The organism is Janthinobacterium sp. GW456P, from assembly GCF_002127655.1.
Classification (GTDB): Bacteria; Pseudomonadota; Gammaproteobacteria; order Burkholderiales; family Burkholderiaceae_D; genus Janthinobacterium.
Window position 1 is genome coordinate 1 of sequence record NZ_NEHB01000019.1, and the last position, 56,502, is coordinate 56,502.

A 56,502-nucleotide genomic window follows, 5' to 3' on the forward strand; every position below is an offset into this window, starting at 1 on the left:
CCGCCGCCTGGGCGATGGCGCGCGGATCGCCCGAACCGCGTGCCTGCGCGGCGCGGTTGACGGTGTCGGCGGCCAGGCGCACGAACTGCTTGGCGCCCTCGAATTCGCGGTCTTCATTCGACGACGACTCCGCTTCCAGCCCCAGCGCATTGCCGGCGGCCGAAGCCAGGCCGCTGCCGATCTTGGCGCCCAGCGGACCGCCGAAATAGCCGCCGATGGCGCCGCCGGCCAGGGGAATCGCCTTTTTCGCTACGCCCTTGAGCACGCCGCCGATGGCTTGGCCCACGGGCGACTTGATGATGCCGCCCGCCACCGAGGCGGCCTTGCGCAGGAAATTGCCGAGGAACTGTTCCAGTTCGGCTTCATTGCTGACCGACAACAGTTCATTCGCCAGTTCCATTTCCTCGGCTTCGGAAAACATGGCGCTTGCGCCGCCCTCGCCGCTCCACTCGCCCTGGCCAAACTCGAACTGTTCCGCTTCAAAGCCGGACATCTCCTGCCCGTATTCCAGGGTCGTACGATCTAAGTCATGCATGATGAGCTCCTGTAAGTTAACACCTCGGTTGACACTCAGTTGACACTACGGCGCGCCGGACAGACTCGCCGTCCGGCTAACAATCGAGCACGACGATGTACCCGCCCTCGCGGCGCCAGCGGCCACCGTCCGGCCCCGGCGCTTGCGCCGCCTGCCTGAGCAAGCCTGGCGCCACGCTGCGTGCCACTTGCGACAGGGCCGCTTCCACCCGCGCCTTGGGCGCGCGCGCGCCCGTGCCGCCGTCCTGCGCCAGCGCCGTATTGACGGCATCGATCAGATGCACGACCTGGCGCGCCAGTTCGAATTCCTTGTCTTCCGGACTCAGTCCTTCCAGTTCCATGCCGAAGATGCCCGCGGCGCGCCGCTTGAGCGCCTGTGGCGAACCGCCATGCAGGGGCAGCAGGGGCGCCACCACCTTGCCCAGCAGCTGGCGCAGCGGCCCTTCCAGCGGCGTGCCGCGCACTTGCTGGCCCGCCGCGGTGGCGCCCAACTGGCGCGCCAGGAAACCGTCGAACTGGGACGGCGCCTGCAATTCCAGCAACTGCGCCGCCAGTGCCAGCGCATCTTCGTGCTGCCGGGACAGCACGCCCGGCGCTTCCGGCAATTCCATTTCGGGACGATAGGCGAGCAGGCGGCTGGTCATGACAGGCTCCGGTAAAAGGCGGGCGGATGGTCCATGCCCTGTTGTCGCAAGGGCCGTGCCAGCAACGACAAGGGAAAAGCAGCGGGGGAGCGGCGAACGGCGTTTCGCCGATGGCGTAAAAACCATGGTTTCCGGCGTAGCTGTTTTCGCTCTGTCCATGAGCGTTTGCACAAGCTTAATTCGAGGCAATTTATTACGTCGCCTATCGACCACAAGTAGGCGTTCGCATAAAAATATTTTCCCATTTGTAAAAAATAAAGTTCCTCAAACATCTCCCAACAAGCACGCAAAATCGCTTAAAAATCCATCAAATCAAAAAATGGACAAGACGTAAATATTCTTTTGAGCACGCACTTTCAGTCGGCAGGCAATACAATTACGAGGTCAGATTTTGATTGCCACAAAGAAACTAAATGAGCCACCCTACTTTGCGCCGCTTGCTGGCTGTAACACTCCTGAGTTTGCTCACCGCCTGCGGCGGTGGCGGTGGCGGCGACAGCCCGGCCGCTACGGTACAGAAACCCGATATCACGGCGGTACCGCCCGCGGATGTGACGCCGGGCGAGACGGCGATTCCCGGGGAAACCGTCCCGCCGCCCCCACTGATCACGCCACCGGTCGCGAAGACGATGACTTTTACGCGCCAGCAGGCATCGCGCTTCCTGGGCCGGGCCACGTTCGGTCCCAATATGGCGGCCATCGATGCACTGGCCGCCAGCGACAGCAACGCCTGGTTCAAGTACCAATTTTCCAGGCCGCAAACCTTGCATCGCAAATATCTCGACGCGAAATTTCCACCGGCGGGCACGACGGCCAGCAAAGCCTTGCCGCAGGATTTTTACGAGTCGTTCTGGCAGCAGGCCGCAGGCGGCGACGACCAGTTGCGGCAACGCACGGCGTTTGCTTTGTCGGAAATTTTCGTCATTTCCACGCAAAACGAAGCCGTGTGGCCGCACGTGCGTGGTGTCGCCAGCTATTACGACATGCTGGGGCAACATGCTTTCGGTAACTTCCGCACCTTGCTGCAAGGCGTCGCCACGCATCCGATGATGGGGCTGTATCTGTCGCACCTGCGCAATCAGAAGGAATCGGCGACACGTACCCCCGATGAGAATTTCGCCCGCGAAGTGATGCAGTTATTTACCATCGGCCTGTATCAGCTGAACGCTGACGGCAGCTTGAAATTGTCCGGCGGCAAGCCCATCGACACCTACTCGCGCGACGACGTGAGCGGCCTGGCGAAAGTATTTACGGGCTGGAGCTGGGCCGGACCGGACCAGGCCGCGAACCGTTTCTTTGGCAGCGTGGCCGATCCGGACCGCGACTGGAAGCCGATGCAAAATTACACCGCCTTCCATTCCACCGGTGAAAAACGTTTCTTGGGCGTCAGTATTTCGGGCGCCACTACCGGCGAAGCCGACCTGGCGCAAGCCCTTGACACCCTGTTCAATCATCCGAACACTGGGCCATTCTTCGGCCGCCAGCTGATCCAGCGGCTCGTCACCAGCAATCCCAGCCCCGCCTATGTGGGCCGAGTAGCGGCCGCGTTTGCCAACAATGGCGCAGGCGTGCGCGGCGACATGCAGGCGGTGCTGCGCGCCGTGCTGCTCGATCCGGAGGCGCTGGCCCCGGCCGGCACGACCTTGCGCACGGGGAAATTGCGCGAACCGCTGGTACGCCTGGGTAATTGGATGCGCGCCTTTAACGCCAAGGATGCAGCCTCGCAATACCGCATTTACTACCTGAGCGATCCGCTCACGGGCCTCGGCCAGAATCCCATGAATGCGCCATCCGTCTTCAATTATTTCCGTCCCAGCTATGTGCCGCCCAATTCGTCGCTAGCGGCCGCCAGCCTGGTGGCGCCGGAAATGCAGATCACAGCGGAACCGTCCGTCACCGGCTATCTGAACTTCATCCAGGATGCCATCAGCGGCGGCGTGGGAGAAAGCGCCTCGGTGAAGGCGGACTATGCGGCCGAGCTGGCCCTGGCCGACCAGCCGGCAGCCCTGCTCGACCGCGTCGACCTGCTGCTATTGGCGGGCAACATGTCGACCAAGCTGCGCGGCACCATCCTCTCCACCGTCAATAGCGTGCCGATTCCGGCCGCCACCGGCAGCAATGCCGCGCAGGTCAACCTCGCAAGAACCTACCGCGTACGCCTGGCCATCTTTCTGTCGATGGCCTCGCCTGAATATCTGGTCCAGAAATAAGGAAGCCGCATGTCCCATCTCCCCCCTTTTTCCCGCCGCCGCTTCCTTGGCTCCATGCTGAGCCTGGCCGGCAGCACGGCCGCGCCGTTCGCCCTCAACCTGGCAGCCATGGGCCAGGCCGCAGCCCAGTCGGCCGATGACTACAAGGCGCTCGTGTGCCTGTTCATGGCCGGCGGCAACGACGCGTTCAACACGGTGCTGGCAACCGATACATCGTCCTGGAATGAATACCAGCGCCTGCGCAACACGGGCAGCAATGATTCGATCCACTTGCCCGCCGTCGGCGCAGCCGGCGGCGTGTTGCCCATCGTGCCGGCCACCGCGCAAGCGGGACGCAGCTTTGCCCTGCATCCCGCCCTCGGTCCGCTGAAAAGCCTGTTCGATGACGGTCGCGCCGCCGTCGTCGCCAATGTGGGCACCCTGATTCAGCCCGTCACCTTGGCGCAATATAAGGCAGGCAGCGTGGCCCTGCCGCCCAAGCTGTTTTCGCATAACGACCAGCAATCGACCTGGCAATCGGGCTTGCCGGAAGGCGCCAGCATCGGCTGGGGCGGACGCCTGGGCGACCTGCTTGGCGCAGGCAACGGCAACGCCATGTTCACGGCCATGTCCGCTGCATCGAACGCGCTGTTCCTGAGCGGGCGCCAGGTGCGCCAGTTCCAGGTGGGCCAGGCCGGTGCGGTGCCGATCCGCAATATCAATCTCAGCGGCAGCCTGTTCGGCACGGCGCAGGGACCGGCGGCCTTGCGCCAAATCATCACGACGGCCGGCAGCGACCTGATGGAGCAGGAACATGTGGCCGTGATCGAGCGCGCCATCTCCAGCCAGAGCGTCCTCAGCGGCGCCATGCTGGCGGCCGGTGGGGGCGGCGTGCCCAATCCGCCGCCCTACATCAATCCGAACACGGGCGCGTCCGGCGTCAACCCGCTGGCCGTGCAATTGCAGACGGTGGCGCGCATCATCGGCGGGCGCGGCACCCTGGGGGCGAAACGGCAAGTATTTTATGTGACTCTGGGCGGCTTCGACACGCATGACCGGCAAAAGGCGCTGCATGCCGACCTGATGGCCCGGCTGGCCCATGCGCTCGCATACTTCGACACGGCCCTGGCGGCCCTGCAGGGCGCGGATCTGCGGCGCCAGGTGACGACCTTTACGGCGTCGGACTTCGGCCGCACTTTCAGCAGCAATGGCGATGGCACGGATCACGGCTGGGGCGCGCACCACTTTGTCGTGGGCGGCGCCGTCAAGGGCCGCGACATCTACGGCGCCTTCCCCGTCACGGGCCTGGGTCACGAGCTGGACGTCGGTTCCGGCGCCCTGCTGCCGACCACTTCCGTCGACCAGTATGGCGCCACGCTGGCCAAGTGGTTCGGCGTGGCCGACAGCCAGCTGGCCGAGGTGTTCCCGAACATCGGCAATTTCAGCCGGCGCGATCTGGGTTTCATGACGACAACTTAACCGTTCACGACGATCACCAGCGTGGCGACGTAACCCTGCGTGGCATTGCCCGTCACCATGGCCGCCTGCAGGCTGGCGCCGTCGCTGAAAACGTTGTCGCTGGCATAGCTGATCTGCGCCAGCTTGCGCGCGCTGGCCGTGTAGCCGCTGGCCGCGTAGGCCTCGTTCAGTGTCGCCAGTGGAAACGTGAATTGCGAGGTCTTGATGCGGTTCGAGGCAGAGGCCGCCTTGGCCAGGCTGGGATAGACCTCAAAGTGCACGTGCGGCATGCGTCCCGCGTAGCAGCCGGGAAAGATGGTCGTGAAGCTGAGATTGCCAGCGCTATCTGTTTCCTGCACGCCGCGCAGGTAACTTTGCGCTGTCACGCCGCCCGAATACAACGAATACAGGCCGTCGCGGTCGCAATGCCATACATACATGGCGTAACCGGCCAGGCTGGCGCAGCTGCCGCTGGCGTTGAGCAACTGCAGCTGGATGGTGAGCGGCACGCCCGCCGCCACACCCGTGGCGCCATTAAAACTGGCGCGGATATCGCTGCGCACTACGCCCGACTGGTTCAGCACGTTAATGATGCTGCCGCCATACGTGTTCGTGCCATCGGCAGGATACGGCCCGCCCGTTTCCTCGGGAATCACCGTGCAGGCGCCCGCGGACGGTAGCGCGACGGTGCCGGCGCTGCCGGACGTGCCCGTGCTGGCAGCGCTGCCTGCGGCCATACTGCTGGCGTGCGTGCCGCCGCCGCAGCTGATCAGGGGCCAGGTGGCTGCGCCGGCCAGCAGCCGGCGCAGGACTTGCCGCCGCTCGGCCGCCTGCCGCATCATTTCGAGGTCGGATGCCAGACCGCGATCATGTAATGCCATACATACTCCATCAAGTAGGGCAAGCCCGCGAATGCCGGGCTCAGGCTGGCGCACAGGTACAGAAGCTGCGCGGCCCGTTGCGAGAGCGCCTGCAAGCCGCTTCCTGACCGCCTGTCGCCGCTGACCGGACGCAACATGCTGACTCTCCGTGGCGATTAATGGGCGCGGCGCGGGCCGGGCTGGCCATCGTGCCGCTGCTGCGCCTGCTGGCGCTGTGCCGGTGTCAGCACGGCCAGCAATTGCTGCTCCAGCCGCGCATGCTGCAAGCTGATCTTCGCCATGGCTTGCGCCGCCGTGTTCGCCAGCGCGCTGGCTTGCGCATCGTCATAGGCGCTGGATGCAGCCAGCGCGCGCAGCTGCTCGTGGGCCTTGAAGGCGATCTTTTCCTGCTCCCGCAGCAGGGGCGCCAGGGCGTAGGTGGCGGCAAAAATTTTATCCTGCTGCGCTTCGCTCAAGTCGATGCCGCGCAGAAATGGCGGCAAGCCTGGCGCGGCCGGTACGCCTGGGCCGGGAACGAAGCCGGGCGGCGGCCCGTCCATGGCGCGCGGCGGCGGGCCGTCCGGTGCGCACGACTGCTGGGCCAGGGCGAACAGCGGCATGCTGCATGCGCACAGCAGCAACAGGGATACAACGATACTCAAGTATTTCATCGGGCGTTCCTTTCGTGGAGGTCAGCCCTGATTGTCGGCGTCTGGCGTGTAAAGCGGCGTCAGGGCCGCGTAAAAGCGTGTAAAGGAAGCTGCGCAAATGTAAGCGGACGTATGTAAAAGCGGGTAAAAGGGCCCTGAGCCGCGCCAGTTGACTGCTATCATCGGGCGATATTCACCCGAAAAAAGCACAGGCATGAGCAAGGTTTTGTTAATCGATGACGACGTGGAATTGGTCGGCATGTTCCAGGAATACCTGACGCAGGAAGGTTTCGACGCCCGCGCCGTGCATGACGGCGAAAGCGGCGCGGCCGAGGCGCTGACGGGCCTGTACGCCATCGCCATCCTCGACGTCATGATGCCGCGCATGAATGGCCTGGAAACCCTGCGCCGCATCCGCGCCGGCAGCAACCTGCCCATCCTGATGCTGACGGCGCGCGGCGACGATACGGACCGCATCGTGGGCCTGGAGCTGGGTGCCGACGATTACGTAACAAAACCGTGTACGCCGCGCGAGCTGACGGCGCGCATCCGCGCCATCCTGCGCCGCGCGCAAGCGGCGCCGCACGACAGCTCGGGTCTGGCGCCGCTCACCGTGGGGCAACTGACGATGTGGCCAGAACAGCGCCGCGTTGCCTGGGCCGGCGCGCACCTGGAGCTGACGAGCACGGAATTTAACCTGCTGGAAGTGCTGGTGCGCCATGCGGGCAAGCCCGTAAGCAAGAATCAATTGTCGGAACTGGGCCTGGGACGGCCCATGGCCCGCTTCGACCGCAATATCGACGTGCACTTGAGCAGCCTGCGCCGCAAGCTCGGCAGCCTGGCCGACGGCCGTTCCTGCCTGCAGACCGTGTACCGTCTCGGCTACCAGCTGCTCAAGGAGTAAGCGTGGGCCGTCTGTTCTGGAAGTTTTTTCTGTGCATCATGCTGGCGCAAGTGACGGCCACCATCGGCATCGGCGGCACCTTCTGGCTGAAAAACCGGGCGGCGCAGCAGGAGCGGGCCCTCGACATCGACACCAGTCCGCCCGCGCAAATGATCATCGAGGCCGCCAGCGCCACCCTGGAAGCGGGCGGCGGCCAAGCCTTGCGGCAATTCCTGGGCAAGCTCGAGCGCATGCGCGTGTTTGCCGTCGATGCGCGCGGGCACGAACTGATGGGCCGCGCGGTGCATCCCGCCATGCTGAGCAAGGCGCGCGCCATGCTGGGCCAGGAACAGGGCCAGGCCCATCCCGTCGTGCGCGAGACGGTCGGCAGCGACAAGCAGCGCTACCTGCTGTTCCTGCCCTCGTCCGAACGCTTCCGCAATGCCGAGGCAGGCGCCGCGCGCGACACGCTCAACGCCGTCGCCATGACCGGCCCGCGCGCCATGGGAGCCGCTCCACGGCCCCATGAAGCGGGTCCCCCGCCGCCACGCGGCGAATTCGGCCGCGGCATGCCCCCGCGAATGGACACGCCCTACCGCACCTTCATTCCCCTGGGCGCCGCCATCGCCGCCAGCCTGCTGTTTTCCTTCTTGCTGGCCTGGTATTTTGCGCGCCCCATCCGCGACCTGCGGCAAGCGTTCGAGGCCGCCTCGCACGGCGACCTGGCGCCGCGTTTTCACGCCAGCGGCAAGCGCGGCGATGAATTGACGGACCTGGGCCGCGATTTCGACCGCATGACGGGGCGTTTGCGCCAACTCATGGAGAGCCAGACGCGTCTGCTGCATGACGTCTCGCACGAGTTGCGCTCGCCGCTGGCGCGCCTGCAGGCCGCCATCGGGCTGGCGCACCAGCAACCGGACAAGATGGACGCCTCGATGCAGCGCATCGAACGCGAAAGCGAACGCATGGACAAGCTGATCGGCGAGCTGCTGACCCTGTCGCGGCTGGAAGCCGGTGCCGGCTCCCCGCTCAGCGAAGACGTCGACATTGCCGAACTGCTGCACGACATTCTGGAAGACGCCCGCTACGAAGCGAAGGCGCGCCAGGTGGACATCGCCCTGTCGGGCGACGCGGCCAGCGCCGACGCCGCGGTCACGGGCCGGCCCGAACTGCTGGCGCGCGCCGTGGAAAACGTGGTGCGCAACGCCGTCAAGCACAGCCCCGATGGCGGCACGGTGGAGGTGGAACTGTCGCGCATGACTGAGGGGCTGCGCATCGCCGTGCTGGACCGGGGCCCCGGCGTGGCTGGCGCGGATCTTGCCCGCATTTTTGAACCGTTCTTCCGCGCCAGTAATACCCAGCACAGCACGGATGGACACGGCCTGGGCCTGGCTATCGCCCAGCACGTCATTAAGGCCCACGGCGGCCGCATCGGGGCCAGCTTGCGCAGCGGTGGCGGACTATGCGTGGAAATGTTGTTGCCTGTCAAAACTCCAGGCTGACCCGCCAGCGAGCCTGTCCATATGGATTGCCGGCAACCTGCTTACGCCTGCGTATCGATGATGCTGCCCAGCGTGGAAGAGGCGGACTTCGCGGGACCGGTCGCCGTGCCGCCGCTGCTGGCCGTCTGCGTATCCTGTTGCGCCGCCTGCTGCGCGGCCGCCGCTTGCAACTGAGCAATTTGTGCCTGCAAGGCCTGAATTTGCTGCGCCAGCTGCTGCTGCAGCTTTTGCGACGCATCCGTCTGCTCGCCCTTCTGCGACTGCGTCAACTGTTTTTGCGCCGCCGTGATCTGCTTTTGCAGCGCCGCGATCTGCGCACTGCTGCCCGCACCGCCACTGCCGGCCGCGCCGACTGTACCGACCGCGCCGCCGGAACCGATTGCCGCCACCATATTGCCTCCCTGATTATTCAATACCTTATTATCGACGTGCAAGGTATTGAATACAGGGCGGCAAGTGTAAAGGCGGGTAAAGCCATGTAAAGACGCCGCGCGCACCATCCGATTGCACGCCAGCAAGAAAAACTGGCACACTGGCGCTTCCTGCCTTGACCACGATCCATGATGATGACGCCCCTGCTGCCCGCCCTGCCCGACCTCGTGCCCCGCCAACGCTGCGGCGTGATCGAGTTTCCCGTCCACCACATGCGTGGCGGCACGTCGACGGGCCTGGTCTTGCATGCAGCCTCCGTGCCGGCCGAACAAACGCTGCGCGAGGAATTGCTGCGCCACCTGATGGGCGTGCCCCAGTCCGGCCGGCAGCCGGGCAACCGGCAAATCACGGGCCTGGGACGGGGCGCGCCCACCAGCAATAAAGTCTTCCTCGCCGGGGTGGAACAGCATGCGGGCCAGCCGCGCCTGGTCAGCACCCTGGCCCAGCTGGCTGGCGAGCACGGCGATATCGACTGGAGCGTGAACTGCGGCAATATGTCGTCCGCGCTGCAACTGTGGGGACTGGACAGCGGCGTGATCGAAGCGCTGGCCATCGGCGCGCACGATATCGATATCCACAACACCAACACGGGCGTCATTACTACCTCGCGCATGGCGCGCGAACTCGATGGCAGTTTTACGGCCGCCAGCATTCCTGGCGTGACCGGCAACTTTCCCCGCGTGGACCTGTTCCTGCGGCAGCCGGCGGGCGCCAAGACGGGCAAATTATTGCCAACAGGTAATGCGCAGGATGTGGTGCACGGTTATGCGGTCTCGTGCGTGGATGTGGCCGTGCCCATGGTCATCGCGCCAGCGAGCCAGTTCGGCAAGACGGCGCATGAGTCGATCGCGGAACTGGAAGCGGATACCGCGTTCATGCAGGCGATCCGCCAGGTGTGGAGCGCGGCGGGACTGCTGATGGGCTTGCGCAAGCGCGATGGCGGGTTGATGACCCTGGAAGAGCTGGAACGCAGCGAAACCATCCCCAAGTTCTGCATCGTGGGGCCGGCCGCAGGAGAGGGAAATATTGCGGTGCGTTACTTTACGCCGCAAACGGGACACGCTTCGCTGGCCGTCTCGGGCGGCTGCTGCCTGGCGGCCGCTTGTCTGATACCGGGCACGGTGGCGCATGCACTGGCGCGCGGCGTGCCGCCAGTCAAGCAAGCGGAAACAGAGATTGCACTGGGCCTGGCCAACCCGGCCGGCATCCTGGACACCACCATCGTGGCGCGCCAGAACGGGGCAACGGGCAACATCGCCATCGACGGCGCGGCCTACCGGCGCAGCGCGCAAATCTTGCTGCGCGGCCATGTCCCCCTGTACCAGCCGTCAACGGCGCTGAAGGCGTGGCTGCTGAAACAAATCTGAGGAAACAACCTGGCAGGACTGGCGCCCTGCCCGTTCAGGCAATCATCAGGTTTTTGGCAGGGTCACGCCCACCTGGCCCTGGTACTTGCCGCCGCGGTCCTTGTACGACGTTTCGCACACTTCGTCGGATTCGAAAAACAGCACCTGCGCCACGCCTTCATTGGCGTAGATTTTCGCCGGCAACGGCGTCGTATTCGAAAACTCCAGGGTCACATAACCTTCCCATTCCGGTTCGAACGGGGTGACGTTGACAATGATGCCGCAGCGCGCATACGTGCTCTTGCCGAGGCAAATCGTCAAGACGTTGCGGGGAATGCGGAAATATTCCACGGTACGGGCCAGCGCGAACGAGTTCGGCGGAATGATGCAATAGCCCTTGCCGGACACATCGACGAAGTTATTCGCGTCAAAATCCTTCGGGTCGACGATGGTGGTGTTAATGTTGGTGAATAATTTGAATTCGTCGGCGCAGCGGATGTCATAGCCATAGCTGGAGGTGCCGTAGGAAACGATGCGGTTGCCGTCGCGTTCCTTGACCTGGCCAGGTTCGAACGGCTCGATCATGCCCGTTGTTTCCGCCATGCGGCGTATCCATTTATCGCTTTTAATCGTCATCGCAGCAGTATCTTTCTAGAATATCGAATGGCTGGGGCGGCGCGCCAGGTGCAGGCGCGGCCCGAATGGCAGGATTTTACGCGAAAATCCGCCGCTGTTGGCCCCCATCCCCTGAAAATCCTTGGCGTAAGGCTATTGTTTCGCCAGCAATGCCGTGATCATCTCGCGCACCACTTGCGCCGTCAGTTCCGGGTTTTCCATGGGAAACAGATGGCCGCCGGGCACCTGGCGGAAAAACTTGCCGACCAGCTTGCGCGTGGCCGTCAAGCCCGCTTGCCGGCATTCCACCGATTCCGTGCCGCCAATAAAGCCGATGGGCACCGGCAAACCATCCTTGACGAGGCCGCCGATATGGTGGGGCAAGCTGCGGTAGACCTGTGTTTCCACTTCGCGCGTAAAGCGCAGCTGCACCCCGTCCGGATGGGGAGCCAGGCCGCTGTCGATGTAATCGCGCAAGACTTGCGGCGCCCAGATGGCGAACATGTCCTTGGCCGCGAAGTGTTCATACGCGGCTTGCGCGTCGGGCCACAGCTTGCGCCGTTTGGCGGAAAACCGCGAGGGGGAAAACCGCTCACCCAGCGCCGTGTTGCGCGCCAGGCGCACCAGCAAGGCGCGCCAGCCCGCCACCACGGGCGAATCGAGCAGGACCACGCAGCGCACCAGGTCAGGCCGCTGCTTGGCCACCATCACGCTGAGCATGCCGCCCAGCGAATGGCCGACGAGGATGACGGGCGCGCTGTAGCGGCGCTCCAGGTCGTCGATGTACTCGCGCACCAGCTCCGGCCAGCCCGTGCTGACCGGGTAATCCGGGTCGTGCGCATGCATGTCGAGCGCCTGCACGGTGTAGTGCTGGCCCAGCAAGCCGAACAGCTTGCGGTAGGTGCCGGCAGGATAACTGTTGGCGTGGGCAAAGTGCAGTTGCGGGAGGGTCATCGTGGGGCTGTGCCGTTAAATGCGATAGGCAATTGTAATGGCATGCCGGCAAGACGGATCAGAGGAAGGCCTCTAATTGCCCCCGTACCGCCGCCATGCCGGGCACGAACGAAGCCAGCACTTCGCCCAGCTCGGCGTTTGAATCGACGACGCAAAAAGCCTCGTCAAACGCGTGATGGCGGTTCATGGGATTGCGCACGACGATGCATTCCAGCCCGGCCGCCCTGGCGGCGCGCAAACCGCGCGGCGAATCCTCCACGGCCACGCAGTCGGCGGCGGCCAGGCCCAGGCGCTGCAAACCCAGCTGGTAGCCGTCGGGCGCCGGCTTGCTTTCCCCATACATTTCGCGCGTCAGCACGAAGTCGAAGTGAGGCAGCAAACCCGTGGCCGCATGGCTGATCCGGAAATGCTCTTCGTAGGCGCTCGTCACCACACCCATGGCCACGTGCGGGCGCAGCGCCGCCAGCACCTGTTTGACGCCGGGGATGGCCAGCTGGCGCGCCTGGCGCAGCCGTTCGCTAAACAGCACGGTGCGCTCAGCCCGCAGGCGCTCGACCAGCTCGATGGCATGGCCCTGCCCCAGCAGCAGATGCCAGGCGCCGTAGTTATTGTCGAGGAACCAGTCAAAGAATTGCTTCGGCGTCAGGTCTATGCCGTAGGGCAAGAGCAAGTCGCGGTTGCTTTCGTAAAACAGCTGTTCGGTCGCGACCAGCACGCCATCGTTGTCCCACAGCACACCCCGGATGGTTTTCATGGCTTGACGTCGTCTAAAGACTTACTTGAAGAAGATGTCGTAGGACAACTTCACGATCAGCAGCACCAGCAGCACCAGGAACAGGATGCGCACGAAGGCGGCGCCGCGGCGCACGGCGATCCAGGTGCCCGTCAAGGCGCCCAGGATATTGCACACGGCCATGGGCGCGGCCACCGCGTAGACCACGTGGCCGGCGGGAATGAAGAAGGCCAGCGCGGCCACGTTGGTGGCGATATTCACCAGTTTCGAGCAGGCCGAGGCGAGGATGAAATCGAAGCCGAAGACGCGGATGAAGAGGAAAATCAAAAAGCTGCCCGTGCCCGGCCCGAACAAGCCGTCATAAAAGCCGATGGCGCCGCCGATGACGATGGCCAGGAGGCGTTCGCGCGGGCCGATGGGGCGCGCCTCGCGCGTCGTGCCGAAATCCTTCTTGATGAAGGTGTAGATGGCCATGATGATGATCAGTACCAGCACCATGGGGCGCACCACCTGCTGCGGCACGTAGGACACGGCGGCCGCGCCGATGAAGGACATGACGAAGGCGCTGGCCACGGCCGGCAGCACCAGCAGCCACGGGATGTGCACCTTGCCGACGAACGAGCGGGCGGCAAACGTGGTGCCGCAGGCCGACGCCAGCTTATTCGTGCCCAGCAAGGAGGTCGAAGCCATGTTCGGCATCAGGTTGAACAGGGCCGGCAGCTGTATCAGCCCGCCCCCGCCCACGGCGGCATCGATCAGGCCGGCAAAGAAGGCAAATAAACACAGCAGCGAGATGGTCAGCATGATAGGCAAGTGGGAATGGGCGACAGCGGCAGTATAGGCGTCAGGCACTTTTTCGGATGCAACTTCAAATTGCGCAAAACGCAATCAGCCGTAACGCTTGACGGAATGCGCCGCGTACGGTCTACTGGCCTCTTTTGCCGGGAGTCACGCGATGTCGATGAAACTGATGTGGGAGATCCGCGCCTTTTGCACCGTGGTGGAAAAGCGCAGCTTCATCCACGCGGCGCGCATGCTGGGACGCTCGCCATCGGCCGTCACGCGCGCCATCCAGTTCCTCGAGGAAGCCATCGGCGCCGAGCTGATCCTGCGCACGCAAAAGCAGTTCACCCTGACAACGGCCGGCGAAACGTATTACGCGTCGGCCAGGCACTTGCTGGAAACGCAGGCCGAGGCGGAAGAACAACTGGCCGAACTGAGCAATTCACCGCAAGGCTGGGTGCGCCTCTCGGCGCCGGAAATCTTGTCGCTGGGCTTCCTGCCGAAAGTGGTGGCGCAATTTTCGCGCGACTATCCGAATGTGTCCGTCGACATCCATTTCTCGGACAAATCCATCGACCCCATCCAGGAAAAGCTCGATTTCGCCATCCGCGGCGCCTTCCCCCAGTCCAGCGAGCTGATCGGCTACCCCCTGTGGAATTACCGCCGCTATATGTACGCCTCGCCCGAGTATATAGAACGCATGGGCGCGCCCGAGGAACCGGAAGAGCTGGCCGGCCACGACGTCATCATGCACTCGGCCCCCCGCATCCTGCGCGACTGGCATTTCGTTTCCACCGAGCGCAACGTGCGCTACCAGGTGCAGCCGCGCTTCCGCTTCACTTCCGGCATCGCCACCTTTCAGGCGGCCCTGGAAGGCGCCGGCATCGTGCGCCTGGCCAGCTGGCTGGCGGAACCGGCCGTGGCGGCTGGCACCCTGCGCCGGGTCTGCACGGCTTACCGGCTGACGTCATCGAAGGAGCTGGACCCGAGCATCCATGCCGTGTACGGCACGTCGAAGATGGCCAAGGGGGCGCGGCTGTTCCTGGAATATGTGCGGCGGCGAGGGCTGGAAATACCCGATGAACGGGCAAGTTAGCATCTATTTTGCGGCGATGACATCGCTATACACGGCAAAGTCAGCGCCATCGCAAACAAAGGCGGCCACCTCGCGCATGCCCAATCGTTCATGCGCGCGCAGCGAGCCGATATTGTCGCGCCGGATGAACAGCACCGCCTCCGCCCCCCCCATGCCGCGCGCGCATGGCAGAGTACAACAGCGCCAGCAAGCCCTGCCCCCGCTCCGGGTCCGCGATGCGGACGGGGCCATATACATAGGCCTTGTCACTTCCCGCATACGCGGCCAGCATGGCCAGCACCACGGGCGCCTGCGCGGTGGCTTTTTCCGCGCTGAACAGCACCCCCACGGCAGGCCCGCCCGCCACGCGCCGCGCCACGATGACGGGCGAGGCGCCATCGGCCATGCTGGCCACCTTGTCGCGCGAAAACTCACCCGTCAGGCTGCCGCCCTGCGAGGGGGAATTGGCTTGCAGCAAGGTCGTGATGGCGTCGATGTCGGCGGCCTGGGCCAGGCTGATCAGATAATGCCTGCTTAAATGTAACAATCAATGCTCTTCGATTGAGTTCTTCCGTTGACATGCTGCTGAAGCGAATATGAAAACAGCTAGTGTGCAACTGCACAATCCGCCACCTTGCTGGCCTTGGCGGCATCCGCCAGCTGCACGGCGCTCCGCTTGACGTCTCCCCACAGGTAAAAGATGAGGCAAATTCCCATCAGTGGAAAAATAAAGTGCAGGACCTCATACTTTTTTTGCGCGACAAGACAGTTTTCGCTAACGCACCTGTTCTTTCGCCATAGCCCCACCACGCCGTGGCGACAGACATACATGACCGCGTTCATCGTCACGGCGAGGAACCAGACCATCGCAATAACGAGCAGACTCCCTAACCATTGACGGGCATTCGGCCAAAAACTCTTCGTCAGCACTTCCGAAAAGACGAGCGACAATAACATGCCGGTACTGATGGACACCGCATGTGAAATGCCATGGATGACAGGCACCAGCATTTTCTGCCTTAAAAAATGCCCCCATTCAGCAGCCAGCAGCATGGTGCATGCCACCAGAAACAGGACAAGACTGAACAGGGGCCCTTGAATATCCTGGTAATGCAGAATGAAGTTCCGATGTAGCGCCTTGGCCATGTCATTGACAAGCTGATCGCTCGTAAATTGCAATCCAAATAAAATCAAGCCGGTAAACACGCCACTCGCCATGCCGATACCCGTGTGCTGAATCGACTGCGCCAACGCTGGCGAAATCGCCTCCATATGCCGCAACCATTTATCCCACCGTCTCAAACGCAGGCGCTGGTACGCGGCATCGGCTTTCGCCAGCAAGCGCTCGAAGGGATTGCATTCCTCGCACATAACAAACCTCCCGTTCGGCATCCGAAGATGCCGTATTACCCCGTACTACCCCATATCATCTTATTGCTCATGCCAATAGCGCGGCCGGCTGGCCCGGTACCGCGTCACAGCCATCTCTTCCCCCAACTCCAGCACCACCGCTCCCTCCACATCCGTTCGCAGCCGCACGATGCCCATGTCGCCATAGCGCGCATACACTTGCGGCTTCGGATGCTTATAGCGGTTGCGGTGCCCGACCTGGAAGATCGCCAGGGCCGGATGTACGGCGTTCAGAAATGCCGGCGTCGACGAGGTGCCGCTGCCGTGGTGCGGCGCCAGCAGTACGTCGGCCGCCAGTTCACCGTCTGCCGAGCGCGCCAGCAATTGCGCCTCTTGCGCCGCCTCGATGTCGCCGGCCAGCAAGATTGCATGCTTGCCCGCGGAGATTTTCACGGTGCAGCTGCGGGCGTTCGGCGTCAAGCTGATGTCCGTGTGGCTGGCGGGCAAGGGGTGCAGCATGGCAAAGTGCACGCCTTCCCAGGTCCAGCTTTGACCGGCCACGCAATGCAGATACGGACGCCCGGCTTGCCGCCGGGCATCGACGGCCGGATGGCCATCGAACAGCGACGAGGCCAGCCAGCCCACCTGCACGTTTTCCAGCAGGGACACGGCGCCGCCCGCATGATCGAGATCGCTGTGGGAAATGATCACGCCGTCAAGCTTGCCGATGCCGCGTGTGCGCAGATACGGCACGATGACACGGCTGGCGCCATCGGCATCGAGGCTGTAGGCGGGCCCCGTGTCGTACAGCAGGCGGTGGCCTTGCGTTTCCACCAGCACGGCCATGCCTTGTCCCACATCAAAGGCCGTGACCCACATCTGGCCAGCTGGCGGGCTCGATGGCAAGGCCGTCAGCAGGGGCAGCCAGCCCAGCATGCCGGCCCAGCGCTGCGGCCATCCGCGTGGAGCCAGCAGCCAGGCGGTGCCGAACAATGCCCAGCAAAAACTCCAGATTGGGGGCGCGGGCGCCGTCCAGACGGCGAAGCGGCACGCGCCCAGCCAGTCCAGCACCTGCGCCAGCATCTGCACGATGGTGTGCGCCAGCAGCAGCAACCCATCGGACAGCGGCGCAGGCAGCAGGCTGCCCGCCAGCGACAAGGGCGTGACGACCAGGCTGATGACGGGTATGGCCAGCGCATTGGCCACGGGGGACACGAGCGAGACTTGCGAAAACAGCAGCATCGTCAACGGCACCAGCCCCACCGTCACCACGTATTGCGTGTGCGCACCGAGCGCCACGGCCGCGCGCAGGCGGCGCCAGCGCCCGGCCTGGGCCGGCAGGGGCGCCGTGGTGCGGCCCGCCGTCGCGTACAGCATGGTGGCGACGGCGCCGAACGACAGCCAGAAACCGGGCCACAGCACGGCCCAGGGATCGAGCAGCACGACCACGCCCAGCGCCAGGCACAGGATATGGACGATGCTGGTGATGCGCCCCAGCCACAAGGCCAGCGCCACGACCAGCAACATATACAAGGTGCGCTGCGCAGGCACGCCGAAGCCGGCCAGCAGCACATACACCAATGCCGCCAGCGCGCCGGCCAGCGCCGCCACCTTTTGCGCCGGCAGCAGCAAGGGCAGCTGCCGGTCCGTGAAAAACGAGCGCCGCCACAACGCGCCCGCACCGAGGGCGAACAGTCCCGCGATCATCGTGATGTGCAGGCCGGAAATCGAAATCAAATGACTGACGCCCGTGCGGTTGAACACCTGCCAGTCCGACTGGGCAATGGCGCGCTGGTCGCCCACCACCAGCGCCACGATCACGCCCGCATACTGTTTTCCGTCAAGGCTGCGCAGTATGCGCGCACGCAAGGCCGCGCGGCTGGCCTCGACCACGTTGCCGAAACCGGGCACGAAGGCGGCCAGGCGCACGTTCGGCGTGTCCGCGCGCGGCTGCGGCCGTACATAACCGGTGGCGCGTACGCCCTGCTCCAGCAGCCACGCCTCGTAGTCGAAACCCATGGGATTCGCGTTGCCGTGCGGACGCTGCAGACGCACCGTCAGGCGCCAGCGTTCGCCCGGCTGCACATCGCCCACCTCGCTCGTCACTGCATCGCGAAAGCCCGCGTACCAGGACAGGGCAATCAGGGGCGGCACCTTTGTCCCCACAGTTTTTTCCACGGCAAAATTGAAGCGCACACCCTGCTCGAAGCGGTACGGCAAGCTGGCCACCGTGCCCGTGACGACGATATCCTGTCCCTCGTCGGCCAGCGCCAGCTGCGGCGCCAGGGCGGCCTGGGCCAGCCAGGCGGCCCAGTAAAAGCCCAGTCCCAAGCCAGCGGCAAGCGCAAACACGCAGCCCCAGTGCGCGTGTCGGCGCAACGGCCACGCCATCAGCAGCGCCGCGCCAGCGATCACCGACAGCAGCGCGCCCGCTTGCGGCGGCAAGCCTGCCTGCGTCTGCAAGCAGGCGGCGCCAGCGGCAAAGCCGAGTATCAGGGTGCGCATGGGAAGGCAAATCCGCTCGCTGCGAAAGGGGCTCGAAAGGGGCTCAGTTACTGTGATCGCTTTCCACGCCTTGCCGTCTGATCTGGCGCAATGGTGCAGTGGATAAGATCGTTCAGGCATGCCATACGCCATCACCATTGGCGAAACTTTCACCATGCTAATATGACCATCCGGCGCCCAGGCGCCACGACTTGGCGGACCTTGCATGACCCCAGTGACAGCGGCAGAAACTTATTTGCAGGACTTCCATCAACGCCAGGTCGGCGTGACGCCCGCCGCGTTTGCCGACCTTCCTGCCCACTCCTCAACGGCTACCTGGGCCTCGTCCTATGCCGTGTTAAGCGACCTCGTGCCGGCTAGCCCAAGTCCCTTGACCGTGCTCGACCTGGCCTGCGGCGACGGATATCTGCTGGGCTTGCTGGCAGCCAGGCAACAATCTCAATTGCAACTGCTCGGCATCGACATGAGCGAGGCCGAACTGGCCGCCGCGCGCGCCGCCCTCCCTGCCTCCGTGCGGCTGCGGCAGGGACGCGCCCAGGCGCTGGACCTGCCATCGGCCAGCGTCGATTGTCTCGTCTCGCACATGGCGCTGATGCTGATGGACGACATCGAACAAGTCGTCCGGGAAATGCGCCGCGTGCTGCGCCCCGGCGGCCAGTTCGCGGCCATCGTCGGCCGGACTTTCTTGCTGGGCGAAGTGAACGAGGTTTTCATGCGCGTCTTCAAACCCATCGCCAGCGACGCGCTGCCGCCGCTGCGCTTTGGCGACCGGCGCGCGGGATCGGAAGCGGGCTGGCGCGCGCTGCTCAATGCCGGTTTTGCGGACGTTGAATTCGACGACATCGACGTGCCCTGGTCGCCCACGCCGGGCGAACTGTGGACCGCCCTGAGCGACACCTACGATATCGACCGCCTGGACGATGACGCCAGGCAGCGTCTGCGCGGCGCGTTCCTGGAGGCCGCAGCGCCGCTGCAAGCCGGCGACGGATTGATCGCCACCGGCTGGGGACTACGCGCCGTGCGCGCACGGGCAGCCTGAGCTGCCATGGGCGCCATGACCTGCTGGCGTCAGCGGCAACAGGCTATGATAGTGGCTGCCGCAGCGCGCAGTACTCCTCGGTCAATTGCAGGATTGCAGGCAGGCGGACCGCTCGGCCCCGCACTCGGCTTGAGAGGTACCGCCAGCGATGCAAGCCCGCCACTCGGCAGCGCAGGCGCTATAGCAGTTGGCAAAGGCTGGCGTCGCAGTCACCGCCAAACCGAGACCTGACGCGAAAAGAAATGCAGCGAGCTTTTTATTCATGGAGTTCTCCCAAAATCGGATGGCTGATGAATCCCTGCGCGCGCCATCCTCTGGCGCAGGGCCACATACACCGGTATGTCGGGTGTCATCGCGCGCTGGGTGTGCGGCAGCGCGAAATGGAAAATCCTGCGGCCGCCAGCCAATCCTGGCGCACCGTCAAATCAAAACCGTTCATATCAACGCGACATGCCCCAGCCGATAACCAGAGCGGCATCCCGAATAATGCCGTACGTCGCCGTCAATTTCAGATATTTTAAAAACATGCCAAAATCTTCTCGCGAAATCTGAAGACCATGATCAGCCCACCATTATTAATTGTCAAGATAATTCAATTCATTTCATGCCACTGCCCAATTCCTCACACAATGAAAAATACAGACACGATACGAATATAATCACCATGGATATCCATAAAAACATACTCTTTATTATTATCGACGCCACGACAATTGAAATTTTAACGTTAAATTCAAAAATATAACAAAGTTAATAAAAAGACATTCATGGAAATTCCAGGCGAATAAAAATACAGCAGAAAATCCCGATACGCGCAAAGCAAGGTGATTTGCAACCAGCTGGAAGCGCCGTTCTCCATGGTTGCCAGTTGCTTATCCGCCTCAAGGAATCATCGCTTTACAGCTCAGCCCTCGTGCGGCGGCCGCACCGTGCGCCGGGGAAAAATCCTTGCCCTGCGCGCGGTATAATCGGCCTCGCTTACTTCAACACCCAGGCACGACATGACTTCCTCCGCACTTCCTCCCGACACTTCCACCGACCTTTCCGACAGCACCGAAGACAATAACGACGCCACCCTGGTCGCGGAACTGGGGGAGCTGACCGAGCATATCCGCCTGGTCAAGATGGAAGGCCGCGTCTTCGTGCGCTTTTCCGGCGAGGTCAAGGCGGGCGGCTTGCGCGTGCCGTATGCGCTGGTGCCGGCGCAGGGCGTGCTGGCGCGGCCGGCCAAGTGGCGCAAGATGGACCGCGAGACCAAGCTGGCCCTGGTGCGCGAACGGGCCAGCGCGGCCGTCTTCGAGGAGCTGCGCCAGCACGTGATCGATTTCGTCGCCGATATCGCGGGCCTGAGCGAGGACGTGGAGACGGACCCGATGGTCTTCCTGCACACCTTGGCCGACATGCAAACGTCCGAGCCGGCCGGCATGGTGTTCGACCGCATCCGCCAGCGCTTCAACCACGCCATCGAGCGCCAGCAGGAAGAGCAGCACGCGGCGCGCACGCGCCAGAGCATCAACCTGGCCGAGTATCCCGCCTCGTTCGAGATGGCGCGCCGCCTGCCGCGCCGCTTCATCGCCCTGCTGGGCCCCACCAATTCCGGCAAGACGCACCGCGCCATGGAAGCGCTGGTGAAGGCAAAGAGCGGCATTTATCTCGCGCCATTGCGCTTGCTGGCCCTGGAAAACTACGAACGCCTGCAGGAAGCCGCGCCGCATGGCAAGCCGCTGGCCGTGAGCCTGATCACGGGCGAGGAGCGCCGCGTGGTCGACGGCGCCACGCACGTGGCCAGCACGGTGGAAATGCTGGACACAAAAACCGTCGTCGAAGTGGCCGTCATCGATGAAATCCAGATGCTGGCCGATCCGGACCGGGGCGCCGCGTGGACGGCGGCCGTCTGCGGCGCGCCCGCCCACACCGTCTACCTGGTGGGTGCGCCGGAAGCGCGGCGCGCCATCGAGGCGCTGGCCGAACGCCTCGACTGCCCCCTGGAAGTACATGTATTGAAACGCATGGCGCCCCTGTCGATGGAGCCGAGCGCCGTGCGCAAGGTGCGCAACCTGCGCCGCGGCGACGCCGTCATCGCCTTTTCGCGCCGCGAAGTGCTGATGTGGCGCGACATGATCACGGAAACGGGATTGTCGGTGGCCACCGTCTACGGCAACCTGTCGCCCGAAGTGCGGCGCGCGCAGGCGCAGCGCTTCCGCGACGGCACGGCCGATATCGTCGTCGGCACGGACGCCCTGGCGATGGGCCTGAACATGCCGATCGCGCGCATCGTCATGACCACCTGCGTCAAATACAATGGCCGCGAAGAGGAAGAGATTTCGGCCGCGCTGGCGCGCCAGATCGCCGGACGCGCGGGCCGCTACGGCGTGCATGAAGAGGGACTCGTGGCCGGCTACGACAACGAGACGCATGAAGTGATGCGCGCCCTGCTGAAGGAAAAGCTGCACCCGCTCAATACCAGCGGCTTCGCCGTGGCGCCCTCGCTGGAACACCTGCACCGCATTTCGTCGGTGACGGGCGAACTGTCGCTCAGTAAACTGCTGCGCCGCTTCATCCACAATATCGACGTGCCGGACGGCTTCTTCTTCCCGCGCATCACGGAAGACCAGAAGGAGCGCGCCGTCTGGCTCGACACCCTTCCCCTGTCCGTGGCCGACAAATTTACTTTGTCGCTGGTGCCGATATCGAGCAAGGTGCCCTCGCTGCAGACGGCGTGGGAGCACTGGGCGAAGAATCTGTCGCAGGGAAAAACGAGCACCTTGCGCCAGCACGCGTACGGCGGCGGCACGCAGAATCTGCAGCAGGTGGAAGACACTTGCCGCTACTATTCCGCGTATGCCTGGCTCAGCTACCGCCTGCCCGAATTCTTCCCCGATATCGCGGTCGCGCAAAACCTGTCGCGCGATGCCTCGGAACGGGTCGACTCCATCCTGCGTGCGCACAATGCGGCGTCACGGGGGCGCTCGAAGAAATTCAGGTAAACGTCAACGGAGTGGCCAGAACCAGACCTCGCCGCAATCCCAGTAGCATTCGGTGCCGCAGATCTTCACGCCGATGGAGGGCAGCAGGATGTCGATATGCCCGCCCGCGCCGCCCAGGTAACCGGGAATGCGGAAGAAGGCGACGACACCCTGGCGCTGGCCGATGCCTTCCATGGCGTCATCTCTGGTAAATTTTTCGGGCGCGCCAAACATCGAAGGGCTGGCCAGCATGTGCGACAGCTTGGCCTGCCCCGGTTCGATCAGCGCGCCCTTGAATGCCCCCTTGCGTATCGCCATGCGGCCTTTCAGCTGGATGCCGGCCTTGATCAGGGCCAGGCTGACGCGGATGGCGCAGGTGTTGGCAAAGCTGTCCTTGCCGATCAAGTCTTCCCAGCCGATTTCGCGGAACAGGGCGGCCTGGTCGACGGCCGCCACGCTCGAGTAGTTTTCGCGCAGCTTGATGAATGCAGGTTTCACGTCAGCCTCCCGCTGCCCCTTGTCGATAGGGAATATCAGGCCGATTGTAGGAGGATATGCGAGCCCCGCATTGAGCGAGGTCAAGCGTAGGTCGAGTCGGTTGCGATGGCGTCGGATTACGCGCGGCGCCGCCGCGCTAATCTGATCTACGGCTTGGCAGCCGCGTAATGCAGCTTGAGCACCAGCCCGTTATGATCATCAGCCATGTAGATATCGCCATCCTGCCCCTGCTTCACGTCGACGGGCGCGCCCCTGCCCTGCTTGCCCTTGCGCTCCCAGTTGCTGATCAACTCGACGGACTTGCCCAGCGGCGCACCGACCTTGTCGGGCAGCAGGGCCACCAGGCGGTGGCCGTTGCTGCGGTAGCCGTGGTAGCCGATGATCAGGCTGTTCTTGTACAGCTCCGGGAAGCGGCTGGCCGTGTAAAACGTCATGCCCAGCGGCGCGGCGTGGCCGGGCAGCAGGCGCTGCGGCGCCGCGTATTGGGCGGCGCAAGCCGTCTTCGGATATTCGGGACTGGCGACATTGTCATCGTAGCAGTACGGCCAGCCGTAATGCTGGTCGGCCTTGACCAGGTTCAGTTCTTCATGCGGCAGGTTCTCGTCGCTTTTGAGCTGCGGCATGGCCGCCTGGATGGCGTCGCGCGCGTTTTCCGCCTGCCACAGCTCGCCCGTCGCCGGATGGAAGGCCAGCGCCATCGAATTGCGCAAGCCGCGCGCATGCGTGCGCCAGCTCGTCACCGTGCCGGCCGGCCAGGCCATCTTGTATTCGCGGATGGCGCCCAGTGCTTCCGGGCCTTCCGCCGAAGGACAAGCCTTGGCCGGATCGGGCGCCTTGCCGTCGTTCTCGCAATGGTCGGTGCTCGAACCGACGTTCACATACAGGTCGCCCTTGGGGCTGAAACGCATGTTCGTCAGCAGGTGCAAGCCCAGGCCCGGCAGGCGCGGCGTCTTGGCCGTGCCGCCGATCACGTCGGTGATGGCGCGGGCGGGATCGCGCAGGTCGAAGCGGAAGATGCGCCCCACCTCGCCCACGTAGACCAGGCCGTCCGGTCCCTGCACGATGCCGTTCGGGCGATCAAGTTTGTCGAGCAGCAGCTTGCGTTCGTAGCCGCCGCCGGCTGCCTTGCGCTGCAGCAGCCACAATTTACCCTGCTTCGGCGCCCATCCGGCCATGTCCGTGACGAGGATGTCGCCATTCGTCAGCGGCAGCACGCCGCGGGGAAATTTCAGGCCGTCGGCCAGCACGGCTACGCAAAAGCCGGCCGGCGTGGTGACGTCGAGGCGCGGCATGCCGTCGCACTGGGCGCCGGCCGCCGCCATGGCGGGCGCAAACGCGCCGGAAAGGCAGGCCGCCAGGGCGCCCGCAAGCATTTTCTTGTTCATGGTCTCATTCCATCAAGGGTAATCGGGGCAGCACGGCGCGCGCGTTGGCGCTGGTTTGCGCCGCCAACTCGGCAAGTTCCAGGCCGCGCAATTCGGCCAGCACGGCGCCGATGCGGGGCAATTCTTCGGGGCTGTTGCGGCCCGGGTGGATCCAGCTGGGCGAAATATCGGGCGCGTCCGTCTCCAGTACGATGGCGTCCAAAGGCAGTTCGCTCGCCATGCGGCGTATCTGCAAGGCGCGCGTAAACGTCATGGCGCCGCCGAAACCGAGCTTGAAACCGAGGGCTATATAGCCCTGCGCCTGCTGGAAGCTGCCGTTGAAGGCGTGGGCGATGCCGCCGTTCGGGCGAATCTGGCGCGCGTGCTTGAGGACGATGTCCTGCGAGCGGCGCACATGCGTGAGCACGGGCAAATCGAAGTCGCGGGCGATTTTCAGCTGCTCGCGCAAAAAATGCTCCTGCTTGGCGCGCATGGCCGGTTCGCACAGCATGGGGATAAAGAAATCGAGGCCGATCTCGCCGATGGCCACAAAATTCGGGTCAGCCATGGCCAGCGCCACGGCTTCGCGCAGGGCGATCAAGTCGTCCTCGGTGGCATGCGGCACGTAGATCGGGTGGATACCGAGCGCATAACAGGCGTTGGGCGCCGCTGCCGCCAGGCCCCGCACGATGGCGAAATTGGCCCGTTCGACGGCGGGGATGACGATCATGCCCACGCCCTGCTGCCGCGCCCGCGCCGCCACCTGCAGCGATTCGCCGCCGAATTCGTGCGCGTCCAGGTGGCAATGCGTGTCGATCCACAGCATGGCGGTTCCTTAGTATTGCTCAGTATTGATAAGGCTGCAGCCCTTCGTCCGTCAGGCGCAGCACGCGGTCGCAGCGCCTGGCCAGTTCGATATCGTGGGTAACGATGACGAAGGCCGTGCCCAGGGTGCGCGACAGTTCCAGCATCAGGTCGAAAATCTGTTCGGCCGTGGCGTGATCGAGGTTGCCCGTCGGTTCATCGGCCAGCACGCAGGCCGGCTGCGTGACGAGGGCGCGGGCCAGGGCCACACGCTGGCGCTCGCCGCCCGACAATTCGCCCGGCGTGTGCGTGACTCTTTTGGCCAGGTTCACGCGCGTGAGAATCTGCTGCGCCAGCTCGGTGGCGGGCGCGCGCTTCATGCGCCGTATCATCAGCGGCATGGCGACGTTGTCGAGCGCCGAAAACTCGGGCAGCAGGTGGTGGAACTGGTAGACGAAACCCAACGAGGCGTTGCGCAAATCGCCGCGCGCCTTTTCGCTGAGGGTGGCAAAGTCCTTGCCCAGCAGGGTCACCTTGCCGCTGGTGGGCGTATCGAGCCCGCCCAGCAGGTGCAGCAGGGTCGATTTGCCCGAGCCGGAGGCGCCGACGATGGCCACGCGCTCGCCGCGGTGGACGTCGATGTCGATGCCGGCCAGCACCTGCACCTTGTAGCTGCCCTGCGTAAAAGTCTTGCCCAGGCCGCGGCAGGAGAGGACGGCGGAATCGGCGGAAGCGCCGTTGGAGGCAGGTTTGTTCAGATCGGTCATGGTCGTAGTCAGTGGTTTATTCATAGCGCAGGGCTTCCGCAGGTTTCACGCGGGCGGCCCACCAGCTTGGGTACAGGGTCGCCAAAAAGGCGAGAATCACGGCCAGCACGCCGATCTTGGTGACGTCGGGCCAGCGCAGGTCGGACGGCACGGTGCTGATGAAATAGATGTCCTTGGAGAGGAACTGCACGCCCAGCAGGTGCTCGATGAAGGGCACGATGACGTCGATGTTCATCGCCACCAGCACGCCGCCGCCCACGCCCAGGATCGTGCCCAGGATGCCCACCAGCGCGCCCTGGATCATGAAGATCTTCATGATGGAACGGGGCGAGGCGCCCAGCGTGCGCAGGATCGCGATATCGGCCTGCTTGTCCGTCACCGTCATCACCAGGGTCGACACGAGGTTGAAGGCGGCCACGGCGATGATCAGGGTCAGGATGATGAACATCATGCGCTTTTCCGTCTGCACGGCAGCGAACCAGTTGGCGTTCAGCTTGGACCAGTCGCGCAGCCACAGGTCGCCCGGCATGGTTTTTTTCAGTTCCGCCGCCACTTGCGGCGCCTGGTTCATGTCGGCCAGGCGCAAACGCAGGCCGGACGGGCCATCGAGGCGCAGCAGGCGCTGGCCGTCTTCGATATTGATGAAGGCCAGGCCGGCGTCGAATTCATTGTGGCCCGCCTGGAAAATGCCGCTGACGGTAAAGCTGCGCATGCGCGGCAGCACGCCGGCCGGCGTGACCTGGCCCTGCGCCAGCATCAAAGTCACTTTTTCACCGAGGTTGACGCGCAGGGCGCGCGCCAGCTCGATGCCCAGCACGATATTGAAGGTGCCCGGCTGCAGGGCCTTGAAGCTGCCCATGCGCGTCTGGCCGGCCACATCGGAGACGTTCGGCTCTTCCTCGGGCAGCACGCCGCGCACGATGGCGGGACGCAGCGCATCGTCGCGCAGCAGCATGCCCTGCGTCTCCACGAACGGCGCGGCGCCTTTCACGGCCGGATTCTTGAACGCTTGCGCCGCTTCCGCGCGCCAGTCGGGCATGCTGCCGCTGTTGTCGAACACTTCCACATGGGCCAGCACGGACAGCATGCGGTCCGTCACTTCCTTCTGGAAGCCGTTCATCACGGACAGCACGACGATCAGCGCCGCCACGCCCAGGCCGATGCCGGCCATGGAAATGAGGGAAATAAAAGAGATAAAACTGTTGCGGCCACTGCGCTTGCCGGCCCGCGTGTAGCGCAGGCCGACCAGCCATTCGAAGGGAATATTTTTTAACATGCTCATTAATTCGTTAATTCTCGGGGGTCTGACCCGCCGGGTCTGACCCCAGCAGTTTGTTGATCAGCCATTTACTCATAGCGCAGCGCCTCTGCCGGCTTGACGCGCGCGGCGCGCCAGCTCGGGTAGATGGTGGCCACCAGCGCCAGGCCAAAGGCGATCAGGCCGATCTGCGCCACGTCCAGCCAATGCACGTCCGACGGCACGGCGCTGATCTGGTAGATTTCCTTCGAGATGAAGTGCAGGCCGAAGATGCCTTCGATGAAGGGCACGATGACGCCCACGTTCAGCGCCAGCACGACGCCGCCGATCACGCCCAGAGCACTCCCCAGCAAGCCCACCAGCGCGCCCTGGATCATGAATATCTTCATGATGGAAAACGGCGAGGCGCCCAGGGTGCGCAAAATGGCGATATCGGCCTGCTTGTCGGTGACCGACATCACCAGGGTCGAAACGAGGTTGAAGGCGGCCACGGCGATGATCATGCTGAGGATGATGAACATCATGTTCTTCTGGCTTTGCACCAGCGCATACCAGCTGGCACTGGCGCGCGACCAGTCGCGCATCCACAGCTGGCCCGGCATCGAGGCCTTCAGTTCGCGCGCCACCTGCGGCGCCTGGTTCATGTCGTGCAGGCGCAGACGCAGGCCGGACGGGCCGTCGAGCTGCAGCAGCTGCTCCGCGTCCTGCATGTTGACGAAGGCCAAGCTGCCATCGAGTTCATTGTGGCCCGCTTCAAAAATGCCGGCCACCTTGAGCGCGCGCATGCGCGGCATGACGATGCCATTGGCCGGATCGCCCGCCCTAGGCTCGCGCTCGAGCATCAGCGTGACGTTCTGCCCCACTTTCACATCGAGCGCCTTGGCCAGGTCGATGCCCAGCACGATGCTGTACGAGCCTGGCGTGAGTTCATTGAAACTGCCCTGCTTCATCTGGGCGGCCACGCTGGAGACGGTGGCTTCCTGCTGCGGCAGCACGCCGCGCACGATGGACGGGCGCATGGTTTCGTCATTGAGCAGCATGCCCTGGGTTTCCACGAAGGGCGATACGGCTTTCACTTGCGGGTTGGCGTAGGCGGCGCGCTCCTGCGCCTGCCAGTTGGGCATGGAGCCGCTGGTGTCGAATACCTCGACGTGGGCCAACACCGACATCAGCCGGTCGGTGACTTCCTTCTGGAAGCCGTTCATGACGGACAGGACAACGATCAGGGCGGCCACGCCCAGGCCGATGCCGGCCACGGAAATGAGGGAGATGAAGGAAATGAAGCTGTTGCGGCCACTGCGTTTCCCGGCGCGCGTATAGCGCACGCCGMCCTGCCACTCAAAAGGAAATTGTTTGATGATGCTCATGCGCTCCCGCGACAACGATGATATGCGAGCGCGCAGTGTGCCACACAAATGACATTTCATGCGTGAAACACATCACCGTGGCCCCAATTTCGCGCACCCGCCGCCAGGCGAAAAACGACGGGGACTACTCGCACTGCGCCACAATCGCCTACAATCTCGGGATGAATCAACTTACCCTCGTCCTGCCCTTCGCCTTGCCCAATGCCGAACTGGCTGCCGACCTGCTCAAGGTCTTGCAGGCGCCCGCGCTGGCGGCGCTGCTGTCGCGCACCTCCACTTGCAATTTAGAAACCTTTGACAATGCCAACCGCCTGCTGCCGCATGAAGCGTGGCTGGCGCACGCCTTGGGCCTGTCACCCGCGCCCAACGGCGCGGCGGCGCAGGCGGCCTTTGCCGCCCAGGCCATGCGCGGCTACGGCCTCGTGCCGGAACCGGGCGCACGCTACTTCCTGCTGCATCCGGCCCACCTGGCCATCGCCCGCAGCCATATCAGCCTGGAAGAGTTGCGCCAGCTCAAGCTGAGCGAGACCGAGGGCCGCGCCCTGTTCGACATTGCTGCCCCGTATTTCGACGAGATCGGCCAGCCGCTGGCGTATGGCGACGCGGGTACCTGGTTCATGCGCGCCGATGGCTGGTCCGACTTGCAGTGCGCCACGCCGGACGCCGCCACCACGCAAGACCTGTCCGTCTGGATGCCGGAAGGGGAGCACGCGCGCGCCGCGCGCCGGCTGCAAAATGAAGTGCAGATGCTGTGGCATGAACACCCGGTCAATGCGGCGCGCGAAGAACGGGGCTTGAAAGCCATCAATGCGTTCTGGCTCTGGGGCGCCAGCGTGGCCACGGCGCAAGCTCCCGGCTGCGCCGCCAGCCTGCATACGCATAACGCACCGGGCTGGCTGGCCGCGCTGGCGGAACCGGCGCAGCGCGATGCCAGTCTAAACAGTGTGCTGGCAAGCAAGCGGGACGCGATCGTCGTGCCGGGCGGCCTGATCGAGGCGGCGCAGGCGCAGGAATGGGGCATGTGGCTGCAGCAGTTGCAAGCGCTGGAAGCGGACTGGTTCGCTCCCCTGCTGGCCGCCCTCAAGGACGGCCGCGTGGAGCAGCTGCGCCTGGTGCTCAGCCACCGCGACGCCTGGCTGGACTGCACCACCAGCAAGCACGCGCAGCGCAAATTCTGGCGCGCGATTTCCCTGAACAAGTTGAAAACATCATGACCCGTACCCGCATCGCCACCCGTCCCTGCCCCTACCGCGAATCCGAAATGCTGCGCCAGGGCGGCATCCACCCCGTGCTGGCCCGGCTGTATGCTGCGCGCGGCCTGTCCGACGCGGCAGAACTGTCAAGCGAACTGGCTGCCCTGATGCCGCCGTCCGGCTTGCTGCACATCGGCGCGGCGGGCGCCTTCCTGGCCGACGCGATTGCCGCAAAAAAACGCATGGTCATCGTGGCCGACTACGATTGCGACGGCGCCACCGCCTGTGCCGTGGCCATCCGCGGCTTGCGCGCCATGGGCGCCGACGTCGATTTCATCGTGCCCAACCGTTTTGAATACGGCTACGGCCTGACGCCGGAAATCGTTGCGCTCACCGCGCGCGAAAAGTCGCCCGACATCATCATCACCGTCGACAACGGCATCGCCAGCATCGACGGCGTAGCCGAAGCCAACCGGCGCGGCATCCAGGTCGTCGTCACCGACCACCATTTGCCGGCAGACACCCTGCCCGACGCGGCCGTCATCGTCAACCCGAACCAGCCCGCCTGCGGTTTTCCGTCCAAGCATCTGGCGGGGGTCGGCGTCGTGTTCTACGTCTTGCTGGCCCTGCGCGCCGAGCTGCGCAAGCGGGGCATCTTTGATGCGCAAACGCAACCCAAGCTCGACAACCTGCTCGACCTGGTGGCGCTGGGCACGGTCGCCGACGTGGTGCGCCTCGATACGAACAACCGCATCCTCGTCGCGCAAGGCTTGAAACGCATGCGCAAGGGCAATATGCACGCGGGCGTGGCCGCCCTGTTCCGCGTGGCGGGCCGCGAAGCGCGCAGCGCCACGCCGTTCGACCTGGGCTTTGCCCTCGGGCCGCGCCTGAATGCGGCCGGCCGCCTGCAGGACATGTCGCTGGGCATCGAATGCCTGATCACGGACGACGAAGGCCGCGCCTGGGCGCTGGCCCAGCAACTGAACGACATCAACCTGAAGCGCCGCGAAATCGAGGCGGAAATGCAGGATACGGCCCTGCTGCACCTCGACGATTTCGAGCCGGCCAACAGCAGCACCATCAGCGTCTTCGATGCATCGTGGCACCAGGGCGTGATCGGCATCGTCGCCTCGCGCCTGAAGGAAAAATTCTACCGCCCGACGATTACCTTTGCACCGGGCGCAGACGGCTGGATCAAGGGTTCCGGACGTTCGATTCCCGGCTTCCACCTGCGCGACGCGCTCGACCTCGTGTCGAAACGGGCGCCGAGCCTGATCGACAAGTTCGGCGGCCACGCCATGGCGGCCGGCTTGACCATCCGCGCCGACGCCTTCGAGGCGTTTTCCCAGGCCTTCGAAGCCGTGGGCCAGGCCTGGCTCAGCGCCCAACAGCTGGAACGGGTCGTGGAAACGGACGGCCCGCTGGAAGACGCCTACTACACGACGGCCTTCATCGAGCTGATGGATGGCCAGGTGTGGGGCCAGGGCTTCGCCCCGCCCGTCTTCTGCGACGAATTCCGCGTCGTCAGCCAGCGCATCCTCAAGGAACGGCATTTGAAACTGCTGCTGGAAAAGAACGGCGTGCGCTTCGACGCCATCTGGTTCGGCCACACGGACGCCCTGGGCGAACGCACAAGGGTCGCCTTCCGGCTTGATGCGAATGAATACAATGGCACGACCAAGGTGCAATTGATGGTGGAGCACGCCGAGCCTGCGTAGCGACACCTTCCGCTCGCTACGGTACTGTCCGGTGTTGCGACGTTTGTGGTCTTACGCCTGTCACAACGCTGGCTGGAACATCCCTGCACTCCACCTGAAAGCAACTTCATGTTGACCGGCCTGAACCACCTTACCCTCTCCGTACGCGATCTTGATCGCAGCGTCGTCTTTTATCGCGACCTGCTGGGCCTGCGCCTGCATGCGCGCTGGGAGCGGGGCGCCTACCTGTCGGCAGGGGATTTGTGGCTGTGCCTGTCGCTGGATGCGGGCGCGGCGATCAGCGCAAGCGGCTACACGCACTATGCGTTTTCCATTTCGCAGGAAGACTTTCCCGCCTTTGCCGCCCGCCTGCGCACGGCTGGCGTGGCGGAATGGCAGCACAACCGCAGCGCCGGCGATTCCCTGTATTTCCTCGACCCGGACGGCCACCAGCTGGAAATCCATGTGGGCAGCCTCGCGCAGCGGCTGGCCGCCTGCCGCGCGGCGCCGTACCAGGGCATGGCATTCGAAGACTGATGCTCGAATACAATATTCGATAAATTCATTAAATTCATTAATATATCGTCGAGAGCAAGCACCGTTGCTGCAAAAAAACACTGTCACCCGTCGATATCCGTCCGATAATCTTGTATTGAAGGCTTATTCAAGCTGACAAGATTCCGTCCTGGAATGGGCAAAATCACCACACTTCATTGTGAAAATAAAAATATTGATTGAAAATAGTTAACACTTATTTGGCAAATTCACTAGAATTGATAACGCATCTTGAAGTTCTTGAGGATGCATGATCAGTTCTGAGGGCAAACCCGTCGAAAGGCGGGGACGCAAAGCCACCGGCCTACCGCGCGCAAGCGCCATGGCAGCGGGGCTGCCAATGCAGGGCCGGGACCGCCAGCGCGCGGCGCCAGCCTCGATGCATTGTCGAGATGTGGCCCTCGCCCAACTCGGAGAGTTTCGCCATGAAAAAATTCATTCCCCTGCAGCCCCGCCACAGGCCAGCGCCGCCCGCCGCCATCGCCACGGCCGCGACACAGTTCAGTGTCGAGGTACCCGTCCTCCCCGCCGGCGTCGGCGCGCTGGTGGCGCAGCCGATGTTCCATGCGGCACCGGCCCTGCTCGATGCGCCTGACGGGCGCGACAACGCCAACAGCAGCGGCTCTGCCCACTGGCGCCCGCACCTGCAGCGCGTGCCCCGCGCCATGGCGGACATGGCCACGCGCCGCCTGACGGCGCAAAAGATCGCCGCTGCGGAACAGGCGGCGCAGGATATCGCGCCGCTGCTGGACGGCGCCGCCGCGCCGATGGCCGGCAGCAGCGTGGTGGCCACCTACTCGCCCGCGCAAATCCGCGCCGCCTACGACCTGCCCGCCCTGCCGGCGGCGGGCACGGCGCTGACGCCGGCCCAGGCGGCCCAGCTGGGCGCGGGGCAGACGATCTACATCGTCGATGCCATGCATAACCCGAACGCGGCGGCCGAACTGGCCATCTTCAACCAGAAATTCGGCTTGCCCGGCTGCACCACCAAGGCCATCGCCACGAATGCCAGCCTGCCCCTGCCGCCCGCCCCGGCCAGCGGCTGCGAATTTTCCGTCGTGTACAACACGCCATCGAGCACGATGACGGCCACCGCGCCCGCCTATAACTCGGGCTGGGCCATGGAAATCGCGCTAGACGTGCAATGGGCACATGCCACGGCGCCGCTGGCACGCATCGTGCTGATCGAGGCGCCCGACGCGTCCATCAACGGCCTGCTGGGCGCCGTGCGCCTGGCCAACCTGATGGGGCCTGGCGTCGTTTCGATGAGCTTTGGCGCCGCCGAAGGCAGCTGGACGGCCTCCGTCGACAGCGCCTTCACGGGCAAGAACATGAGCTACCTGGCCGCCACGGGCGATTCGGGCAGCGGCGTGTCCTGGCCCTCCGTGTCGCCCAACGTGCTGGCCGTCGGCGGCACCACGCTCAGCTACAGCGGCAGCGGCGTGCGCAGCGAAGCGGCCTGGTCCGGCACGGGCGGCGGCATCAGCGCCTACACGGCCCTGCCCAGCTACCAGACGGCCAGCGTGCCCGGCCTGACCAATCTGCTGCGGCGCAACGTGGCCGACGTGGCCTTCAATGCCGACCCCGCCACGGGCCAGTACACGGCCGTGATGGCACAAGGCAGCAGCACCGCCAGCTGGCTCAGCATCGGGGGCACCAGCCTGTCCACGCCGCAATGGGCCGGCCTGGTCGCCATCGCCAACGCCAGCCGCGCGCTGCAGGCCAAGACAGCGCTCGGCTTGCCGCACAGCATGCTGTACGGCCAGATCGCCACCGTACCCGGCACCTTTGCCAGCAGCTTTACCGACATCACGCGCGGCAGCAACGGCACCTGCAGCGTATGCACGGCCAGGGTTGGCTATGACCCGCTGGGCGGCCTGGGCACGCCGAACGTGAAAAGCCTGCTGGCCAGCCTGTCGGGCACGCAGATCGCCACGGCCGCTCCCGTGGTGGCGCCGGCCAGCATCAGCGGCGCGGCCGGCAAGCCGCTGTCGTTCACCGTGGCGGCCAGCGCGGCCAATCCCCTCAGCTACACCATGCTGGGCGCGCCGGCCGGCATGAGCATCGCCTCGACGGGCGTGGTCAGCTGGGCCGCGCCCGTCACGGGCACGTATGCCGTGACCATGGTGGCCAAAGATAGCGTCACTGGCCTGACCGGCCAGGGCGTGACCAGCATCGTCATCGCCCCCGTCGCGCCTCCCGTCGTCGCGGCCGGCGCCATCACGGGCAAGGTCGGCACGGCGCTGGCGTTCAATGTCAGCGTCACGGCCGCCAATCCCGTCAGCTACGCGCTGAGCGGGGCGCCGGCCGGCATGGCCATCAGCAGCGCCGGCCTCGTGAGCTGGGCGGCACCCGTGGCCGGCACCTACGCCGTCACCGTGACGGCCACGGACAGCAAGACTGGCCTGAGCGGCAAGGGCGTGTACACGGTGGCCATCGCCGCCCCGCTGCCGCCCGTGGTGACGGTCGCCAGCGTCAGCGGCAAGCCCGGCGTGGCCCTGTCGTTCACGGCCACGGTGGTGGCGCCCAACCCCGTCACGTACAGCCTGTCGGGCGCGCCGTCCGGCATGACCGTCAATGCCGCCGGCGTCGTCAGCTGGGCCAGTCCCGTGCTGGGCAGCTACAGCGTGACCGTCATCGCCAAAGATACGAAAACGGGCTTGACGGGCCAGGCCGTGGCCACGGTGAAAATCGCCGCCGCCGGCCCTACGATCAGCGCCGCCGCCATGACGGGCGTGGCCGGCAAGGCCATGAGCGCTAGCATCGTGCTGACGGCGCCAGGTGCGACCTCGCTGCGGATCTCGATCGACGGCGCGCCGCTGGGCATGCAGTTTTCCATGAGCGGCCTGACCATCACGGCCTACTGGCCGCAGCCGGTGGCCGGCAGCTATACGCTGAAGGTAGTGGCGCTGGACAATAACGGCTTGACGGCGCAGCTGAACATACCCGTGACCGTCACGGCACGATAAGCTGGCGCAACCGTCCACCCTGCGGGGCGCAGCGGGACTCACGTCCTGCCGCGCCCCGTTTTGCATGCGTGCGGCCCTTGCAGCGAATCCATAAAAGGAGTATAAATAATCCATAAACAGAGTTTTATTGAAGGACATATCATGAATCTCGCCTACGCCTACCCCAAGAGCCGCTTCGAGCCGGACATCCTCGTCGACCTGAACGCCAAAGCCGAGCGCGAGCGATTGTCGCAGGCGGCATTGAAGGGCTTTTTCAAGCTGGCCGCCGCGTGGAAACTGCGCGACGACGATGCGCGCGAATTGCTGGGCGGCCTGTCCAGCAGCGCCTGGTACGAGTGGAAGAAGCACCCGGACCGGGTACTGGAAGTGGACCGCATCACGCGTATTTCCTATTTGCTCGGCATCTACAAGGCCCTGCACATCCTGTACGGCGACAAGCTGGCCGACGAATGGGTAAGCTTGCCCAACAAGAACCCCATCTTCGGCGGCCGCACGCCCCTGTCGCAGATGCTGGCTGGCGGCTTGCTGGCCATGCAGACCGTGCGCAAGCTGCTCGATGCGCGCCGCGGAGGGCTGTGATCGTGCCGGTCGCCGTGGATTCCGCCCTGCCGCCGCTGGCCGCCTTGCGCCAGATCGACACTTGCCGCCTGATCCCGTCGCGCTTCGCCGACATGGAGGATTCCGTGCTGGCGCCGCTGGCCGAGGACGACGACCACCTGCGCGAGCTGTTCGAACTCGATAACGCGACCAACGCGCGCCTCGTGGCCGAGTACGGCGGCGCGCCAGGAATTGGCGTGGACGAGCTGGTTTTTGGCGTGCCGCACTTTCGCATCATTAACGCCGCCTACACGTATGCCCGCCCGGAAGGAGCGCGCTTCAACGATGGCGAACGGGGCGCCTGGTATTGCGCCTTCGACATGTCCACGGCGCTGGCCGAGATCATTTTCCACAAGACCGTGGAATACCAGGAAATCGACTATTTCGACGACAGCGTCAGCTATCAGTCGCTGCTGGCCGATTTTTCCGCCAGCTTCCACGACCTGCGCGGCCAGGAACGCTATGCGGCTTGCCTGGACCCGGCCAGCTACATCGCTTCGCAAGACCTGGCCGCCATCCTGCTCGACGCCGGTTCCATGGGCGTGATCTTCCCCAGCGTCCGGCACGCCAGCGGCACCAACCTGGCCTGCTTCCGCCCTGCCCTGGTGGGCAATGTTCGCAAAGGCGCCGCCTATCGGTTAACATGGCAGGGTACGCCGACGCCGCAGGTGGAAGCCATCCCTGGCAAATAAACCGCGCGCACCGGTACCCGACTCACCGCAACCTGAGCTCACATGCAAACTAATCCTGAAAAAGACACCGAACTGCGCCATAAAGTGAACAGCGAAACGGCCCGCCTGGCCTGGAGCGAACTGGAAAAGCACTTCGCCCAAGGCAATGTCGTCTGGATCGCCAATGAACTGGACCTGGTCGAAGTGGCCGTGCGCATCTCGCACGACGACAAGGCCACCATCACGCAATGGATGGTTGACGGCAAAGTCGCCAAGGTCTCGGACCAGCAGGCGCTGGAGTGGCAGGCCGCCGATGCGTCCCTGTGGGCCGTCGTCGTCAGCCCGTTCATCCTGGTGCAGCAGGAAAAACCCACCCGGCATTGACGCCGCCGCGCACGCTCGCCATGACCGGGGGCCGGCAATCCATCGTCCCGTTCAGACGCGGGCTCACACTGGCCTTGTTGACGGGCGAGGCAGGGTCCGCCGTGCGGTCAAGCGATCATCGGCATGGCCGGCGGCAAGCTTGCTATCGCCGTACTGGCTGAGTAGTGCGCCCTGGCCGTGGCCTGTCGGTTAACATGGCGGGCACCACTAGTCGAGAACTGATACCGCATGCAAGCCCACCCAGATCACCCATCCCTGCGCCTGCGCACCCTCATCGACGCGGCCGCCCTCGAACGCATGGCGCCCGAACTGGAAGCGCTCTTCCATGCCAGGCTGCTGGCGAACAGGGTGCGCGGCGGGGTCGAACAACGATTGCAAGCCAGCCAGCGGCAGATGCAACAGGCGTTCGCCCAGTCGCCCAGGCTGCATGCCGTGATGGTATGGGGCAGCGTGATGGGCCTGGCAATCGCCATGGCTTTTGCAGCGAGCGGCGGCCTGCTTGTGCACGGATATCGGCTCGATATGGCCTGCATCGCGCTCTTCGGCGCGATCCTGGCGCTGCTGGTGCTGCTGCCGCGCGTGATCGTCTGGCAGCAGCAGCCATGGGAATGGCTGTGGCGCAGCCTGGCACGGCGCCTCGTCGCCAGACAGCTCAAAAACGCGCGCGCACTGGCGCCGTTCGAGGCGCAGTACGATATCGACGGCAGGACGGTCACCTATACGCGCATCACGCCGGCCTCCGCCACCGTCAGGTGGACCCGCACGCTGGCGGAGCCTGGCACGTTCGGCAACGGCTACACGGTCTTCTTCGAACCCGCCCCGTCCATGCATTGCGTGCTGCTGCTGCACGCACCCGATGCGCGTTTCGAGGCGCTATGGGCTCAGTGCCCGCCGCCCAGATAGGCCGCGATCACCTTCGGATCTGTCTTCAAACTCTCGGCCGGGCCGTGCACCGAGATGCTGCCGTTTTCCAGCACGTAGCCGTAATCGGCCACGTTCAGGGCGGCGGCGGCGAATTGCTCGACCAGCAGCATGGTCACGCCTTCGGCCTTCAATCGCGTGATGATGCGGAAGACTTCCTCCACCAGGATCGGCGCCAGGCCCATCGACGGTTCGTCCAATAGAATCACTTCCGGGTTCAGCATCACGGCGCGGGCCATGGCCAGCATCTGCTGCTCGCCGCCCGACAAGGTGCCGGCCAGCTGGTCGCGCCGCTCCTTCAGGCGGGGAAACAGCTCCAGCGCCTTGTCCAGGTCGCGCTTGATGTCGCCTTTCGGGCGCGCCCGCGTAAAGCGGGGAAAGGCGCCCAGCAGCAGGTTGTCCGTCACCGACATCGAGGCAAACACGCGCCGCCCTTCCGGCGAATGGGCCAGGCCGGCGCGCGCGATCTTGTGCGAATCGAGGCCCGTGACATCCTTGCCTCCCAGGGCGACGGTGCCGGATTTGGGTTTGAGCATGCCGGAGATGGCGCGCATGGTGGTGGTCTTGCCGGCCCCGTTCGAGCCGATCAGGGTCACCAGCTTGCCCTTCGGGACGTCGAGCGAAATGCCGTGCAAGACTTCGACTTTGCCGTAGGCGGCGTGCAGATTGTGTATGGTCAGCATGGTCTTCCTCTCAGTGCGCCGCAGGGCTCAGGGTCTCGGCGCTGCCGCCCAGGTAGGCTTCGATCACTTTCGGATCGCTCTGGACCAGCGCGGGCGCGCCTTCGGCGATCTTCTGGCCGAAGTCCAGCACCGTCACCACGTCCGACAGGGCCATCACCACGTCCATGTGGTGCTCGATCAGGATGATGGTGATGCCGTGCTCGCGGATCTTGCGGATGATGGCCATCAGCTCCTTGATGTCGGGCGCCGTCAGGCCCGCCGCCGGCTCGTCGAGCAGCAGCAAACGCGGATTGAGGCCCAGCGCGCGGCCGATTTCCAGCAGCCGCTGCTTGCCATACGGCAGATTGCGCGCCTCTTCGTTGGCCAGGTCGGCCAGGCCGACGAATTCGAGGATGCTGGCGGCCCGCTCGCGCGCGGCCGTCTCTTCGCGCCGGTAGCGCGGCGTGTGCAGCATCACGTCCAGCACGTTCGATTTAAACGTGTTGTGCAAGCCCACCAGCACGTTTTCCGTGGCCGTCATCTCGCCGAACAACTGCACGTTCTGGAAGGTGCGCGCCACGCCGCCCAGCGCGATCTCGGACGGCGTGCGGCCGGAGATCACGGCGCCGGCGAATTCCACCTTGCCCGCCGTCGGCTTGTAGATCCCCGTGAGCACGTTCATCATCGTGCTCTTGCCCGAGCCGTTCGGCCCGATCAAGCCGTGCACGGAGCCTTGCGTGACGTTCAAGTCCACCTGGTTCAGCGCTTTCAGGCCGCCGAACTGCATCAGCGCCTGGTCCACGCGCAGCAGGGTCGCGCCCTGCTGCCCGCCCTGGGCGTGGTCGAACGGCGCCACGCCGTGGGAAGCGACGGCCTGCACATGGCGCCGGCCCTTGCCGATAAAGCTCATCAAAAAGCCCACGATACCGTCCTGCAGGTAATACACGACAAACAAGGTCATCAAACCGAAGATGGTCAGCCGCCAGTCGACCATGTTTTCCAGCTTGTAGGAAAACGCGGCCAGGCCGATGGTGGCCACCAGGGGCACGAGCACGCCGCGCACGGTGGAGCGTTTTTTCGCCAGCATGAAGAGGGAACCGATCACGCCCAGCACGGCGGCGGACACGGCGATCTTGCGAAACAATTCGATGTCAGACAGCAGGCTGGGCAGCATGACGACGATCAGGGCACCGATCATCGCGCCCGAACGCGTCTTGCGTCCGCCCATGATGACGGCCAGCAGGAACAGGATCGTCAGCTCGAAGTTATAGGTATTGGGCGAGATGTATTCCTCCGAATACGCATACAGGCTGCCGGCCAGGCCCGCGAAACCGGCGCTGATGACGAAGGCGTAGACCTTGTAGCGGTACACGGACACGCCCATGCAGTCCGAGGCGATGGGGCTGTCGCGCAAGGCTTCGAACGCGCGTCCCAGGTTCGACTTCAGGATGCGGTGCACCACCACCAGCGAGATCACCAGCAGCGCGGCGACCATGTAGTAGTACTCCACTTCCGTCAGCTTGTGGCCGAACAGGACGGGTTTGTGGATCTTGATACCCATCGGGCCTTCGGTCAGGAAGCTCATTTCATTGATCAGGATTTGCACGATGGTGCCGAAGGCCAGGGTCACCATGGCCAGGTAGGGCCCCGTCACGCGCAGGGCCGGCAAGGCCAGGATGGCGCCGAACAGGGCCGCGCCCCCGATACTGGCGGGGATGGCCAGCCAGAACGGCGCGCCCAGCTTGAACACCAGCACGCCCGTGGCGTACGAACCGATGCCGAACAGGCCCGCGTGGCCCAGCGACACCTGCCCCGTGTAGCCGACGACGATATCGAGGCCGAACAGCAGGATGGCGTAGATCAGGATGGTCTCGGCCAGGTGGATGTAGTACGGGTTCGGAATGACGACGGGGAACAGCACGAGCGCGGCCAGGCCCGCCGCGCTCAGCGCCAGCATGGTGATTTTCTTGTTCATGTGGTCCTCAGACTTTCTTGATCGCGGCTTTGCCGAACAGGCCGGACGGTTTCACGGCCAGCACCAGCAGCAAGAGCAGCAGGCCGGGCACTTCCTTGTAGCCGGTGGAAATGTAGTAGCCAGTGGTCGTTTCCGCGATACCGAGGATCAGGCCGCCGACGATGGCGCCCACGCCCGACGTCAGGCCGCCGATGATGGCCACGGCAAACGCCTTCAGGCCCAGCGAGGCGCCCATGGTGGCCCCCGTCAGTGTCAGCGGCGCCACCAGCACGCCGGCAAAGGCGGCCGTGGCCGACGACAGCGCGTAGGAAAAGGTGATGACCATGCCCGTGTTGATGCCCATCAAACCGGCCGCGTCGCGGTCGTTGGCCGTCGCCACCACGGCCTTGCCGTAGATCGATTTGCGGTTGAACACTTCGACGGCCAGCATGATGGCCAGCGCGCCGACGATGACGGCCACCTGCATCTGCTGCACGTTGGCGCCAAACACCTGGAACGGCGCGGCCGACAGGGGCGACGGGAACATCAGGTCATCCTTGCCCCAGATGTTTTCCGCCACGTTCTTGAAAATGATGGCCAGCGCGATGGTCGACATGATCCAGCCGAACTCGGACTTGATCTTGATGGCGGGCCGCACGCCTATCCATTCGACGAACACGCCCTGCAAGGCGCCGAAGACGATAACGATGGGGATCATCAGCAGGTAGCTCATGTACGGCCCGCCGTGGATGGTACCCACCAGGGACAGGCCCACGAGCGCGCCCAGCATCAGCGATTCGCCCTGGCCGAAATTGAGGGTGCCGGACGTGGCAAAGGTCAGCTGGTAGCCGAAGGCGATGACGGCATAGATCATGCCCAGCGCGATGCCGCTGAAGACAAGCTGCAGGAAGATTTCCATGGTGTTCCCCGAAGGATGGGAGATAAAAAAATGGCCAGTCCTGATTCCTCAAGGCTGGCCACTGCGCGGCAAATGTCTGCCAGGCTTATTTCGCGAGGACGACTTTGCCGTCCTTGACTTCACCGAAGACCGTCAGGTCGGCCGTGATCGCTTCATGGTTGGTCTTGCTGAACGGCTTGTTGTAGGTAGTGACGGCGCCTTCCACCTTCTCATTCAGGTTTTCCAGCGCGGCGCGCACTTTCGGGCCATCCGTGCCGCCCGCCTGCTTGAAGGCGGCGGCCAGCAGGTAGATGGAATCGTAGCCTTGCGCGGCCGAGACGGCCGACGGCATGCGTCCGCCCGATGGCTTGTAGGCGGCCACATAGGCGTCGATGAAAGCCTTGCGCTTCGGCGTGCTGGCGTCCTGGATGAAGGTTTGCGGCATGCGCGTGCCATTGCCATTCTTGCCCGCGTTGTCGATGAAGTTACCCATGGCCAGGGTCCAGCTGCCGATCAGCGGCACTTTCCAGCCCAGTTTTTCCATGCCGTTGGCGATCTGCGCCAGTTCCGGGCCGATGCCGTAGGTCAGCACGACTTCCGCCCCCGCCTGCTTGGCTTTCAGCAGCTGGGCCGTCATGTCGACGTCCTTGATGTTGTATTTTTCGACGGCGACGGGCTTGATGCCCTTCTTGTCGAGCGCCTTTTCCAGATCTTCGCGGCCCAGCTGTCCATAGTTGGTGGAGTCGGCCAGGATCGCCACTTTCTTGAACTTGCGGTTCTCGATCGCCTCATGCACGATCATGCCGGACTGGATGGTGTCATTGGCCGCATTGCGGAAAATGTAGTTTTCCGGCTGATCGGCAAATTGCTTGGTGACGATGGAGCCCGTCGCCACATTGTTCATGACGGGAATTTTCGCTTCCTGGTAGAAGCGCTGCGAAGCGAGGGCCACGCCCGTGTTGATGTAGCCGACGGTGGCGGCGACCTTTTCCTTGTTGATCAGTTCCTGGGCGATCTGCACGCCGCGCTCGTTCTTCGCTTCGTCATCGCGCTCGATCAGCAGCAGGGAACGGCCCAGTACGCCACCCTTGGCATTGATTTCCGCGACGGCCAGCTTGACGCCGTCGCGCATCGACACGCCCATCGGCGCGGAGCCGCCCGTAAACGGTCCGGACACGCCGATCTTGATGGGGTCGGCCGCGACTGCCGCCTGCGAGAAACCCAAAACCAAACTTGCCACGAGCAATTTCTGTTTCAAATTCATTGTCATCTCCTCTGCTACAACGTTTTAAATGCCACTTATTTTTATAGTCGTACGCTGGATAACCGCCCCATCGATAAATCATTGTAGGTGAGTAAACATGCCCCAGCAACAACTACATATGACGCGTCGCAACATGCAGAAAAGACCCAATTGCTGGCCCGATGTCAGTCTTTTGTAAGGAAAATATGGCGCAAATTGGAGCACACTGCACCATTTGGCAACAGTGCCACCACCGATGCGGTGCCGCCGGACGACTTCAACAGCATGCTGATCTGGCGCAATACTGCGACTGCCCAGCATGCTAACGTCGGCCATGCCAGCGCGTGCGCGCCGGCCCCGTCAGCCACTGCTACCGCATGGAGGCCATATGCAGCGCCCGTCGAACTCGTCTATTTCCCACCTGCTGCTTGCCGCCGGCGCCAGCCTGCTGCTGGGCGGCTGCGCCGCCAACCTGGCGCCTGTGCGCACCTTTGCCGAACAGACGCAAAAGATGTCGGTCCACTTCGAACCGATGCTGGCGGGCGGCGTCCACAGCTGTATGGACAAGGCCATGCGCAAGCGTTTGATCCTGGCCGAGCGTTTCGATGCGCAAGCGAGCGAACAGGCGGCGCGCGCCGATTGCGCCGCCATCGCGCAAGCCAGCGCGTCGATCGCCAGCCTGAACGACGTCCTGCTGCGCTATGCCCAGACCCTGGCGGCGCTGGCCGATGACAAGCTGCCCGTCTACAAAGAAGAGTTTTCCGGCCTCGGCGATGCGCTGGGCGGCCTGGCGCAGCCGGGTGCCGGCGCGCCCCTGCTCGATGCGGACAAGCTGGCCAAGGTCGTCAAGCTGAGCGAGCACCTGAGCCGCCTGGCCACGCAGCGCCGGCAGAAATCGGCCCTGCGCGAATTGCTCGACGAGCAGGAAGCCGTCGACATCGTCAGCAATGCGCTCAAGGAGTATGCGCAGCGCGGCTACCGCGCCGGCTTGCAGGATGAATTGCGCGACCTGGACCTGCTGCGCGGCGCCGTCGATAACGCCGCACCGCGCGAACCGCTGGCCGCCAACTACATCCGCACGCGCTTGCACCTGGAAGGCCGGCAGGTGCAGGAAAGGGAAAAGATCGTCGCCGCGTACGTCGCCGCCGTCGATGCGCTGCAGGCGAGCGTGGCCGCGCTGCGGGCCAATCTCGACCACCTGCAGGCGCCGGAACTGGAACGGCAGCTGGCGCGATTTTCACGCGACGTCGAGACGCTGCAGCGGCAAGCGGCGTTCTATGCCCCCGCCCGCTGGTAAGCGGCGCGCACACAGGAGTATCCCATGGCCCCACTGACCGAACTGACGAAAGAGCAAAGCTACGCCATCGCCGACAGCCTGGCGCAAGCGTCAAGCCTGGTGCTGGAATTGCGCATCCGCGAACGGGAAGCGCTGGCGCCGGACGAGCGCGCGCTGCTGGAGCAATATGAAAACCACCTGGACCAGATGGTGGCCCTGTTCCGCGCCTACGGCATTTACCTGACGGCCGAAGGCGCCGATCAGGCGCGCGGCGACATCGAAGCCGCCATCGCCAAGGGCAAGTCACAGCTCAAGCGCATCACCGACATCAAGGCGGCCATCGGCACGGCGGCCAGGCTGGTCGACCTGGGCGCCGCCATTTTGTCGCGCGACCCGTTCGCCATCGGCGAGGCGGCGGCCGGCCTGCGGGCCAGGCCGAAAAAGGACGCTCAGGCTTGAGCCGACCGCCAGGCAAGCGGCTTACTCGATGCTAAGCACGCCCTGATCCGAGCTCAGATACGTTCCTGCGCCATCGGCCGCTTCCGCCAGGCTCCAGGCGTAGCCGCCGGCCGCCGGCGCCGACGTCAGCGCGTAGTGCGCGCCCGGTTTCAGTCCTGTCGCCAGGATGGCGCCGCCAGCCAGCGGCGAGGTCCAATCCATGCGGGCGGCGGGCGCCACGTCCCGGTTGAACAAGGCGTGTAACTGCCCGCCCAGCAGCAGCGCTTCCGTGTTGGCCGCCGCCGGCAGGCGCGTCGCGCCCGGCGCGGCGGCTGGCCCAGTGCCGCCATCATTGTCGGCCACGGCCAGCACATGCAGGAAGTATTCGGGCGCGTTCAGGGCGGGCGCTGCGGGAGCCGCCACTTCCAGGCGCCAGGCGCCGACATCGCTGGTCGATGATTGCTGCTTGCTGACCCGCGGCGTCTGATTGCGCCACAAATAACTGCCGTCGGCCTGACGCCGGCGCACGGTAAAACGGCAATCGGCGCCGTTGCCGGCAACGGCGCCAGTGTCGAGATTGGTCTGCGCGCAGCCATTGCCCCCTTCCTGCGCACCGCCTACCTTGCGCACGCTGGCATTGAGCGGCAGAATGGTCTGCGCTGTCAGCATGCCGTCGCCATTGCGTATGGTGGCGATGCGCTCCTGGCCCGGCTGGTAGCCCAGCTGGTACTGGCCATTGCCCAAGGCCGTCACGCCCGGCGCGACCGAGACGGGGTCATTTGCCGTGTGCAGCAGAAAGGTGGCCGGCAAGGCCTGCTTGCTGCGCACGCTGTCGAAGACGACCGTGACCGGCTTGGGCCAGAACGATGGCGAGCGCAGGAACAGCACATTGCGCACAAAACCGTTGGCCGTATCGAGCTTGCTGGACGCATAAGCCTTGCTTGCGTTGCCGCTGGTGTAGGTGTACTGCGGCGTATTTTCGTAGCGGACGATGCCGTCGAGCGCATTCGGGCCCGCAGGGCTGATTTCCTCGATCGTCGGATAGCCCTGCCTCGGCGCATAGAACCATTGGCCGCCGTCATTGCTGTATTCATTATCGCCGCGCGTAAAACGCTCGTTCCGATCGAATATCAGCAAGGTGTTATGGGCAATGCTGCGCGTGTAGTAATTCCACCAGTGGCTGCTGCCATAATCTTCATACAAGCCGGTGTCGAGCAGCAGCGGCGCCTTGTAATTGAGCGAAAAACTGTTCTGATCGAAGTGCTGGTGGTTTTCCGCGATAAAGGAGGTCGATTTGAATTCCAGCAGGGTGGCATTGGCATAATCCCAGCTATCGCGCATCAGCACCTGGCCCGACGTCCGGAAATGGCGCGACAGTTCCAGCGATTCCAGCGGCGCCGCCGGCAGTTGAACGGGCCACAGCAGCCGTTCCAGTATCAAGGCTTCGTGCGAACCGCGCGACGCCACGACGTGCTCGCGATAAAACTTCCCGGCGACGCCATCGGCCGTATCCGTCACCGCGCCCAGCGCCAGCTGTCCGATCAAGGTGCTGCCGAGCGGCGTCGTGAAATTATCGCCGCTGGCGGGAAAGCTGCCGTCATGGCGCAAGCCGTAGATATACGGATATATCAGCCTGGCTTGCCAGTCGGCCTGCAACAGGGGCGCCGCCCCCGTACTTTCCAGCGCGCTGCGCCACAGGAGCAAGCGCTCGGGAATGCTCGATACGCCATAGGCAAAGCCCATATGGTGGCCGCCATCGATGGAAATAAGGGCACGCGCGGCAAGAAAGCCCTTTTCGTAATGCGCATACGACGTTTCAATCATCGGCAACACTTCCGGATGCTCGTCAACGATGGCCAGCAAGCCGACGGTGGCATTATTGACGGCGCTGAACGGGTGGCCGCTGATATAGAAATTGGCAATGGAAGGCTTCGATTCGCTGCGATCCCAGCCTTCATACACGGGTTTTTTCTTGCAATCAAAACTGGTGCTGGTGATATATAACGGCTGATAGCCGCACATCGAGACAAATAGATTTTCAGATCCCTTGCCCGTATCGGCAGCGATGGTGTCCTTGATACGCTGCGCCGCCAGTTCGCGGTAGGTGCCGAAACCCACGGCGTCGGGCACAGCGCGGGCGCCCATTTCCGCAAACAGCCAGTCGTACAGGATGCCCAGTGCACCCACCCGTCCGCCCGACGACCACTCCCCGCCAGCAACGGGGGCAGTCACCAGCAGCTTGTCGAGGTAGTTCAGGGCGCCGTCGAGATACTTCGCATTGCCCGTCAGGCGATACGCCATGGCCAGCATCTGCGCAGTTTCATATATCGTGCCGCGGCTGCCGGTGGCCACGTTGCACAGCTCAGGCACGCCGCTGGCAGGGGGAATCAGCGGGCAGGTCTGAAGCGTGCTCACCCGTCCGTCGACACGCTCCATGAAGCCGTACCAAGCCTTGTTGAGCAAAGCATCCATCGCCGGTGCCTGCCACAATTCATGGCCACCGCCATCGAGCAAGCGGAAATTGCGCATGGTTTCATTGCGCCGCATGCCGATCCTGCTGATCTGCCCATCCGCCTGCCATGCCATCGGCGGCGTGGCGCCGGTCCCGTCGACCGTTCTCCAGCCCGTGGGCACGACAACGCCATTGACTTTCAAGTCAATTTTATGGGTCTGGCTATTCCATGACAACTGGATGGTTGACCAGGCATCGGGTTTCAAATCGATTCTGGCAACAGACAGATACTGGGCCAGTCCATTGACCTGAAAACCGACCTGGAAACCGATGCTTTCTCCCGCCGCGCCGGCCGGGCTATCGTAGGAATCGACGTGGCGGATAAAAAAGCCGTTGCGGCTCGCATTGAATTCGCCAAAAATCGGCTGGTTGACGCTATCGAGCGCATCCTTGCGCCCGGCGAACAGCTCCAGGCTGATGCTGCCGCCCGCGGCGGGAAACGTGGCCGGCAGGTTCGGCAACTGCGGTTTCAACGCATCGAAACTGGCCTGATTGACAAACAGGCGCGGATGCCCCTGTTTAATGGGCGCGGGTAATTGCGCCATCGCGGCAGAGGAAAGCAGGCAAAACATGCCCAGCACGGCATGCGCCATTTTCCTCGGCAGGAACGCTACGCCGCCGCAGCGCTGCTGAACCATTGTTTTCTGTTGGCGAATTGTTTGACTTTGCACACGGACTCCCGGAATCGGACTGTTAATAAAAAAATTATATGGCAAATACTGCCATACATTCTTTCAAAAAAGCCAATAACGACCGGCACATGACAAACTATCGCAAGAAAATATAAGGATTAAGAATTAATACAAGGAATTAATATTTCAAATCAAAAATAAATGATTCCTTCAATACATCCCAATTGCAGCACGCCCAACGTCGGGCATCCCGTCATGCCCTCAAGGCTCGGGCGGGCGGTGCCCCATCGCATGCGTGGCCATCTTCAGGTACAGGAATGATAGCTCCTCGCTGTGCGCATAACCCATCAGGCCTTCGGCCAGGGCCACGGATTTCTGCTGCAGCGCTTCCGGGTAGTCGCGGTCGCAGGCGGCGTCGAGCCAGTAGCGCGCCCTGGCTTCGTCAGTATCGGCCAGCATGTTCGCCACGATGAACATGGCCGGCGCCACGCCCCGTTGCGCTGCCCGTTCCAGCCAGCGCAGCGCGGCGGCACTGTCCTGCGGCCCGCCCATGCCGTTCTTGTGCATCAGGCCCAGGTAATACGCGGCGGGTCCGCTGCCCTGCTCCGCCGCCTGTTCGAACAGGATGCGCGCCTGCGGCTGGGTCGCTACTCCCGCGCGCATCAGCACCTTGGCCTGGGCCGTGGCGTCGGGCGCCGCCGCTGCCACGGGCGACGCCAGCGCGGCGGCCAGCAGCAAGTTCGCCAGCATCATTTCGACAAATCGAGCTGGTACAGCGCAAAGCCCTTGCCCGCGCCGTCATCAAGCTTCAGCTGCGTGACGTTGTCGATGCCGGCCGCTTGCGCCAGTTCGATCACGCCCGGCGCCGAGTAAAACACCACCGGGCCTTTGGTGGCGGCTTTGGCGAAGGTCCAGCTGCGCGCCGCGCCGTTGTTCGCGCGCGTCAGGTTTTTCTGCTGCGTGACATACGCGATCAAGAGTTCGCGGTTGTTGTCGGGCGAGGCCACCACCGTCTTGCTGCCGTCGAGGCCAGGGAAATTGCCGCCGCCGCTGGCGCGGTAGTTATTTGTCGCGATCAAAAATTCCTGGCTGGAGTCCACAGGTTTGCCTTTGTAGCTCAGCGCCTTGATGCGCTGGCCCGGCGGCTGCGTGACGTCGATCTGGTAGCGCACGTCGGCGCTGGTGATGGCGTCGAAGTTGTAGCTCGGATGGGCCGTGTTGACCAGTTCCTGCGCTTCCAGCTTGTTCGGGTCGATGGTATTGAAGCGCCGCGCCGACTGTTCCAGCCAGGCCTTCAGCTCCGCGCCGTTCATCTTCACGCCGTACAGCGCGTTCGGATACAGATACAGGTCGGCCGCGTTATTCAACGCCACATTGCCCGCCTTGACGTCCGTGTAGTCGGACACGCCGGCCGAGCCGCTCTTGAACGGCGACGACATCGACAGCACGGGCAAGTGCGCGTACTGCGGCAGGTTCGCCTTCACGTACGCGGCCAGGTAACTCGATTGCGCCTGGTTCACGACTTCGATGGCGCTGACGTCGCCCACGTCGGCGAAATACGTCGACATGCGGAAATCCGTGGCGCCGACCGGTGTCTGCACGTAGGCGATCGTCGCCGCGTGTTCCTCGGCCACCAGCTTCGCGATGGCAGGATCGGCTTGTACGTAGCTTTTATCCGCGTTCTGGATGCCGCGCGCCTCCACCGTCGTGGCGCGCTTGTCGACCACCCACTGCTTGCCGTCGTGGCGCAGGCGCAGGCCGATCACGCCCAGGTGCTTGCCCCACAAATTGGCCATCACCGTGGGCACGCCGTTGACCAGGCCCTTGACCTTGTCGACGCCGGGCAAATTAAACTGCGGCACCGTGCTGACGGCGTTCGGGAACAGCTGGTGCGAGTGGCCGATCAGCATGGCGTCCACGCCCGGCACCTGCGACAGGTAGTAATTACCGTTTTCCATGGTCGGCGAATACGGGCTGTCATCGAGTCCGCCGTGCGAAATGGCCACCACCAGTTCGGCGCCTTTCGCGCGCATCTCGGGGATGAATTTTTCCGCCGTCTCGCGCACGCCCTGCGTGTAGACGCGCCCTTCCAGCCAGCGCTTGTCCCAGGCCATGATGGTGGGCGGCGCAAAGCTGATGATGCCGACCTTCACGCTGCTGGTCACCGGTTTTCCATCGGGACCGGTGGCCGTGATCTGCTTGTCAAGGATGTGGTACGGCGCAAACAGGGGCTTGCCCGTCCTGGCGCTGTAGACGTTGGCCAGCACCTGCGGGAACGCGGGACCGGCGCAGCGCGGTTTGCCCGCATCGACGCTGTCGACGTCGAACTGGTTGCCCGTCACCTGACTCAAAAACGCCAGGCCGTAGTTGAATTCATGGTTGCCGATGCCGCCGCCGTCCACTTTCAGCAAATTCATGGCCTTATAGATGGCCAGGGTCTGGTCGCAGGCCAGCGGTTTGACAAGGGCCTGGTAGTCGGCCAGCGCCGTGCCCTGGATGGTGTCGCCGTTGTCGAGCAGCAGATTGTTCGGGAATTGCGCGCGCGCCTGGGCGATCAGCGTCGCCGTGCGTTCCAGGCCAATCGACGGTTCCGCCTGCAGCTTGTAGTAGTCATAACTGAGCACATTCGCGTGCAAGTCCGTCGTCTCCAGCAAGGCCAGGGTGGCGCTGCTGCCGGCCGGCGCGGCGGCCAGCGGGTGCACGGGTCCGGTGGTGGCGGGCGGCAAGGCGCCGCAGCCGGCCAGCAGCAGCGGTAACAGGGCGAGACGAGGAAGTGAACGCATGGGGGTTTTCCTGTGGAAAGACAATATCGCCAGCATCATACGCAGCACGCTGGCCATCATCAAGGCAAAAATATTGTCGCAAATACAGCAAAACAGCGCATTTATTGCTCTCGGCGGCGGCGATTCGGCGCTGCCGGCATCAGAAACGCGCCGCGCTCGCGTATAATTCAAGGTTTGATTTCACCATAGAAGACCAGAACATTATGGAAGCCGAACGCATCAATATCATCTCCGCCCTGCTCAACGACCTGACGGTCCGCGAAGCCGAACTTCGGAGGTATCTTTGACTTCACTGTCAAGTCGGAGAAACTAGAGCAAGTCAACGAAGAGCTGGAAGATCCCACCGTCTGGAACGATCCCAAGCGCGCCCAGGACCTCGGTAAAGAGAAGAAGGCGCTGGAAGCCATCGTCTTTACCCTGGCCAAGGCCGATGCCGACCTGCGCGACACCCGCGACCTGTTCGACATGGCCCGCGAAGAAGGCGACGACGAAACGCTCGAAGCGATCGAGCAGGACGTGCAGGAAATCCGCAAGGTCATCGAAAGCATGGAATTCCGCCGGATGTTCAATAATCCGATGGACCCGAACAACTGCTTCATCGACATCCAGGCCGGTGCCGGCGGCACGGAAGCCCAGGACTGGGCCTCGATGCTGCTGCGCCAGTACCTGCGCTATTGCGAGCGCAAGGGTTTTAAAGTTGAAATCCTCGAGCAGTCCGACGGCGAGGTGGCCGGCATCAAGACGGCCACGCTGAAGGTCGAGGGCGACCACGCCTACGGCTTCCTGCGCACGGAAACGGGCGTGCACCGCCTGGTGCGCAAGTCGCCATTCGACTCGGCCAACGGCCGCCACACGTCGTTTACGTCGCTGTTCGTGTATCCGGAAGTCGACGATTCGATCGAGATCGACGTCAACCCTGCCGATATCCGCGTCGATACCTACCGCGCGTCGGGCGCCGGTGGTCAGCACATCAACAAGACCGACTCCGCCGTCCGCATGACCCATGCGCCGACCGGCATCGTGGTGCAGTGCCAGAATGACCGTTCGCAGCACCGCAACCGCGCCGAAGCGATGGAAATGCTGAAAGCGAAGCTGTACGAGCATGAGCTGCGCAAGCGCATGAGCGAACAGCAAAAGCTGGAAGACTCGAAGACGGACGTGGGCTGGGGTCACCAGATCCGCTCATACGTGCTGGACCAGTCCCGCATCAAGGACTTGCGCACCGGCTTCGAGACGGGCAATACCAAGGGCGTGCTCGATGGCGACATCGACGACTTCATCTCCGCCTCGCTCAAGCAAGGCGTATAAGGATGAACGCATCCGCTCCAGCGCAGCGCGCCTTCCTGTTCGACATGGATGGCACGATCGTCGACAACATGGCCTTCCACACGACATCGTGGCTGGCGTTCTTTGAACGCCAGGGCCATGCGCTGGACGCGGACGCCTTTTTCCGCGACACCGCGGGACGGCAGGGCCGCGAAATCATCGCCAAGTACCTGGGCGAGGATGCCGACCACGTCACCCTGCTGGCTGAAAAGGAAATCGTCTACCGCGAACTGTATGGCCCGCACCTGGCGACAGTGGCCGGGTTCGACCGGCTGATCGCCAGCGCGCGCCAGCATGGCGTCGGGCTGGTGGTCGGCACGGCCGCGCCAAACGAGAATATCGCGTTCACGCTCGACGGCCTGGACCTGCGTCACCGCTTCGACGCCATCGTCGGCGCCGCCGACGTGGAACGGGGCAAGCCGCACCCGGACGTTTTTCTGAAAGGCGCGCTGCTGGCCGGCGCGCTGCCGCAAGACTGCATCGTCTTCGAAGACGCGCCCCTGGGCGTGGAAGCGGCGCGCCGTGCCGGCATGCGCGTCGTGGTACTCACCACCACCCTGCCGGCCGAGGCCTTTGCCGATTTCGACAACATCATTGCCATCGTGCCGGATTTTTCCGCGCTCGACGTCGACGCACTGTTTGCCAGCGTGGCGCCTGCGCTGGCGCCACATCATCAATCATCACCAACGAAGAACACCATGACTACGGAACTCCAAGAACAAGCCGCCGCCCCCGATGAAAACAAGATCATCGCCGAGCGCCGCGTCAAGCTGGCCGCACTGCGCGAACAAGGCGTCGCCTTCCCGAACGATTTCCGCCCCGAACACAAGGCGGCCGATCTGCACGCGCAATACGGCGGCAAGACGCGCGAAGAGCTGGAAGCCGAACCTGTCACCGTGGTGCTGGCCGGCCGCATGATGCTCAAGCGCGAAGCGGGCAAGAAAGCCGCCTTCGCCACCCTGCAGGACGCGTCCGGCCCGAAAGCCGACGGCCGCATCCAGATCTACGCCACCTTGGACCTCACCGGCGAAGCGGCCATGGCCGCCCTGCACCACTATGACCTGGGCGATATCCTGGGCGTGCAAGGCACCTTGTTCAAGACCAAGACGGACGAACTGACCATCAAGGTCACCGAACTGCGCCTGATCACCAAGTCGCTGCGCCCGCTGCCGGACAAATTCCACGGCCTGGCCGACCAGGAAACGAAGTACCGCCAGCGCTACGTCGACCTGATCATGAACGAAGAGACGCGCCGCACCTTCAAGGCCCGTACCGCCGCCATCTCGTCGATCCGCCGCTTCATGGAAAAGAACGAGTTCATGGAAGTGGAAACGCCGATGCTGCACACGATTCCCGGCGGCGCGGCGGCCAAGCCCTTCATCACGCACCACAATGCGCTCGACATGCAGATGTTCCTGCGCATCGCGCCCGAGCTGTACCTGAAGCGCCTGGTCGTGGGCGGCTTCGACCGCGTGTTCGAGATCAACCGCAACTTCCGCAACGAAGGCGTGTCGATCCGTCACAACCCTGAATTCACGATGATGGAATTCTACGCGGCCTACACCGACTACAAATGGCTGATGGATTTCACGGAAGCCGTCATCCGCCAGGCCGCCATCGACGCGCACGGCACCGCCACCCTGACCTACGGCGGCCGCGAACTCGATTTGGCAAAACCGTTCCACCGCCTGACCATCGTCGAAGCGATCAACAAGTACGCGCCCGGCTATACGACCGAGCAGTTGAACGATGCGGACTTCATCAAGGAAGAACTGAAGAAGTTCGGCGTCAAGCCCTTCGCCACGGCCGGCCTGGGCGCGCTGCAACTGGCGCTGTTCGAAGAGACGGCGGAAGCGCAGCTGTGGGAACCGACCTATATCATCGACTATCCGGTCGAAGTGTCGCCGCTGGCGCGCGCCTCCGACACAGTGGCCGGCATCACCGAACGTTTTGAATTGTTCATGGTGGGCCGCGAGATCGCCAACGGCTTCTCCGAGTTGAACGATGCGGAAGACCAGTCGGCCCGCTTCCTGGCGCAAGTGGCCGCCAAGGACGCCGGCGACGAAGAGGCGATGTTCTACGACGCCGACTACATCCGAGCACTGGAATACGGCATGCCGCCAGCCGGCGGCTGCGGCATCGGCATCGACCGCCTGATGATGATCATCACGGATTCGCCGAACATCCGCGACGTCCTGCTGTTCCCGCATTTGCGCCGCGAAGAATGATGAACACCTGAAAAATCTACTGCGCGTCGCGATTTGCGGCCTGCGATGCTCACTGTGCCCCAGCACAGTTGCGCTTCTTAGCCGCAACTCCCATCCGCTCGCTACGATTTTTCAGGCGTTCGATGCTTCAAGGCAAAAAATAGCCGCCTGATTTTTTTAATCAGGCGGCTTTTTCACTTGTGCGGCCAGCCGTCAGCCGGCCAGGGTCACGCGCTGGTGGCTGCGGCTGGCCTGCTGCGCCGCCAGCGCCGTCGCCAGCGCGCGCATGCCGTCATCGCCCGTGGCGGCCGGCTGACCTTCGCCACGCATGGCAAGCTGGAAGGCGCGCACCGAGCGCACGTACAGGTTCTCGTGTTCGACGGGGATGTCGACACTGCCGCCGTCGCGCGTCAGGCTGATGCTGCCGACGGGGCGCTGCGTCATCACGCCGGTGGCGAAAATCGTGCCCTTGCTGCCGATGATTTCCACGCCGGACAGCGAATACGGCGCGTTGAACGCATCGTGCACCTGCACCAGCGTGCCGTTGTCGAACTCGATGACGGCCATCAGGCCCTCTTCCAGCCCCGCCACCGTCATGCCGCCGCTGGTGGCGCAGGCGGTGACGTGGCACGGCTCCGAGTCGAGCAGGAAGCGCAGGGTGTCGACGTCGTGCACGAACATGTCGAGCGTGACGCCGCCCGACTCCGGCGCGTCCAGGCGCCAGCCGCGCAGGTGCTGCGGCAGGTTGTTCGCGTGCAGCACGCGGCAGTACAGGGGCTGGCCAATTTCGCCCGCGCGTATCAGCTCGCGCACCTTGGCGTGGCTGGCGGCGTTGCGCAGGTGGTGGTTAATCCCCAGCACCACGCCCGCTTCGGCGCAGCCGTCGATCATGCGGCGGGCGTCCTCCAGGTTCAGCGCCAGCGGCTTTTCGCACAGCACGTGCTTGCCGGCGCGCGCCGCCTGCAAGGTCTGCGCTATGTGCCATTCGTTGGTGGTGCTGATGTACACGGCGTCCGCGCCCGGATGGGCCAGCGCCGCATCGAGGTCGGTATAACTGGCGGCGATGCCGAATTGCTCCGCAAAGGCGGCGCCGCGCGCGGCGTCCCGGCTGACCACGGCCAGCACCTCGGCGTCGCCCTGCTGGCGGATCGCATCGACCATCCATTCGCGCGCCACGGTGCTGGCGCCGACCAAAATCCATCCGGTTTTCTTCATTCGATTCTCCCCTTAAAAAGTGTGGCGCAGGCCCAGGTTCCAGGCCTGGTTGCCGCTGCCGTTGTCGGTGGCATTGCCCACCAGGTAGGCGGCGCCGTTGCGGTTGTCGATGTGCGCGTAGGCCGCGTACAAGGTGCTGCGTTTCGACAGCGCATAGGTGTAGCCGATGCCGATCTGGGTGGCGTCGCCGTTGGCGGCGCGCCGGTCGTCGCGCCGCACGTATGAAAACAGGACGCGGTGCGGGCCCACGGGCAAGGTGGCGCCCAGCATCAGGTCCGCGCTGTCGACCGTGGTGGCGGCGCCGGCCGTGCTCTTGCTGACGGCGACGGCGCCGTGCGCCTTGACCACGCCGAAGTCCCAGGTGGCGCCCAGCACGGTGTTGCGCGCCCTGCCCGCCAGCTGCGCGCTTGACAGGGTGTTGGCGTCCTGGTGCGCCATGCGCACATACAGCGGCCCGCTGGCATAGGTGGCCGCCGCGCCCGTGTAGCGCCTGGCCGAGGCATCGCCCGGCACTTCGCCTAAGCCGTACGCCAGTTCACCGGAGAGTCCCCCGCGCACGGGCGAGCTGTAGCTGATGCTGTTGTCGACACGGCTGATGTAGCCGGCCGTGAAGACGTTGCTCATCCTGCCAGCAAAGCCCAGGTAAAACGGGTCCAGCACGCCCAGGCTGCTATCGATGAAGGTGTACTGGCGTCCCAGCCGCAAGGTGCCCGCCGCACCGGCGAGGCCGACGAAGGCCTGGCGCCCGAACAGCAGGCCGCCCTGGGCCGAGGCACCCGTGTCGGCCAGGATGCCCGCGTCCATCGTAAAGATCGCCGTCATGCCGCCGCCCAGCTCTTCGCTGCCCTTGAAACCCAGGCGCGAGCCATTGGCGATGCCGCTCGTCAGCTTGAGCACCCTGCCCCCGGGGCCGCCGCTCTCGGACACCACGCCCATGTCCATGATGCCGTACATGGCCACGTTCGACTGCGCCGAGCACAGGCCGCCGCAGGCGCCCGCGCCGATGATCATTGCCCTTGCTACCTTGTTCTTCATTTCTTTCCCTGTCTGTCTTTTTATGGATACTGTTCTTAGCTGACCAGGTGGCGCGGGCGCTCGCCGCGCAGGCCGGCCAGCAGGTTGTCCACGGCCTGCTGCGCCATGGCGTAGCGCGTTTCGTGCGTGGCCGAGCCGATGTGCGGCAGCGCCACCACATTGGCCATGCGCGGCAGCGGATTGTCCGGCGCCAGCGGTTCGCGCTCGAACACGTCGAGACCGGCACCGTGGATGGTGCCCTGCTGCAGCGCCTCGATCAGCGCCGCCTCGTCGACGATGCGCCCGCGCGAACCGTTGATGAAGATGGCGCCGGGGCGCATCAGCGCGAATTCGCGCCGGCCCATCATGCGTTCCGTCTGCGCCGTCAACGGCAACACCACGCAGACGAAGTCGGATGCGGCCAGCAAGTCGTCGAGCGCCACCTGGCGCGCGCCCAGCGCCGCTTCCACTTCGGGCACCGCCTCGCCGTTCACGTACAGCACCTGCATGCCGAAACCCAGCGCGGCGCGGCGGGCGACGGCGCGGCCGATGCGGCCCATGCCCAGCATGCCGATGGTCTTGCCGTGCACGTTGACGCCGTACTGGCTTTCGCCCACGCTGCGCGTCCAGCGCCCGGCCTTGACGAATTCGGCCAGTTCGACGATCCTCCGCGCGCTGGCGAGGATCAGCGCGAAGATCGTGTCGGCCGTCGTTTCCGTCAGCACATCCGGCGTATTGGCCAGCAGGATGCCCCGTTCGCGCAGGTAATCGACGTCGAA

At 64.1% G+C, this 56,502-nt stretch carries 49 protein-coding genes, 2 pseudogenes and 1 riboswitch (1 of these 52 only partly in view); of the genes and pseudogenes, 23 read left to right on the plus strand and 28 right to left on the minus strand.

Going from position 1 to position 56,502, the window contains the following annotated elements:
- Both CBW66_RS17865 and CBW66_RS17870 read right to left on the minus strand, forming a co-directional pair.
- Window positions 1–535, minus strand: a pseudogene (locus tag CBW66_RS17865) (hypothetical protein); the annotation flags it as partial.
- Window positions 536–611: 76 nt separating this feature from the next.
- Window positions 612–1,178, minus strand: coding sequence for a hypothetical protein (locus CBW66_RS17870; protein WP_086139661.1), 567 nt, complete (start codon window positions 1,176–1,178; stop codon window positions 612–614).
- On the opposite strand from CBW66_RS17870, the gene CBW66_RS28590 reads away from it, so the two are divergent.
- From CBW66_RS28590 to CBW66_RS17880, 3 genes are all read left to right on the plus strand, one after another.
- Entirely contained in the window at window positions 1,177–1,512 is a 336-nt protein-coding gene (locus CBW66_RS28590) for a hypothetical protein (protein WP_139841729.1), read from the plus strand. The two genes, CBW66_RS17870 and CBW66_RS28590, sit on opposite strands and share 2 nt — an antisense overlap.
- 79 nt (window positions 1,513–1,591) lie before the next feature.
- Window positions 1,592–3,388, plus strand: coding sequence for a DUF1800 family protein (locus CBW66_RS17875; protein WP_086139662.1), 1,797 nt, complete (start codon window positions 1,592–1,594; stop codon window positions 3,386–3,388).
- Window positions 3,389–3,397: 9 nt separating this feature from the next.
- On the plus strand, window positions 3,398–4,846 hold the full coding sequence (locus CBW66_RS17880; protein WP_086139663.1) for a DUF1501 domain-containing protein: 1,449 nt from the start codon (window positions 3,398–3,400) through the stop codon (window positions 4,844–4,846).
- On the opposite strand, the gene CBW66_RS17885 is transcribed toward CBW66_RS17880, so the two are convergent.
- Together CBW66_RS17885 and CBW66_RS17890 are read right to left on the minus strand one after the other, a co-directional pair.
- Window positions 4,843–5,706, minus strand: a complete 864-nt coding sequence (locus tag CBW66_RS17885) for an intradiol ring-cleavage dioxygenase (RefSeq protein ID WP_086139664.1) — start codon at window positions 5,704–5,706, stop codon at window positions 4,843–4,845. The two genes, CBW66_RS17880 and CBW66_RS17885, sit on opposite strands and share 4 nt — an antisense overlap.
- A 155-nt stretch (window positions 5,707–5,861) precedes the next feature.
- On the minus strand, window positions 5,862–6,356 hold the full coding sequence (locus CBW66_RS17890; protein WP_086139665.1) for a Spy/CpxP family protein refolding chaperone: 495 nt from the start codon (window positions 6,354–6,356) through the stop codon (window positions 5,862–5,864).
- A 193-nt stretch (window positions 6,357–6,549) separates the two neighbouring features.
- Here CBW66_RS17890 and CBW66_RS17895 point away from each other — a divergent pair, with 193 nt between their 5' ends.
- Window positions 6,550–7,239 carry a response regulator transcription factor gene (locus CBW66_RS17895; protein WP_086139666.1) on the plus strand — a complete coding sequence of 230 codons (690 nt, stop codon included), beginning with the start codon at window positions 6,550–6,552 and terminating at the stop codon, window positions 7,237–7,239.
- 2 nt (window positions 7,240–7,241) lie between these two features.
- Entirely contained in the window at window positions 7,242–8,720 is a 1,479-nt protein-coding gene (locus CBW66_RS17900; RefSeq protein ID WP_086139667.1) for a cell wall metabolism sensor histidine kinase WalK, read from the plus strand.
- 41 nt (window positions 8,721–8,761) lie between these two features.
- Here the strand turns inward: CBW66_RS17900 and CBW66_RS29030 are convergent, their stop codons facing one another.
- Window positions 8,762–9,112 (minus strand): FlxA-like family protein, encoded by a 351-nt coding sequence (locus CBW66_RS29030; protein ID WP_170933099.1) that lies wholly within the window; start codon window positions 9,110–9,112, stop codon window positions 8,762–8,764.
- A gap of 168 nt (window positions 9,113–9,280) precedes the next feature.
- On the opposite strand from CBW66_RS29030, the gene CBW66_RS17910 reads away from it, so the two are divergent.
- Complete coding sequence (locus tag CBW66_RS17910; protein WP_230492292.1) at window positions 9,281–10,519, plus strand: PrpF domain-containing protein; 1,239 nt, start codon at window positions 9,281–9,283, stop codon at window positions 10,517–10,519.
- A 45-nt stretch (window positions 10,520–10,564) separates the two neighbouring features.
- Here the strand turns inward: CBW66_RS17910 and dcd are convergent, their stop codons facing one another.
- The 4 genes from dcd to CBW66_RS17930 all read right to left on the minus strand — a co-directional run bounded on the left by dcd (window position 10,565) and on the right by CBW66_RS17930 (window position 13,604).
- A complete protein-coding gene (gene dcd, locus CBW66_RS17915; RefSeq protein WP_034755486.1) occupies window positions 10,565–11,134 on the minus strand; it encodes a dCTP deaminase in 570 nt (189 codons plus the stop codon).
- Between the two features lie 132 nt (window positions 11,135–11,266).
- Window positions 11,267–12,067: an alpha/beta fold hydrolase gene (locus tag CBW66_RS17920; protein WP_086139668.1), complete on the minus strand. Its 801-nt coding sequence runs from the start codon at window positions 12,065–12,067 to the stop codon at window positions 11,267–11,269.
- A gap of 58 nt (window positions 12,068–12,125) precedes the next feature.
- Window positions 12,126–12,821: an HAD family phosphatase gene (locus tag CBW66_RS17925; protein WP_086139669.1), complete on the minus strand. Its 696-nt coding sequence runs from the start codon at window positions 12,819–12,821 to the stop codon at window positions 12,126–12,128.
- Window positions 12,822–12,842: 21 nt separating this feature from the next.
- Complete coding sequence (locus CBW66_RS17930; protein WP_086139670.1) at window positions 12,843–13,604, minus strand: TSUP family transporter; 762 nt, start codon at window positions 13,602–13,604, stop codon at window positions 12,843–12,845.
- Window positions 13,605–13,755: 151 nt separating this feature from the next.
- Between CBW66_RS17930 and CBW66_RS17935 the strand changes: the two genes are divergently transcribed.
- The gene (locus tag CBW66_RS17935) at window positions 13,756–14,679 is read left to right on the plus strand and encodes a LysR family transcriptional regulator (protein ID WP_086139671.1); all 924 of its coding nucleotides are present in this window, start codon (window positions 13,756–13,758) and stop codon (window positions 14,677–14,679) included.
- Window positions 14,680–14,767: 88 nt separating this feature from the next.
- Here CBW66_RS17935 and CBW66_RS17940 read toward each other — a convergent pair whose 3' ends face one another.
- Genes CBW66_RS17940 through CBW66_RS17950 form a run of 3 tightly spaced genes read right to left on the minus strand, consistent with a single transcriptional unit; the run spans window position 14,768 to window position 18,513 of the window.
- Entirely contained in the window at window positions 14,768–15,205 is a 438-nt protein-coding gene (locus CBW66_RS17940) for a hypothetical protein (RefSeq protein ID WP_205701215.1), read from the minus strand.
- A 59-nt stretch (window positions 15,206–15,264) separates the two neighbouring features.
- Complete coding sequence (locus CBW66_RS17945; protein WP_139841730.1) at window positions 15,265–16,029, minus strand: hypothetical protein; 765 nt, start codon at window positions 16,027–16,029, stop codon at window positions 15,265–15,267.
- Window positions 16,030–16,089: 60 nt separating this feature from the next.
- Window positions 16,090–18,513 (minus strand): DNA internalization-related competence protein ComEC/Rec2, encoded by a 2,424-nt coding sequence (locus CBW66_RS17950; RefSeq protein ID WP_086139673.1) that lies wholly within the window; start codon window positions 18,511–18,513, stop codon window positions 16,090–16,092.
- A gap of 205 nt (window positions 18,514–18,718) precedes the next feature.
- Here CBW66_RS17950 and CBW66_RS17955 point away from each other — a divergent pair, with 205 nt between their 5' ends.
- Entirely contained in the window at window positions 18,719–19,552 is an 834-nt protein-coding gene (locus tag CBW66_RS17955; RefSeq protein ID WP_086139674.1) for a class I SAM-dependent methyltransferase, read from the plus strand.
- A gap of 1,001 nt (window positions 19,553–20,553) precedes the next feature.
- Complete coding sequence (locus CBW66_RS17960) at window positions 20,554–22,539, plus strand: helicase-related protein (RefSeq protein ID WP_086139675.1); 1,986 nt, start codon at window positions 20,554–20,556, stop codon at window positions 22,537–22,539.
- A 3-nt stretch (window positions 22,540–22,542) separates the two neighbouring features.
- Here CBW66_RS17960 and CBW66_RS17965 read toward each other — a convergent pair whose 3' ends face one another.
- From CBW66_RS17965 to CBW66_RS17990, 6 genes are all read right to left on the minus strand, one after another.
- On the minus strand, window positions 22,543–23,016 hold the full coding sequence (locus CBW66_RS17965; protein ID WP_205701216.1) for a T6SS effector amidase Tae4 family protein: 474 nt from the start codon (window positions 23,014–23,016) through the stop codon (window positions 22,543–22,545).
- A gap of 146 nt (window positions 23,017–23,162) precedes the next feature.
- Window positions 23,163–24,401, minus strand: a complete 1,239-nt coding sequence (locus tag CBW66_RS17970) for a sorbosone dehydrogenase family protein (RefSeq protein WP_086139676.1) — start codon at window positions 24,399–24,401, stop codon at window positions 23,163–23,165.
- A 4-nt stretch (window positions 24,402–24,405) separates the two neighbouring features.
- Window positions 24,406–25,203: a TatD family hydrolase gene (locus CBW66_RS17975; protein ID WP_086139711.1), complete on the minus strand. Its 798-nt coding sequence runs from the start codon at window positions 25,201–25,203 to the stop codon at window positions 24,406–24,408.
- 22 nt (window positions 25,204–25,225) lie between these two features.
- Entirely contained in the window at window positions 25,226–25,951 is a 726-nt protein-coding gene (lolD, locus tag CBW66_RS17980) for a lipoprotein-releasing ABC transporter ATP-binding protein LolD (protein ID WP_076571574.1), read from the minus strand.
- Window positions 25,952–25,967: 16 nt separating this feature from the next.
- A complete protein-coding gene (locus tag CBW66_RS17985; RefSeq protein WP_086139677.1) occupies window positions 25,968–27,233 on the minus strand; it encodes a lipoprotein-releasing ABC transporter permease subunit in 1,266 nt (421 codons plus the stop codon).
- Between the two features lie 65 nt (window positions 27,234–27,298).
- Window positions 27,299–28,576 carry a lipoprotein-releasing ABC transporter permease subunit gene (locus CBW66_RS17990; RefSeq protein WP_086153651.1) on the minus strand — a complete coding sequence of 426 codons (1,278 nt, stop codon included), beginning with the start codon at window positions 28,574–28,576 and terminating at the stop codon, window positions 27,299–27,301.
- A gap of 161 nt (window positions 28,577–28,737) precedes the next feature.
- Here CBW66_RS17990 and CBW66_RS17995 point away from each other — a divergent pair, with 161 nt between their 5' ends.
- The 8 genes from CBW66_RS17995 (at window position 28,738) to CBW66_RS18030 (ending at window position 37,545) form a co-directional block, all read left to right on the plus strand.
- On the plus strand, window positions 28,738–29,790 hold the full coding sequence (locus CBW66_RS17995) for a hypothetical protein (protein WP_086139712.1): 1,053 nt from the start codon (window positions 28,738–28,740) through the stop codon (window positions 29,788–29,790).
- Window positions 29,787–31,487, plus strand: coding sequence for a single-stranded-DNA-specific exonuclease RecJ (recJ, locus tag CBW66_RS18000; RefSeq protein ID WP_086139679.1), 1,701 nt, complete (start codon window positions 29,787–29,789; stop codon window positions 31,485–31,487). Before CBW66_RS17995 ends, recJ begins: the two co-directional genes overlap by 4 nt.
- Window positions 31,488–31,595: 108 nt before the next feature.
- A complete protein-coding gene (gene fos / locus CBW66_RS18005; protein ID WP_086139680.1) occupies window positions 31,596–32,003 on the plus strand; it encodes a fosfomycin resistance glutathione transferase in 408 nt (135 codons plus the stop codon).
- Between the two features lie 273 nt (window positions 32,004–32,276).
- A riboswitch (cyclic di-GMP riboswitch) is annotated at window positions 32,277–32,363 on the plus strand.
- 83 nt (window positions 32,364–32,446) lie between these two features.
- Window positions 32,447–34,990 carry a S53 family peptidase gene (locus tag CBW66_RS18010; RefSeq protein WP_216356462.1) on the plus strand — a complete coding sequence of 848 codons (2,544 nt, stop codon included), beginning with the start codon at window positions 32,447–32,449 and terminating at the stop codon, window positions 34,988–34,990.
- Window positions 34,991–35,131: 141 nt separating this feature from the next.
- Window positions 35,132–35,569 carry an MbcA/ParS/Xre antitoxin family protein gene (locus tag CBW66_RS18015; RefSeq protein WP_086139682.1) on the plus strand — a complete coding sequence of 146 codons (438 nt, stop codon included), beginning with the start codon at window positions 35,132–35,134 and terminating at the stop codon, window positions 35,567–35,569.
- Between the two features lie 2 nt (window positions 35,570–35,571).
- A complete protein-coding gene (locus tag CBW66_RS18020; RefSeq protein WP_086139713.1) occupies window positions 35,572–36,279 on the plus strand; it encodes an RES family NAD+ phosphorylase in 708 nt (235 codons plus the stop codon).
- Between the two features lie 42 nt (window positions 36,280–36,321).
- The gene (locus CBW66_RS18025; protein ID WP_086139683.1) at window positions 36,322–36,642 is read left to right on the plus strand and encodes a DUF2288 domain-containing protein; all 321 of its coding nucleotides are present in this window, start codon (window positions 36,322–36,324) and stop codon (window positions 36,640–36,642) included.
- A gap of 228 nt (window positions 36,643–36,870) precedes the next feature.
- Window positions 36,871–37,545, plus strand: a complete 675-nt coding sequence (locus tag CBW66_RS18030; RefSeq protein ID WP_086139684.1) for a hypothetical protein — start codon at window positions 36,871–36,873, stop codon at window positions 37,543–37,545.
- Here the strand turns inward: CBW66_RS18030 and CBW66_RS18035 are convergent.
- The 4 genes from CBW66_RS18035 to CBW66_RS18050 form a co-directional block, all read right to left on the minus strand.
- Entirely contained in the window at window positions 37,524–38,246 is a 723-nt protein-coding gene (locus tag CBW66_RS18035) for an ABC transporter ATP-binding protein (RefSeq protein WP_086139685.1), read from the minus strand. The two genes, CBW66_RS18030 and CBW66_RS18035, sit on opposite strands and share 22 nt — an antisense overlap.
- A 10-nt stretch (window positions 38,247–38,256) precedes the next feature.
- Window positions 38,257–40,200 carry an ATP-binding cassette domain-containing protein gene (locus CBW66_RS18040; protein WP_086139686.1) on the minus strand — a complete coding sequence of 648 codons (1,944 nt, stop codon included), beginning with the start codon at window positions 40,198–40,200 and terminating at the stop codon, window positions 38,257–38,259.
- Between the two features lie 7 nt (window positions 40,201–40,207).
- Entirely contained in the window at window positions 40,208–41,098 is an 891-nt protein-coding gene (locus tag CBW66_RS18045) for a branched-chain amino acid ABC transporter permease (protein ID WP_010398938.1), read from the minus strand.
- Between the two features lie 85 nt (window positions 41,099–41,183).
- Window positions 41,184–42,341 (minus strand): ABC transporter substrate-binding protein, encoded by a 1,158-nt coding sequence (locus tag CBW66_RS18050; protein ID WP_086139687.1) that lies wholly within the window; start codon window positions 42,339–42,341, stop codon window positions 41,184–41,186.
- 367 nt (window positions 42,342–42,708) lie between these two features.
- Here CBW66_RS18050 and CBW66_RS18055 point away from each other — a divergent pair, with 367 nt between their 5' ends.
- Both CBW66_RS18055 and CBW66_RS18060 read left to right on the plus strand, forming a co-directional pair.
- Window positions 42,709–43,617: a hypothetical protein gene (locus CBW66_RS18055; RefSeq protein WP_086139688.1), complete on the plus strand. Its 909-nt coding sequence runs from the start codon at window positions 42,709–42,711 to the stop codon at window positions 43,615–43,617.
- Window positions 43,618–43,641: 24 nt separating this feature from the next.
- Complete coding sequence (locus CBW66_RS18060; protein ID WP_086139689.1) at window positions 43,642–44,055, plus strand: hypothetical protein; 414 nt, start codon at window positions 43,642–43,644, stop codon at window positions 44,053–44,055.
- 21 nt (window positions 44,056–44,076) lie between these two features.
- On the opposite strand, the gene CBW66_RS18065 is transcribed toward CBW66_RS18060, so the two are convergent.
- The 3 genes from CBW66_RS18065 to CBW66_RS18075 form a co-directional block, all read right to left on the minus strand.
- A complete protein-coding gene (locus tag CBW66_RS18065; RefSeq protein WP_086139690.1) occupies window positions 44,077–47,184 on the minus strand; it encodes a heparinase II/III family protein in 3,108 nt (1,035 codons plus the stop codon).
- A 255-nt stretch (window positions 47,185–47,439) separates the two neighbouring features.
- On the minus strand, window positions 47,440–47,931 hold the full coding sequence (locus CBW66_RS18070; RefSeq protein ID WP_086139691.1) for a tetratricopeptide repeat protein: 492 nt from the start codon (window positions 47,929–47,931) through the stop codon (window positions 47,440–47,442).
- Entirely contained in the window at window positions 47,928–49,961 is a 2,034-nt protein-coding gene (locus CBW66_RS18075; protein WP_086139692.1) for a bifunctional 2',3'-cyclic-nucleotide 2'-phosphodiesterase/3'-nucleotidase, read from the minus strand. Before CBW66_RS18075 ends, CBW66_RS18070 begins: the two co-directional genes overlap by 4 nt.
- On the opposite strand from CBW66_RS18075, the gene CBW66_RS29035 reads away from it, so the two are divergent.
- From CBW66_RS29035 to lysS, 4 genes and pseudogenes are all read left to right on the plus strand, one after another.
- On the plus strand, window positions 49,960–50,127 hold the full coding sequence (locus CBW66_RS29035; protein ID WP_170933085.1) for a hypothetical protein: 168 nt from the start codon (window positions 49,960–49,962) through the stop codon (window positions 50,125–50,127). The genes CBW66_RS18075 and CBW66_RS29035 overlap by 2 nt on opposite strands.
- A 37-nt stretch (window positions 50,128–50,164) precedes the next feature.
- Window positions 50,165–51,269, plus strand: a protein-coding gene (gene prfB, locus CBW66_RS18080; protein WP_139143151.1) for a peptide chain release factor 2 whose coding sequence is annotated in 2 segments (ribosomal slippage) — window positions 50,165–50,245 and window positions 50,247–51,269 — 1,104 coding nt in all. Because the reading frame shifts where the segments join, the coding sequence is not laid out codon by codon here.
- Between the two features lie 2 nt (window positions 51,270–51,271).
- A pseudogene (locus tag CBW66_RS29470) lies at window positions 51,272–51,820 on the plus strand (HAD family hydrolase); the annotation flags it as partial.
- 165 nt (window positions 51,821–51,985) lie between these two features.
- Window positions 51,986–53,515, plus strand: a complete 1,530-nt coding sequence (gene lysS / locus CBW66_RS18085) for a lysine--tRNA ligase (protein WP_170933086.1) — start codon at window positions 51,986–51,988, stop codon at window positions 53,513–53,515.
- Window positions 53,516–53,707: 192 nt separating this feature from the next.
- Here lysS and CBW66_RS18090 read toward each other — a convergent pair whose 3' ends face one another.
- The 3 genes in view from CBW66_RS18090 to CBW66_RS18100 are tightly spaced (at most 35 nt apart) and all read right to left on the minus strand, a layout consistent with a single transcriptional unit that may run on beyond the window.
- Window positions 53,708–54,709, minus strand: coding sequence for a Gfo/Idh/MocA family protein (locus tag CBW66_RS18090; RefSeq protein ID WP_086139694.1), 1,002 nt, complete (start codon window positions 54,707–54,709; stop codon window positions 53,708–53,710).
- Window positions 54,710–54,721: 12 nt separating this feature from the next.
- The gene (locus CBW66_RS18095) at window positions 54,722–55,744 is read right to left on the minus strand and encodes a porin (protein ID WP_086139695.1); all 1,023 of its coding nucleotides are present in this window, start codon (window positions 55,742–55,744) and stop codon (window positions 54,722–54,724) included.
- Window positions 55,745–55,779: 35 nt separating this feature from the next.
- Window positions 55,780–56,502, minus strand: the 3' portion of a protein-coding gene (locus tag CBW66_RS18100) for a D-glycerate dehydrogenase (RefSeq protein ID WP_086139696.1). It continues 237 nt past the right edge of the window; the window shows 723 of its 960 coding nt (coding positions 238–960); the start codon falls outside the window, past its right edge; its stop codon occupies window positions 55,780–55,782.

What these genes read in the sequence shown, in the direction of transcription:
- CBW66_RS18045 (WP_010398938.1), bottom strand. Translation starts at nt 41,098, where the DNA reads ATGGAAATCTTCCTGCAGCTTGTCTTCAGCGGCATCGCGCTGGGCATG.
- CBW66_RS17925 (WP_086139669.1), bottom strand. Translation starts at nt 12,821, where the DNA reads ATGAAAACCATCCGGGGTGTGCTGTGGGACAACGATGGCGTGCTGGTC.
- CBW66_RS18055 (WP_086139688.1), top strand. Translation starts at nt 42,709, where the DNA reads ATGCAGCGCCCGTCGAACTCGTCTATTTCCCACCTGCTGCTTGCCGCC.
- CBW66_RS18030 (WP_086139684.1), top strand. Translation starts at nt 36,871, where the DNA reads ATGCAAGCCCACCCAGATCACCCATCCCTGCGCCTGCGCACCCTCATC.
- CBW66_RS17960 (WP_086139675.1), top strand. Translation starts at nt 20,554, where the DNA reads ATGACTTCCTCCGCACTTCCTCCCGACACTTCCACCGACCTTTCCGAC.
- CBW66_RS18095 (WP_086139695.1), bottom strand. Translation starts at nt 55,744, where the DNA reads ATGAAGAACAAGGTAGCAAGGGCAATGATCATCGGCGCGGGCGCCTGC.
- CBW66_RS17880 (WP_086139663.1), top strand. Translation starts at nt 3,398, where the DNA reads ATGTCCCATCTCCCCCCTTTTTCCCGCCGCCGCTTCCTTGGCTCCATG.
- CBW66_RS17930 (WP_086139670.1), bottom strand. Translation starts at nt 13,604, where the DNA reads ATGCTGACCATCTCGCTGCTGTGTTTATTTGCCTTCTTTGCCGGCCTG.
- CBW66_RS17950 (WP_086139673.1), bottom strand. Translation starts at nt 18,513, where the DNA reads ATGCGCACCCTGATACTCGGCTTTGCCGCTGGCGCCGCCTGCTTGCAG.
- CBW66_RS18040 (WP_086139686.1), bottom strand. Translation starts at nt 40,200, where the DNA reads ATGAACAAGAAAATCACCATGCTGGCGCTGAGCGCGGCGGGCCTGGCC.
- dcd (WP_034755486.1), bottom strand. Translation starts at nt 11,134, where the DNA reads ATGACGATTAAAAGCGATAAATGGATACGCCGCATGGCGGAAACAACG.
- CBW66_RS17995 (WP_086139712.1), top strand. Translation starts at nt 28,738, where the DNA reads ATGAATCAACTTACCCTCGTCCTGCCCTTCGCCTTGCCCAATGCCGAA.
- CBW66_RS17935 (WP_086139671.1), top strand. Translation starts at nt 13,756, where the DNA reads ATGTCGATGAAACTGATGTGGGAGATCCGCGCCTTTTGCACCGTGGTG.
- CBW66_RS18060 (WP_086139689.1), top strand. Translation starts at nt 43,642, where the DNA reads ATGGCCCCACTGACCGAACTGACGAAAGAGCAAAGCTACGCCATCGCC.
- CBW66_RS18065 (WP_086139690.1), bottom strand. Translation starts at nt 47,184, where the DNA reads ATGGTTCAGCAGCGCTGCGGCGGCGTAGCGTTCCTGCCGAGGAAAATG.
- lysS (WP_170933086.1), top strand. Translation starts at nt 51,986, where the DNA reads ATGACTACGGAACTCCAAGAACAAGCCGCCGCCCCCGATGAAAACAAG.
- CBW66_RS17920 (WP_086139668.1), bottom strand. Translation starts at nt 12,067, where the DNA reads ATGACCCTCCCGCAACTGCACTTTGCCCACGCCAACAGTTATCCTGCC.
- CBW66_RS18090 (WP_086139694.1), bottom strand. Translation starts at nt 54,709, where the DNA reads ATGAAGAAAACCGGATGGATTTTGGTCGGCGCCAGCACCGTGGCGCGC.
- CBW66_RS17890 (WP_086139665.1), bottom strand. Translation starts at nt 6,356, where the DNA reads ATGAAATACTTGAGTATCGTTGTATCCCTGTTGCTGCTGTGCGCATGC.
- CBW66_RS17955 (WP_086139674.1), top strand. Translation starts at nt 18,719, where the DNA reads ATGACCCCAGTGACAGCGGCAGAAACTTATTTGCAGGACTTCCATCAA.
- CBW66_RS18025 (WP_086139683.1), top strand. Translation starts at nt 36,322, where the DNA reads ATGCAAACTAATCCTGAAAAAGACACCGAACTGCGCCATAAAGTGAAC.
- CBW66_RS17870 (WP_086139661.1), bottom strand. Translation starts at nt 1,178, where the DNA reads ATGACCAGCCGCCTGCTCGCCTATCGTCCCGAAATGGAATTGCCGGAA.
- CBW66_RS18050 (WP_086139687.1), bottom strand. Translation starts at nt 42,341, where the DNA reads ATGAATTTGAAACAGAAATTGCTCGTGGCAAGTTTGGTTTTGGGTTTC.
- lolD (WP_076571574.1), bottom strand. Translation starts at nt 25,951, where the DNA reads ATGACCGATCTGAACAAACCTGCCTCCAACGGCGCTTCCGCCGATTCC.
- CBW66_RS18035 (WP_086139685.1), bottom strand. Translation starts at nt 38,246, where the DNA reads ATGCTGACCATACACAATCTGCACGCCGCCTACGGCAAAGTCGAAGTC.
- CBW66_RS18075 (WP_086139692.1), bottom strand. Translation starts at nt 49,961, where the DNA reads ATGCGTTCACTTCCTCGTCTCGCCCTGTTACCGCTGCTGCTGGCCGGC.
- CBW66_RS17875 (WP_086139662.1), top strand. Translation starts at nt 1,592, where the DNA reads ATGAGCCACCCTACTTTGCGCCGCTTGCTGGCTGTAACACTCCTGAGT.
- CBW66_RS18010 (WP_216356462.1), top strand. Translation starts at nt 32,447, where the DNA reads ATGAAAAAATTCATTCCCCTGCAGCCCCGCCACAGGCCAGCGCCGCCC.
- CBW66_RS17945 (WP_139841730.1), bottom strand. Translation starts at nt 16,029, where the DNA reads ATGTGCGAGGAATGCAATCCCTTCGAGCGCTTGCTGGCGAAAGCCGAT.
- CBW66_RS29035 (WP_170933085.1), top strand. Translation starts at nt 49,960, where the DNA reads ATGGGGGTTTTCCTGTGGAAAGACAATATCGCCAGCATCATACGCAGC.
- CBW66_RS28590 (WP_139841729.1), top strand. Translation starts at nt 1,177, where the DNA reads ATGACAGGCTCCGGTAAAAGGCGGGCGGATGGTCCATGCCCTGTTGTC.
- CBW66_RS17970 (WP_086139676.1), bottom strand. Translation starts at nt 24,401, where the DNA reads ATGAACAAGAAAATGCTTGCGGGCGCCCTGGCGGCCTGCCTTTCCGGC.
- CBW66_RS17885 (WP_086139664.1), bottom strand. Translation starts at nt 5,706, where the DNA reads ATGGCATTACATGATCGCGGTCTGGCATCCGACCTCGAAATGATGCGG.
- CBW66_RS17985 (WP_086139677.1), bottom strand. Translation starts at nt 27,233, where the DNA reads ATGAGCATGTTAAAAAATATTCCCTTCGAATGGCTGGTCGGCCTGCGC.
- CBW66_RS29030 (WP_170933099.1), bottom strand. Translation starts at nt 9,112, where the DNA reads ATGGTGGCGGCAATCGGTTCCGGCGGCGCGGTCGGTACAGTCGGCGCG.
- fos (WP_086139680.1), top strand. Translation starts at nt 31,596, where the DNA reads ATGTTGACCGGCCTGAACCACCTTACCCTCTCCGTACGCGATCTTGAT.
- CBW66_RS17895 (WP_086139666.1), top strand. Translation starts at nt 6,550, where the DNA reads ATGAGCAAGGTTTTGTTAATCGATGACGACGTGGAATTGGTCGGCATG.
- CBW66_RS17910 (WP_230492292.1), top strand. Translation starts at nt 9,281, where the DNA reads ATGATGATGACGCCCCTGCTGCCCGCCCTGCCCGACCTCGTGCCCCGC.
- CBW66_RS18070 (WP_086139691.1), bottom strand. Translation starts at nt 47,931, where the DNA reads ATGATGCTGGCGAACTTGCTGCTGGCCGCCGCGCTGGCGTCGCCCGTG.
- CBW66_RS18015 (WP_086139682.1), top strand. Translation starts at nt 35,132, where the DNA reads ATGAATCTCGCCTACGCCTACCCCAAGAGCCGCTTCGAGCCGGACATC.
- recJ (WP_086139679.1), top strand. Translation starts at nt 29,787, where the DNA reads ATGACCCGTACCCGCATCGCCACCCGTCCCTGCCCCTACCGCGAATCC.